We start from the raw sequence: 56,121 nt of genomic DNA, 5'->3' as shown, positions 1-56,121 counted from the left end.
TGCTGACGCGGCTACCGACACAGCGGGCGAGTGAGATTGACCAACTGCTGCCGCATCAGTGGGTATCTGCCTGAGTCATGCAAGGTGACTTCGGCAGACGCTTACATTTAAGCTTGCTCCTCACGTCATAAGCTCGACTAAAAGCCTTCCTCCCTGATCAACTCAATCAACGCCCTCAACCCCGCCGACACATGACGCCTTCCCGGGTAATAGAGGCGCAGCTTGTCAAACGATGGTGTCCATTCTTCTAGTACGCGCACCAAGGTTCCCGACGCAAGATCCGCAGCCGCATTCCACTCTGTCAGATAGGCCAACCCAAACCCAGCCCGAGCCGCTTCAAGCATCAGGGTAGGGTTATCCAATGTCATTGGCCCCTGCACATCCACGGTAGTGGCTTCACCGTGTCGCTCGAACTCCCAGCGATAAATAGCACCGCTCGGCATCCGGCAGCGGATGCATTCATGACCGTTCAAGTCCAAGGGACTCAGCGGGATGGGGCGGCGGGAAAAATAAGCAGGACTGCCCAATACCGCAAAGCGCTGCCTCGGGCTGATATCAACAGCGATCATGTCCTGAGGGATGCTATCACCCAAGCGAATCCCCGCATCGAAACCCTGGGCGACGATATCGACTAGCCGCCCCTCAGTGACGATATCCAGCTTCATCTGTGGATAGCGGCGCATGTACTCCAGCAACAGCGGCATCACCTGTTTGGCGGCCCCTGCTGACGTATTGAGGCGCAAGGTACCGCTTGGTAGCGCCTGGCGATTGCCAGCCTGCTCAAGCGCAACACGGATTGTCGAGAGGGCCGGCGTAATAGTGCTGACAAACTCCGCGCCCACTTCCGACAACGACACACTGCGCGTTGTCCGATTGAACAAGCGCACGCCCATCCGCGCTTCCAGCCCTGCAACCGAATGGCTCAGTGCCGAGGTCGACACATTCAACTCTGTCGCCGCCGCACGAAAACTCCGATGGCGCGCCACTGCCAGCACGGCTTCCAATTCATTCAGCCCAGATGTATTCATTGTCCTGAATCGCTCATCAGCTCATGCCGGTTTGTACGGATTATCAGGCCAATCATAGTGGCTTACCGTAGCGCCTACTACCTGAGCGCCTTCGGAGGCCCCATGCAACAGATCAATCAGATCTACATCAACGGCCAATTTGTCGCGCCCCATGGCATGGAGTTGTTCGACCTGCACAACCCCGCGACGGCCAAGGTCATCGCCCAAGTCAAATTGGCCGACGAACAGGACGCGCTGGACGCAATCCAAGCCGCTAAGCAGGCCTTTCCTGGGTTTTCCCGCACTTCCAAAGCCACGCGAGTCGACTACCTCAAGCGCATGCATGCGGCAGTCGCCTCTGTAGAAGCAGAACTCACTGCCGCCATCATCGAAGAATACGGCGCACCTGTTTCCCGTGCAGCCTGGATGGCCAAGCATGCGGCGAATGTCTTGCTGGAGGCTGCGAATGTGCTGCAGGACTATGACTTCACCCAGCGTATTGGTATTGCCGACGTGACCATGCAACCGCTTGGCGTCGCCGGGCTCATCACGCCCTGGAACAGTAACGCGGGCTTCATCTGCGGCAAGCTCGCCGCTGCACTTGCAGCGGGTTGCACAGCGGTGATCAAGCCCAGCGAAATGAGCGCCCTGCAAACCGCCATCGTCACACGGGCGTTGCATCAGGCTGGCTTGCCTGCAGGAGTTTTCAACATCGTCACCGGGCGTGGCGAAACCGTAGGTGCCGTCCTGAGTACGCACCCCGACATCGCCAAGATCTCATTCACCGGTTCCACTGCCGTGGGTAAACACATCCTGCGGGCCGGTGCTGAGACCTTGAAACGCATCACCTTGGAATTAGGTGGGAAGTCGCCCGTGCTGATTCTCGATGATGCCGACTTGAAACAAGCGATCCCCATGGCACTTCAAGCGGGCTTCATGAACAGTGGCCAAGCCTGCATCGCCGGCACCCGCATCCTCGTCCCGGCAAACCGTTTGGCCGAAATTGAAGCGATGTTCGTCGAGCACGCCGCCAACATTCGCGCAGGCGATCCCCAAGACCCCAACACCAGCGTCGGCCCCATGGTCAGCTTCAAGCAATGGCAGCGTGTTCAGCGATACATCCACCTCGGCCTGGAAGAGGGCGCTCACCTTCTGGTGGGTGGGCCTGGGCTGCCTGATGGCATCGAAGCCGGTTGGTTTGTCAAACCTACCGTATTCAGTCGCGTCACCAATCAAATGACCATTGCCCGTGAAGAAATCTTTGGCCCAGTGCTTTCGATCATTACCTACAAGGACGAGGCCGAAGCCTTGGCAATTGCCAACGACACGCCCTACGGCCTCCAGGCCTATATCCTTTCCTCCAACCTGCCTAAGGCCCGCGCGCTGGCGGCTTATATCGACGCCGGTCGGGTATTGATCAATACCCTTGCCCACGAACCCCGCGCCCCCTTCGGCGGCTTTAAGCAATCCGGCATCGGCCGCGAATACGGCACCTTTGGCCTGGAAGCCTTCCTGGAGCCGAAATCCGTGCTTGCCTGACAAAACAGCATGCCGTTGGGGAAATCGATGCAAAGTGTTTCTGCATTTTTGGTATGGTGCAGCACATTTTCACAGGGATTGACCTTTCTTCCGCAGGACGCGGCGTCGACCTTCTTCAACGAGATGCTGTAGAAATGCCAGAACCCATACCCATCAAGGATCACGAAAAAGAGAACCGCCTGGTCAACAAGCGCCTGCTCGCCTGCGCGTTGTTGGTGATCGGCATCACCTGCGCGCTAGTGGGGCGCATGTATTTCCTGCAGGTCGTACAGTTCGACTATCACTCCACTATTTCCGAAAACAATCGCGTCCACGTATTGCCGATTACGCCGACACGCGGCCTGATCTATGACCGCAACGGCGTAGTGCTGGCCGATAACCGCCCCAGCTACAACCTGACCATCACCCGCGAGCGCACCACCGACCTCAAGGGTGAGCTGGACGCCATCGTCAATCTGTTGCACCTGCCTGCCGAAGATCGCGCTGTCTTCGATAAGGCGTTGAAGCAGGCACGCCACCCCTTCGTCCCCGTGACGCTGTTTTACGAGCTGACCGAAGAACAGATCGCGCTGTTGGCCGTCAACGAGTTCCGCCTGCCAGGTGTTGATGTCGAGCCGCAATTCGTCCGCCACTACCCCCTGGGCGCGCACTTTGCCCACTCCATCGGCTATGTGGGGCGGATCAACGAGAAAGAATCCAAGGCCCTCGATTCGGTGGAGTACCGCGGCACGCAGTCCATCGGCAAGACCGGTATCGAACGCTTCTACGAGTCTGAGTTGCATGGCCATGTCGGTTATGAAGAAGTCGAGACCAACGCCCAGGGCCGCGTACTGCGGGTACTCAAGCACACTGACCCGATCCCCGGCAAAAACATCGTATTGAGTCTCGACGTGCATCTTCAGGAAGCGGCAGAGGAAGCCTTGGGCGACCGCCGTGGTTCGGTGGTGGCCCTCGACCCGCAGACCGGCGAAGTACTGGCCATGGTCAGCAAACCGAGTTTCGACCCGAACCTGTTCGTCACCGGTATCAGCTTCAAGGAATACGCCGCGCTGCACGACTCCATCGACCGGCCGCTGTTCAACCGTGTCCTAAGAGGGCTCTACGCACCGGGCTCGACCATCAAGCCCGAAGTGGCCATCGCCGGTCTCGACAGTGGTGTCGTCACGGCCCAAACCCGCGTGTTCGACCCCGGTTACTACCAGCTCCCCGATTTTGATCACAAATACCGTAACTGGAACCACAGCGGCGACGGCTGGGTAGACATGGACGCTGCCATCATGCGCTCCAACGACACCTACTTTTACGACCTGGCCCACAAGCTGGGCATCGACCGCTTGCACGACTATCTGGCCGAATTCGGCCTCGGCCAAAAAGTCTCGCTGGATATGTTCGAAGAATCCGCCGGCCTGATGCCCTCCCAGGCCTGGAAGCGTGCCACCCGACGTCAACCCTGGTTTCCCGGTGAAACCGTGATCCTCGGGATCGGCCAGGGCTACATGCAGGTCACGCCGTTGCAACTGGCCCAGGCCACCGCACTGATCGCCAACAAAGGCGTGTGGAACCGCCCGCACCTGGCCAAGACCATCAACGGCGTGCCACCGGTGGACGAAAACCCGATGCCCAATGTGGTCCTCAAGGATCAGCGTGACTGGGAACAAGTCAACCATGGCATGCAGCTCGTGATGCACGACCCACGTGGTATCGCCCGTGCTGCCGCGCAGGGTGCGCAATACCGTATCGCCGGCAAGAGTGGTACCGCGCAAGTGGTGGCGATCAAGCAGGGCGAGCGCTATGACCGTAACAAAACCCTGGAGCGTCATCGTGACAACGCGTTGTTCGTTGGCTTCGCGCCTGCCGAACACCCGAAAATCGTGATCTCGGTGATGATCGAAAACGGCGAGGCCGGCGGCCGCGTGGCAGGCCCGGTGGTACGCCAGATCATGGACGCCTGGCTGCTTGACCAGGAAGGTCACCTTAAGCCGCAATACGCCACGCCGGCCAAAGCGCCAGGAGACCCGAAGGTTTAAGTCAAACCTTCCATTCGTCCCATTGCTCTACACCTTCATAGGCCAGCCAGGGCATAGCGTGGGCCGTCCAGATGTGCGAAGTGGGTCTGACGCCTGGATCATCATCCAGCGTCGCCACTCGCACTATCACGTGGGGTTGATGCCCACGTTCGGCCATCAGATGTGTGCCACAGCGCGAGCAGAAATGCCTGAATTTACCCGGCGAAGATTCAAGTGACGATAGCAGTGCATCGCCCTGGGTCCAGCGAAAGTGCTCGCGCATCACGCCCGCCGTTGAAACGAAGGCTGCTGCATGGACCTTGCGGCAGCTTTGGCAATGGCAGTGGCTGATGGGCATATCCAGGCGGTCCAACTGATACTGCACGGCCTTGCAGAAACAACTTCCATGTAGCGGCTGAGTCATGGTGAATCACCTTGGGGGAGAGGTAGACAATCTACCGCTCGCGGCCACACTGTGCACCACACAGATCAACTACTCCGGGCCGTAAAAGATCCCGTAGCCATGCCAATGCGTGACTGAAAGGTTGCGCATTGGTCGATGTCGCCTACTGTCATTGGAGGAGGTGACTTATGCATGTTTTGGATCGCATCGAACGAAAAGTCCTGCTCAACGCGTCACGTAAACAGGTGTGGGAGGCACTGACCGACGCCGAACAATTCGGCAACTGGTTTGGCGTCGCCCTCAAAGGCAATACCTTCACGGCGGGTCAAACCCTTGAAGCGCCGATCACCTATCCAGGTTACGAACATGTGATTTGGAAGGCCAAGATCGAACGCATCCTGCCGCAAACGCTGTTCTCGTTCTGGTGGCACCCCTTCGCGGTGGAGCGGGGCGTCGACTACGACCAGGAAACCCCGACGTTGGTGGAATTCACGATTGAGGACCGCGCCCCAGGCATTCTGCTGCGGGTGGTGGAGTCCGGCTTTGACACGGTGCCCGAAGCGCGTCGGCAAAAAGCGTTCAAGATGAATTCCCGTGGCTGGGATGAGCAAATGGGCAACATCGAAGCCTACCTGAGCCAGGCGTGATTCAAAGACTGTTGTGGTGAGTTCATCGGCCCGTGTTTTAGCGATTGCAATGCGTCACGGTCTACGCAGATAATGAGATGAATTATCATTAACGTCTGGCAGTTTGCGTGTCCACACCCACTGATCCCAAGGCCTTGCTCGCCGCGCTCTATGACGATAACCATCGTTGGTTGCGCGCGTGGCTGTATCGCCAGTTGAAGTGCCCCCAGGATGCCGCCGACCTGACCCAGGACACCTTCATCCGCGTGCTCGATGCGCGCCAGCTCACCCAGCTTGAGGAGCCGCGTGCGTTCCTCAGCACGGTGGCGCGGCGGTTGCTGTTCAGTTTCTGGCGACGCAAGCGCCTGGAGCAAAGCTACCTCGACAGCCTGGCCCTGCTGCCGGAGCGCTACAGCCCTTCGGAAGAAGACCTGGCGCTGGTGCGCGAAGCCTTGGAAAGCATCGACCGCCTGCTCAATGGCTTGCCTGCGCGTGTGCGCCAGATCTTTATCCTCAGCCGCCTCGAAGGCTTGTCCCAACCGATGATCGCGCAGCAATTGAACGTTTCCCTCGCCACCGTCGAACGTGACCTGCGCCGGGCGTTCCTGCATTGCCTGGCCGAATCGGCAGACCTGGCATGACCCACGCCAAGGTCGACGCTACCACCCGCGACGCTGTCGATTGGCTGCTGCGCCTGGAAGCCGCTGGCGAAGACCCCAGCCTGCATCAAGCCTTCGAAGCCTGGTTGCGCGCCAGCCCGCAGCACGCCGCCGCCTGGCAGCGCGTGGGCAGCCTATTGCAACAGCCAATTGCCGATTTGCAGCGCATCGAGGCCCAGAGCCCCGGCCAGTTGCGCGCGGCCTCCAAGGCGTTGATGACGCCGGATGCCGTATCGCGCCGCAACGTGCTGCGCGGTGGGCTGGCCTTGATGGTGTTTGGTGCCAGCGGTGCTGCCGTGCTTGATCGTATCCAGCCACTGAGCGGTGTGTGGGCCGACCGGCATACGGCCACCGGCGAACGTCAAACCTTCGAACTCTCCGATGGCACGCGCCTGAGCCTCAACGCCCGCAGCTCGGTGGATATCCGTTTCACCGACCAACGCCGCGTTGTGCACGTGCGTGAAGGCCAGGTGTTTGTAGACGTGGCCACCGACACGCGCCGCCCCTTTGTGATCACCACTGCCCAGGGCGAGGTCCAGGCCCTGGGTACGCAATTCATGGTCAGCCAGGAGGCGACCGGCAGCCTTACGTCGGTGCAGTTGCACAGCGTGCAGGTCACCACAGTGGGCGGCAACCAGCGACGTGTGGAGGCGGGGCAGGCCGCGTGGTTCAGCGAGAGCGTGGTGCGTCCTGTGCCGCTGTCGGTGGCCGGGCGGGTGGATTGGCGTGACGGGCGCATCGACATCCGCGACGAGCCTCTCGGTATGCTGATCGATGCCTTGCGCCCCTATCGCCGGGGGGTGCTGCGCATCAGCCCGCAGGCGGCCGCGATGCATGTCTACGGGGTGTACCCGCTGGACGATGCCGAGCGCACCCTGCAATCCCTGGCACAGACCTTCCCGCTGCGCATCCGGCACTACGGCCCCTGGTTGACGCTGATCGACGTGCGTTAACCGATTATTTTCAAGCACCGTGAGGGGATCGCTCGTCTCGCGAGTCAGGGTTAGAGAACGCCCACCTGACAACGAGTATCCACCCCTTATGGCACCCTTGATGATCCGTCCTTGCCTGTTGACGCTGGCCATTACCCTGGCTGTTATCGGTCAGCCCGCCGCGGCCCAGGACACCACCCAGTATTTTGACCTGCCGGCGGCTTCCCTCGGCGAGACCTTGAGTCGCCTGTCCCGCGAGAGCGGGCGCACGTTGTCGGTTACCCCGACGCTGTTGCAAGGGCGCCGCGCCGCGGCCGTGCATGGCCAGTTGACGCCCGAGCAAGCCGCGCAGCAGGCGCTGGCAGGCAGTGGTCTGGGGTTGATCGTCACCGACAATGGCACCTGGAGCCTGTACCCGTTGCCCGAAGGCAGTGCGCTGAACCTCAGCCCTACCAACATCACCGGGCAAGTGAGCGAAAACGCCTGGGGCCCGGTGGACGGTTATGTCGCCACACGCAGCGGCACGGCCACCAAGACCGACACCCCGATCCTCGAAATCCCGCAGACGGTCAACGTGGTCACCGCCGACCAGATCGCCGTGCAAGGCGCTCGCAACCTCACCCAGGCGTTGCGCTACACGCCGGGCGTCGACACCAACGGCTACACCGACCGCAACACCATCGCCGATGAAGTCGCCAGCCGTGGGTTCGCCCCGACCTTGCTGTACCTCGACGGCGCCTACCTGCCGTACGCCGGCAGCCTGGGCGGCGCGCCGCAGATCGACCCCTACACCCTGGAACGCATCGAAGTGCTCAAAGGCCCGGCATCGGTGCTCTATGGGCAGAACCAGCCCGGCGGCATGATCAACATGGTCTCCAAGCGCCCGACCACCGAAGCCCGGCACCAGGTCAAATTCGGTCTTGGCAGCTACGACCGGGTCAATGGTGCGCTGGATTTCAGTGGCCCCATCGACGAAGCCAAGACCCTGAGCTATCGCCTGATCGCCCTGGCGCGCAACGGCAACGAGATGGTCGATCACGCCACCGACAGCCGCACCTTGCTTGCCCCCAGCCTAACCTGGGCACCGAACGACGACACCGCACTGACCGTCTACGCCCAGTTGCAGCGCGACAAGTCCCTGGCCGACTACCAAGCGCTGCCCGCCATCGGCACGCTGTACCGCAACGCCCAGGGCAAGCACATCGACCGCGATACGTTCCTTGGCGACTCGGATTGGAACAACTACATCCGCGATCAATACGTGCTGGGCTATGACTTCTCCCACGCCTTCAACGACAACCTCGAATACCGCCAGACTGCGCGCTATACCGACGTCAACGACCGCTATAAAGGCTTCTACCTGAACCGTTTCGTCACCCGTGCCGACGGCAGCACCGACGACACCCGCGCCACCCGTACCAAGCTGGACTGGAACCAGCACAACTCGGCGTACACCATCGATAACAACCTGCAATTCAAGTTCGCCACCGGCGCCCTGGACCACACCCTGCTTACCGGTGTCGATTACCGCCAGTTCACCCGCAAGTACCAGGGCTACAACCTGTACGGCGTGGAGGTCATCGACCTGTACAACCCCACCAACTACCACACCCTTGGCCAGCCCCCTCTTACCACCAAGTGGGACAACACCATCAAGCAGACCGGTTTGTACGCGCAGGATCAGATCAAGTTGGACCGCTTCATCCTCACCGTCGGCCTGCGTGAAGACTGGGCTGAAGTGGAAAACCGCGACCTCTTGGCCAACAGCACCGTCAGCCAGAAAGACAAGAAGCTCACGCGCAGGATCGGCCTGACCTACCTCACCGATTTTGGCCTGGCGCCGTACGTGAGTTACGCCGAATCGTTCTTTCCCAGCATCGGCAGCCAGGCCCCGCAGCGCGGTGCTTCGGCGTTCAAGCCGGTGGAAGGTGAACAGTACGAAGCCGGCGTGAAATACCAGCCCAATGACCGTTCGTTGTTGACGTTATCGGTGTACCAGATCAAGCAAAAGAACGTGCTCACCGGTGACATCGAGTACCCGGAATACCAACTGCAAGAAGGTGAGGTGCGCTCACGCGGCGTCGAGTTCGAGGGCAAGACGCACATCGGTCAGTTCGAGGTGATCGGCGCGCTGGCCTATCTGGACTCGTTCTACACCAAGAGTACCTATGGCAACCAAGGCAACCGTAACGAATCCCAGGCGCCATGGTCGGCCAGCACCTGGGTTGATTACCACTTTGCCAGCGATGCCCTGGTTGGTCTGACCGTTGGCGGTGGTGCGCGTTATACCGGCAAGAAGTACGGCGACTCAGGCAATACCTTCAAGACGCCATCGTTCGTGGTGTATGACACGACCATCAGCTACGACCTGGGGCGCGTCAGCTCCACGCTCAAGGGCGCAGAAGCCAGCCTGAACGTACAGAACCTGTTTGATCGCGAGTACGTGTCGTCGTGCAACTACGCGTTTGGTTGCTACTACGGGCAGGAGCGTACGGCATCGTTGGAAATGTCTTACGACTGGTAACCCACAGCGGGTGGCCGCCTTGGCCGCCACCCGCGGATGATCAGAAGTCCACGGTGGCCGACAGCTTGGCCACACGCGGATCACCCTGGGTCAAGTAACCGCCCAGCGCCGATTCCCAGTACCGGGTGTTGGCGACGTTCTCCACGGTGGCGCCCAGCGTCACGTCACGCTGATCGACCTTGAAGTTATAACGGGCGCCTACGTCGAAGCGGTTCCAGGTCGGCAGGCTCAAGGTGTTGGCCGCGTCGGCATACTGGCCGCCAGTGCGCAGCATGCGCCCGTTGACGCTCACGCCTTGCAGGCCCGGCACATCCCAATCCACCCCGGCGTTCAGTTGGAACGTCGGCACGCCAATGGCGCGGTTGCCGTCGTTGGCGCCGCCGGCGGTGCCGCTGACTTCGGTGTGGATCACCGTCGCGCCGCCCAGCAAACGCAGGCCCGGCAACGGCTCACCGAAGACATTGAGTTCTACGCCCTTGTTGACCTGATTACCCTGGAACACATAGGTCGTGCTGTTATCCGCATTCAGTTGGGAGTAACCCTGGGTCGGTTGCTCGATGCGATACACCCCCAGTGTCGCGCCGTAGCTGCCCATGTCCACCTTGACCCCGGCCTCGGTCTGCTTCGAACGGGCAGGGGCGTAGGTCTGGCCATGGTTGGTCAGTGTAGTGCCATTGGCCGCCGTCTCCGGCGCAGTCGGGCCCGAAGCCAGTCCTTCGATGCGGTTGGCATAAAACGACACGTGATCCCACGGCTTGAACACCAGGCCATACACCGGCGTGGTGATCGACTTGTCGTAGCTCGCGTTACGCTCACCCGTGCCGTAGGCATAACCCTGCACCACCAGTTCCTGGCGACGCAGGCCTGCAGTGAACAGCAAGCGGTCATCCATAAAGCCGAAGGTGTCCGACACCGCCGCGCTGCGGGCGAAGGTCTTGGCGGTGATGCCTGGGTCGTTCATGTCGCCGCCGGTGGAGCTGCCCTTGACCGGTTCAGCCACCTCGACCGGGTTGTAGATATTGCTCGCGTGCCCGGTGAAGTCGAAGTCATAGGCGTTGCGCGCCTGGGTCCAGATGCCGGTCAAACCGAAGTTCAACTTGTGGCTGACCGGGCCGGTCTGGAACTTGCCGTTGAGGCCGGCCATCAGGCTCGTGTTGTCTTCCTGATGGGCGATGCGCGAGCCGGTCACCGTAGCGTTGCCGGCGGTGTCATTCAGCGTGGTGGACGAATAGCGGCCAATCTCGTTGGTGTGCTTGGCGCCGCCTGCGACATAGGCGGTCCAGTTGTCGTTGAGGTCGTACTCGCCACGCAGCATGCCGAAGGTGTCTTCCAGGCTGGTGGTGGCCCAGCTTGGCGCGTAGTTGGTGTCGGCCGAGGGCGCTTTGGGGATGCTGGTCAGGTTACTACCGAGAAACACCGAGTTGCGCCCGCCGTTGACTTGCTGCTTCTGGTACACAAAGTCACCCGACACACGCAGCGCGTCGCCGCGATAATCCAGGCCCACCGAAAACAGTTTGGAGCGCTGGCTTTCGTGGTCTGTGCCGGTATCGCCTTCGCGCTGGGAAATATTCACCCGTGCGCCAAAGCGGTTGTCTTCGCCAAAGCGCTGGCCGATGTCCAGGTGTTCGCCGACCCGGCCGTCGTTGCTGATGTCGGTGCTGAAGCGGCGCAACGGCACATCATCGGCGCGCTTGGCTTGCAGGTTCACACCGCCACCGATGCCTGACCCGCCCGGGGTCACACCGTTGATAAAGGCGTTGGGGCCCTTGAACACTTCAACCCGTTCCAGGGCGTCGGTGGACATCAGCTGGCGCGGCAGGATGCCGTACAACCCGTTGAGGGAAATATCGTCGCCATTGAGGGGCAGGCCACGAATCACAAAAGCCTGCGACTGGTTGCCATAGCCCGAGGCCTGGCGCACGGACGCATCATTGAGCAGCACATCGCCGACGGTTTCGGCCTGCTGGTCGCGGATCAGTTTCTCGGTGTAGGAAGACATGCTGAACGGCACGTCCATGATGTCCTGGTTGCCCAGTACACCCAATTGCCCGCCGCGTGCTACCTGGCCGCCGGCATACACCGGGGGCAGGGCGCTTGGCGTGGGGGCGTCGGCGTTGATGGTGGTGGCACCCAATTCCAGTGTGTTGTCGTCCTGACTGTTGTTCGCATCCTGCGTGGTGACTGGGGTTGCGGCGTGAGCAGTAAGGCTCAGGGAGCAGCAAAGGGCGAGCAAGGTCGGGCGCAACGGCACAGCGAATGGCGTACGGGTGGGCATGGTCGATCCTGACGGTGAACCGTCAAAGTGAGGAATAGGGCAACAAACGTTGCGCGTCCTCGCTGCGCGGATACGACTCCGGCGCGAATGATAGTAATTGTTATTAACATCCCGCAACAAATATTTACCTGTGCGGTCTTCACGCGCGCATAGCCGAGTAGAATCACGCCCTGAAAGCGATTCCTGAGGTGCGGTACGGTGGATTTACAGCAGGGTTTTGTCCTGACCCGGCATTGGCGTGATACCCCGTTGGGCACGGAGGTCAGCTTTTGGTTGGCCACCGACACTGGCCCAAGGTTTGTCCGCCTCCCCATGCAGACCTCCGTGGTGTTTATCCCCGAGGCTCATCGCAAGCCGTTGGACTGGCTGCTCAAGGGCGAGCGCGAGATAGAATTGCGCCCCTTGCAACTGTGCGACTTTCATCATCGCCCCGTCCTCGGCCTCTACACCCGCCAGCACCGCCAGTTGATGGACGTGGAAAAACGCCTGCGAGCCGCCGGTGTGGATGTGTACGAAGGCGACGTGCGCCCACCGGAGCGCTACATGATGGAGCGTTTTATCACCGCGCCCGTGTGGTTCGGCGGTACTGCGGACGCTGATGGCACGCTGACGCAAGCCCAGATGAAACCCGCGCCCGGCTACCGGCCGCCGCTGAAACTGGTGTCCCTGGACATCGAGACCACCGCCCAGGGCGACCTGTATTCCATCGCCCTTGAAGGCTGCGGCGAGCGCCAGGTGTACATGCTCGGCCCGCCGAACAAACCCGATGCAGTGGACTTCAAGCTCGACTACTGCGACACCCGCGCCCAACTGCTTGAACGCCTCAACCAGTGGATCGCCACCTTCGACCCCGACGCGATCATCGGCTGGAACCTGGTGCAGTTCGACCTGCGCGTACTCCACGAACACGCCCAACGCCTCAACGTGCCGCTGCTGCTCGGCCGTGGCGCCGAGCCCATGGCCTGGCGCGAACACGGCAGCCGCAGCCACTACTTCGCGGCAGCGGCCGGGCGGTTGATCATCGACGGCATCGAAGCCTTGCGTTCGGCCACGTGGAGTTTCGAATCCTTCAGCCTGGAAAATGTCGCGCAAACCCTGCTGGGGGAGGGTAAGGACATCTCCACGCCGTACCAGCGCATGGACGAAATCAACCGCATGTTCGCCGAAGACAAGCCCGCGCTTGCGCGCTACAACCTCAAGGACTGCGAACTGGTCACGCGGATCTTCACCAAGACCGAGCTGCTCACGTTTTTGCTGGAACGGGCCAGCGTCACCGGCTTGCCGGCCGATCGCAACGGTGGTTCGGTCGCCGCGTTTACCCACTTGTACATGCCGCTGATGCACCGCCAGGGCTTTGTCGCGCCGAACCTGGGGGACAAACCGCCCCAGGCCAGCCCCGGTGGTTTCGTCATGGACTCACGCCCTGGTCTCTATGAGTCGGTGCTGGTGCTCGACTACAAAAGCCTCTACCCGTCGATCATCCGCAGCTTCCTCATCGACCCGGTGGGCCTGATCGAAGGCCTTAAATACCCCGATGACAGTGACTCGGTAGAAGGCTTTCGCGGCGCGCGTTTTTCCCGTACCCGACATTGCTTGCCGTCCATTGTTGCGCGGGTTTCCGAAGGCCGCGAAGAGGCCAAGCGTGAACACAATGCGCCGCTGTCCCAGGCCCTCAAAATCATCATGAACGCCTTCTACGGCGTGCTCGGTTCCAGCGGTTGCCGGTTCTTCGATACGCGGCTGGCGTCGTCCATCACCATGCGCGGCCACCAGATCATGCGTCAGACCCGCGAACTGGTCGAAGCCCAGGGCTATGAAGTGATCTACGGCGACACCGACTCCACCTTCGTCTGGCTGGGCAGTGCCCATTCCCAAGAAGACGCCAGCCGTATCGGCCGGGCCTTGGTGCAGCACGTCAACGACTGGTGGCGCGAGCACCTGCGCAACGAACTCGGCCTGCAAAGTGTTCTGGAACTGCAATACGAAACCCATTTCAGCCGCTTCCTGATGCCCACCATCCGTGGCGCCGAAGAGGGCAGCAAAAAACGCTACGCTGGCCTGGTGACGCGCAGCGATGGCAGCGAAGAAATGGTCTACAAGGGCCTCGAAACCGTGCGCAGCGACTGGTCGCCCCTGGCCCGGCGCTTCCAGCAGGAGCTGTACCAGCGCATCTTCCATCGCCAGCCGCACCAGGACTACATTCGCGACTACGTGCGCCGCACCTTGAGCGGTGAGTTCGACGAATTACTGATCTACCGCAAGCGCCTGCGCCGCCGCCTGGACGACTACGAACGCAACGTGCCACCCCACGTGCGCGCCGCACGCCTGGCCGATGACTACAACGACCGCCTGGGCCGCCCGCGCCAGTACCAGCGCGGTGGCTGGATCAGCTACGTGATCAGCGTCAACGGCCCGGAGCCACTGGAGGTGCGCCAAGCGCCCATCGACTACGATCATTACGTGACCCGGCAACTGCAACCGGTGGCCGACGCGATCCTGCCGTTTGTGGATGACGATTTCAGCACCCTGGTGGGCGGGCAGATGGGCTTGTTTTAAAACGCTTGATTTACCCCATCCAATCTCGGCCCCCTTTGGTTGTAGTGAGCGGGCTTGTCCCGCGCCGCATAGGTATCTACACAACTGAGCATTGCTGCCGGACCTGTGGCGAGGGAGCTTGCTCCCGTGACTGCCTGGCAGTCGGGCTATTTTTACTGGGTGTAAATCGGTTCAAGTGTGGGAGCGGGCTTGCTCGCGAAGGCGGTCTATCATGCGACTAGGTTCTACCTGGAAGAATGCATCGACCGAGTTAGGGCCGCTTCGCAGCCCAGCGCGGGACAAGTCCGCTCACTACAACAGGATCAAGCCCCATGTACACCCTCTACGGTATCGACGAATCCGGCTCCTGCATGATCGAAATCGCCCTGCAGCGTTGCGCAGTGCAATGGCGGCGAATAGACGCGGCTTCATGGGCCGAGGGCGAGGGCAGCGACGAACTGGCGCGTATCAACCCGCTCAAGCAGGTGCCGACGCTGCTGACGCCCGATGGCCAGGTGCTGACCGAAAGCAGCGCGATCCTCATCCATCTGGGCCTGAAATACCCCAACGCCGACCTGCTGGCCGGCAACCGCGCGCAGATCATCCGTGGCCTGGTGTACATCGCGGCCAACTGCTACTCGGCCATCGGCATCATCGACTACCCGCAACGCTGGCTGGGGGACGTCAATAAAACAGTGCAGGCGCAACTGGTCACCGGTACCCGGCGTTACCTGCATCAGGCCTGGGTGGTGTTTGCCGATCAGTTCGCCGAGCAGTTGTTTGCGCCCAGCGGTGTGCCCAATGCATTGGGCTTGATGGCGGCGGCGGTGTCGCGCTGGGACGAAGCGCGTGAGGCGTTGAGCGGCTTGGCGCCAGGCTTTGCGCAGACGCTGGCGCAGGTGGATGCCGACCCCATTGTGGCCCCCGTGTTTGCGCGGCATTGGCCTGAGTGGAAGGTCTCATGATGTTTCCGTAATCAGTGGAAACAATCACCGCCGCCACCACTCAAGGCCTTGCGCAGCGGGCGTCCTGGCCTACGCTTTCTTGAACCGCTGTAGGAATCATCCTTGAATTTGGCTGTCGCAGACATGAAACTCAAGAACCCTGCATGGAATTCAAAGGAGGTGCGCATGCTCATCCGGTCGCTGACCCTGGCTACCTTGATGGCTTTTACGGGGCCGCTGTTGGCCGCTGATGATATCAACCCGCTCAAGCAGGACCTGGGCAAGGCCCGTCCGCTGGTGGTGGTGGAACTCGACGCTGGCAACCCCACGCTGGCCACCCTGAAAAAGCAACTGGAAGAACCTGCCACCAAGCAGTCCTTTGAAGAACGCAATATGGTGTTCTACACCGTGTCGTTCGGCAGCATCGGTGCCGAAGGCGAAAAGCTCGCCAAGGACCCGAAGGACAACAAGAAACTCACCCCACCGGAAACCAACGCCCTGATCCGCGCCCTCAAGCTCGGCGCCGGCAGTGGTACCAAAGTGATCCTGGTGGGCAAGGATGGTGAGAAGAAACTCGAGAAGACCGTACCGCCGGATACCCTCGACCTGAAGGCGTTTTTTAGCGCTATCGACCAGATGCCCATGGCCGAAAAAGAAGCCGCTGCCGCCGCCGAACCGCAACCCGTGGCACCGGCGCCAGCCAAGGGCGCCAAACCGGCTAAACCTGCCAAACCGGGGAGCAATCCCGCCCCGCAACAACTGGACGACTGAGCCACGCCAGGAGCCGTTCACCCGGCTCCTTGAGCAGAAAGTTGCAGTGATGGCATTGCGCAGCATGTGATAACCGTTATCATTTGCGCATCATTCTTCGCGCGCGCCCACCATGTCTTCGACTCCAACGGTAAGCCCTACTGACCTGGCCACCCTGTACCAGCAGCAACACCGCTGGTTGCAGCAATGGTTGTGGCGTCGCTTGAACTGCTCGCAAAGCGCTGCCGATTTGGCCCAGGATACGTTCCTGCGGCTGTTGGCCAAGAACCAGCCGATTGAAGTGCAAGCGCCCCGCAGTTTCCTGGCGAAGGTGGCGCAAAGCGTATTGTCCAACCACTTTCGCCGGCAAAAGCTGGAAAAAGCCTACCTGCAAGCCCTGGCGCTGTTGCCCGAAGCGTCCGCCCCCAGCGCCGAAACCCAGTGGATCCTGCTGGAAACCCTCACCGCCCTCGACGAAGCCCTCAGCCGCCTGGCCCTGCCGGTGCGCCAAGCGTTCCTGTGGTCGCAACTTGACGGCCTCAGCCACGGCGAAATTGCCGAACGCCTGGGTGCCAGCATCACCACGGTCAAGCGCTACATCATCAAGGCCGGTGCGCAGTGCATTCTGCTGGACAGCCAACGCCCATGACCGTCTCCCTGGAAGCCGCCGAGCAGGCGATGCACTGGCAGTTGGAATTGCAGGCGCCGGATGTCAGCGAGCAAACCCGCGCCGACTGGCAGCGCTGGCGTGAAGAAGACCCGGCCCATGAACGGGCCTGGCAGCATTCCCAACGGTTTTTCCAGCGCATGCAGGATGTACGCGCGCCGGCCCATCAAGCCCTGGTCAGCGCGGCGTTGCTGCCGGCGTTGTCCCGTCGCCAAGTGGTCAAGCACCTGGCTGTACTGCTGGCGGCGGGCACCACCGCCTGGAGCGTCAAGGACACCGAACTGCTGCAACACTGGACCAGCGACTACAGCACCACCGTCGGCGAGCGCTGGCGCATCGACCTGGCGGACAACACCCAGGTGCAGCTCAACACCGACACCGCCATTGATGTGAAGTACACCCCGAAGCTGCGCCAGATCCACGTGCTGCGCGGCGAAATCCTGGTGGACCCCAACCCCAGTGAAATCCGCCCGTTGTGGGTCAAGACCGCCGAAGGCCTGACCCGCGCCGTCAGTGGGCGTTTCAGCGTGCGCCAGCGCAGCGGCTTCACCCAATTGGGTGCCGACCACGGTGCGCTGTCGGTGCAAATCCCCTCCCGCAGCCTGGTGTTGCAAGGGGGCGAACTGATCAGCTTTGATGCCCACACCTTGCTCGCCCGCCGCCCGCAACGGGACGGTGAATTGGCCTGGAGCCGCGGCATGATCGTCGCTCAGGGCATGCGCCTGGACGACTTCCTTGAGGAGCTCGGCCGCTATCGTCGCGGGCGCCTGTCGTGTGACCCGGCCGTGAGCGGCCTGCGAGTATCCGGCACCTTTCCGCTGACGGACACCGACCGCATCCTGGCGGCGCTGGCGCACACCCTCAAGCTGGATGTGCAGCACTTCACCCGCTTCTGGGTCACCCTCAAGCCCCGTCAGAGCATGGTTTGAATTTATTTCGCGCCCAGGTGGTCCGTTTGCCCATCTCACGAGACTTATATCCCCAGACACTACCTTCACTGGGGAAACAGGCATGCAGCCGCGTACAACATTAAAAACATCACTGGCCCTGGCCGTCATCCAAGGCATCGCCAGCCTCACCGTCACCGCACCTTGGGTGCTCGCGTCGGCCTGGGTGCAGGCGGCAGAGCAAGTGGACTTCAACATCGCCCCAGGTTCGTTGGCCGGCGCCCTCAACCAGTTCGGCCAGGCCAGCCAGATCCTGTTGTCCTACCCGGCCGCGCTCACCGACGGCAAGACCAGCCCCGGCTTGCAAGGGCGCCATGACCTGGACACCGGCCTGGCGATCCTGCTGAGCACCAGCGACCTGCAAGCCGTGCGTGGCAGCGGCAATACCTACTCCCTGGAGCCGCGGCCCACCGGTAGCGCGCTGCAACTGAGCACCGTGTCCATCTCCGGTAAGGCACCGGGCTCGACCACCGAGGGCACAGGCTCCTACACCACGCAATCCTCCAGCAGCTCGACGCGCCTGAACCTGACCCCACGGGAAACCCCGCAGTCCCTTACGGTGATGACGCGCCAGCGCCTGGACGACCAGCGCCTCACCAACCTCAGCGACACCCTCGACGCCACCCCCGGCATCATCGTGCTGCGTGACGGCCAGGGTTCGGAGAGTGATGGTTATTTCTCCCGGGGCTTCCAGATCCAGAACTTCGAGATCGACGGCGTGCCGACCGCCACGCGCATGGACAACTACACCCAGAGCATGGCCATGTACGACCGTGTCGAGGTGGTGCGCGGCGCCACCGGCCTGATCAGCGGCATGGGCAACCCGGCGGCCACCATCAACCTGATCCGCAAGCGCCCGACCGCCGAAGCGCGGGCCAGTGTCACGGCCAATGCGGGCACCTGGGATCGCTATGGCAGCGGCGTCGATGTCTCCGGCCCCTTGACCGAAACCGGCAATGTGCGCGGCCGCCTGGTGGCCGACTACAAGACCGAACACTCGTGGATCGACCGCTACAAGCAGGACACCCAACTGCTCTATGGCATCACCGAATTCGACCTTACCGAAGACACCTTACTCACCATGGGCTTCAGCTACCTGCGCACCGATGTCGACGCCCCGGCGCGTTCCGGTTTGCCCACCCGCTTTACCGATGGTTCGCGCAGCAATCTCAACCGCTCGCTGAACACTGCGCCCTCCTGGTCGTATAACGATCATGAGCAGACCAGTTTCTTTACCGCCCTTGAGCAGAAATTCGACAACGGCTGGAGCGCCAAGGCCGAATTCACCCACACCGAAAACCAGTTCGACGAGGTGTTCAACTACGTCAACGGCAGCCTCAACAGCGATGGCAGCGGCACCACCCAACTGCCGGTGCGTTTCTCTGGCACGCCACGCCAAAACAACCTCGACCTCTACGTGACCGGCCCCTTCAACGCCCTGGGCCGCGAACATGAGCTGATCGCCGGCGTGACCCTGTCCAAATACCGCGAGAGCGTGCCCAGCTATGGCAGCTGGAACTACGACTATTCCAGCTCACCCGCTGGCGCCATCGACAACCTGTTCAACTGGGACGGCCACTCGGCCAAGCCTGCGTTTGACGTCACCGGCAAATCCTCAGTGGATGAGCGCCAATACGCGGCCTACCTGAGCACCCGGCTGCGGGTCACCGACGACCTGAGCCTGATCCTCGGCAGCCGCGTGATCGACTGGCAGCGCGAAACCGAGAGCAGCACCTACGGCGGCGCCACCTCGCGCACCGACGAGTCGGAAACCGGCGTCTACATTCCCTACGCGGGCGTGGTGTACGACCTCACCGACAACTGGTCGGCGTACGCCAGCTACACCAAGATCTTCAACCCCCAGGCCATGGGCGTGCATGACATCAACAACAAGGCGCTGCCGCCGATGGAGGGCAAGGGCTATGAAGTGGGGCTCAAGGGCAGCTTCTTCGACGAACAACTGAACACCAGCCTGGCGCTGTTCAAGCTGGAACAGGACAACCTGGCGATCTGGATCGACACCCCCGGCGGCGACACCTACCGCAACGAGAAGGGCACCACCACCGAAGGCATCGAGCTGGAACTCAATGGCCAACTCGCCGAAGGCTGGCAGGCTTCGGCTGGCTACGCTTATGCCGTAAGCACCGATGCCGATGACAACCGCATCGTCACCACCTTGCCGCGCCAGAGCCTCAAGACCTTCACCACCTACCGCCTGCCAGGTGCACTCGACAAATTCACCGTCGGCGGCGGGGTGAACTGGCAGAGCAAGGTTGGCGAGGATTTGCACACCTTCAGCCAGGGCAGCTATGCGGTCACCAACCTGCTGGTGCGCTACGACGTGACGCCCCAACTGAGCACTTCGTTGAATCTTAATAACCTGTTCGACCGCGAGTACCTGAGCTACGCCGGCAACCACGGCATGTACGGCGCACCGCGTAACCTGATGACCAGCGTCAAATACGATTTTTAACCCAACCCTGGTCCACCTGTGTGCGGGATCTACTGTGGGAGGGGGCTTGCCCTAATGCCAGTCAGCTAAGGAAACAAGAGGCGACCATACTCTTGTGGTGAGCGGGCTTGCCCCCGATGGCGGAGTGTCAGTCAACAACTGATTGGCTGATACACCGCTATCGCGGCGTAGGTATCTCCACAACGATTGGACCTGACCAACCCCAAAGCTCTGGCTCTGGCTCTGGCTCTGGCTCTGGCTCTGGCTTTTGATTTGGCTTTTGATCTTGATCTTAAGCNGCTCTGGCTCTGGCTCTGGCTCTGGCTCTGGCTCTGGCTTTTGATTTGGCTTTTGATCTTGATCTTAGGCGCCCCGTTAAACCACGCTGGCCGAACGCAGGCTTGAATCCGTGGGTAACCCGGCAGGACGCCGGGTTAGCCGTCCTGGGCCAAGGATGGCCCATGACGGCGGCCCACGGATTCAAGCCGGAGAGAGGGCACACCGAGCCTAGGCGAGGTGCCGAGTGGTGGGGCAAGAGCCCTTTTGGTTACTTTTGGGGCTCTTTTCCAAAAGTGACCCGCCGTAAGGGCGGAACCCATATCAGCCATCACCTAAATAACGGATATGCACTCCGACCCAAACCCTCCAGCGCCTAACACACAGCCATCGCAGGCAAGCCCGCTCCCACATGGGTTCACTGTTGTTCTTTAGGTTGCTTGCGCACCGGAAACGGAAAGTAGAAGAACCGCAAAAACGCCACCCGCTTGATCACTTCCCCAATCAACAACGGCGCCACCACCGCCACCACCAACCCCACGCACGCCGCCACAAACGGATGCAGCCCCACACGCTCCATCAAGTCGAAGGTCTTGTGCTGGATTTCCCCATGGAAGATCAACAGGATCAACGTGGACTGGCCAATGTAGGTCATGGCCCGCGTCAACACACTCGATACCATCAGCACTCGCGCCAGCGCCCAGCACAGGTACACCCCAATCACTGCCAGCAGGCTGGTCCACAACCAGTGGTCATAGCGTCGTTGCGCCAGGTCCATGGTGTCGCCGCGCCAGAGGAACACCGCTGCAAACAGCAGCACCGAAATCACTAGCGTCAGCAGCGAACCTTCATGCCGACGCAGCCAGTCCCGCAGCAGGTAGCCCAGGATGAAACAGGCGCTGCTGATCAGGGTGATATCAATGCTGAATGGCAGGCCCGGCAACACCCAGGTGTGCCCGCCAATCGTCACCGGCAATTGCCAGAACAAGGGCAGTACCCAGGTGCCCATCACCCACATCAGCGCCATCAAGGCGCAGTTCACCGCCAGTGGCAGGCGTTGGATCAGCCGCAGTACCGCCCAACTGAACAGGATCACCACCCAGAAGTGCGGTAGAAACCACAGCGCTTGCCACGGGATGGTGTCGACCGAGGCATACAGCACGCCGCCGATATCCGGCAGTAAGGGCTGGCCGCGCAGCACATCGCGCACGATCACATACAGCAGCAGGGTGAAGAAAAACGGCTTGAGCAGGCCATCGGCCTTGCGCACCGCCATCTCGCCGAAAGGTTGTTCCGGCTTGAACAACACCCCGGACAGAAAGAAGAACAACGGCAACACGAACGAGGCCAGGATCGGGTACATCAGGTCCAGGGACGTGGCGACGAACCAACTGTGGGCGTACACGATCACCAGAATGCCGATGCCTTTGGCGATATCCATTTGAATCCAGCGATTTTTCACCTGACCACCCCTCTACAAGACACCCGGCTCCCTGTAGGAGCGGGCTTGCCCGCGAAAAACTCACATCCAGCGCGTTCATCCAGAATGCCCGCGTCATCGTTAACGACCTTCGCGGGCAAGCCCGCTCCCACAGGGAAGTGCGTCATGCTTTGCGCCATGGCTTGAGCCACAGCCCCATCCCCAGCAACACCACAGCGCCGGCCAGGGTGCTCAGGCCCAGTTGCAACCACACGCCTTCAATCCGGAACAGCGCCAGTGCCGCCAAGCCCATCAGCACGGCGCTGAGCAACCAATGGCGCGCCCACGGCAGGGCATCGAGCAGGGCCTGGCGTTGCATCAGCAGCAAGGCGGTGCAGATCACGCCCGCCAAGGCTGCCAAGGGGATACCCGCCAGGCCGAACACAAAGGGCAGGGCGCCCAGCAGCAGCACATTGACCAAGCTGCCGAGCAGTTCGCAGCGCAGTGGCTGGCGTGTGTCGCCAGCGGCGTAGGCATAACGGGCGAGCAAGGCGTTCCAGGCGCCGAAAACCAGTGGTACGGCAAACCAGGCCAGCAGCAGCGGCAGTGGCGAGTCCGCCGATTGCTTGGGCAGCAACAACGCCACCAGGCTCGGCGCTGCCGCCACCAGGCCGACGCCGGCGGGCAGGGTCAGCACGCTGGCGGTTTCCAGGCCGCGCTTGAGCAAGGCCAGGCGTTCGTCGCCCTGGCGGCGGCTCATCATGCCCAGCAGTACTTGGTTAAGGCTCATCAGTGCAATCAGCGGCAGGTTCATCAGCTTGCGCGCCAGGTTCACCCAGGTCACCGCGCCTTCCCCCAGCAACGACGCCACCAACCGCTCGATCAGGGCCAGCCCTTGGCTGGCGCCGTTGCTCAGGAGCAAAGGGCCGATGCGCTGGCCCAGTTCACGCAAGGGGGCAAACGAAAGCTGCCAGCGCCATGGCCGCCAGCCCTGGCGCCACACCGCCGGCAACATCGCCAGTGGCATCAACAGGCTGCCGACCAGGCACGCCAGGGCCAGTGAGTGAGGTTGGGTCGCCGTGCCGGCCAGCGCGAGGTAGGTCACCGGCGGCAGGTTGAACAGCAGCGAGCCCAGCCCCGCCAGCACAAAACGTTCGCTGGCCTGCAGCGGGATGCTGAACAGCGCATGCAGCATCAAGCCCGGCACGCACCACGCGACGATCTGCAGATTGCTCGCCGCCAACGTCGTGGCTGTCGCCGCAAGCCCAGGGCCGAGCAACTGCACCAGCCACGGCGCCAATAGCGTCAGCAGCAGGCTGGTGACCAAGGCGATTACCATCAGCGCGGGAAACAACACCGCCAGCCAGTCCAACCGCTCGCCATCCTTGCGCGCCAGGTACAACGGCAACGCGGCAGCGCTCAGCACGCCGCCAGCGAGGGACATGCGCAGCGCCTCGGGCAAAAACAGTGCGATCAAGAACGCATCACTGCGCTCCCCCGCGCCCCAGGCCGCCACCAGCAGCCATTCCCGCGCAAAGCCCAGGCACAGGCCCAGCAGCGTCGCCAGGGTCAGCCAGACGGCGGAGCCAAGCATCAGGGGCGCACGCCATCAGGCAGCGGCTCGACCACATCCACGCGCTTGACCTGGCGCAGCCGCGCCGGGAACAAGCGCCGCGCCTCCAGCACATTGATCCCCACCATCAACCAGAACAGCGCCACCATCACCACCGCAAAGCTGAAATAGTGGTCGAACAGGCCGCTGACCAACGCCGACAAGATCCCCGCGGTACTGCCCAGCCACAGGGCGTTGTCCTTGGTCAGGCGGATCGGGCCTTTTTCCGGGCGCGCTTCACGCCACCAGCGTACGGTCACCGCCACAAAAAACAGCATGCCGACGATGCCGATCTTGTAGATGTAGTTCAGCCACAAGTTGGAGATCCCCAGTAGATGGCTGCCCGGCACCGGCGGGTCGACCTTGAAGCCGATGCCCAGCGGGTACGCCGCCACCGCTTGCGGGAACATGCGGTACTCGTCAAAGCGCACTTCGGTACTGGCGTTGTCCGAGGAAAAAATCGTCGCCAGACGCTCCTGCAACGGTGGATACGCCAGCACCAGCGCCACCGTCAACGCGGCGCCGATCATCAACAGGCGGCCGGTGTAAGGCACGCGCCGCGAGGCCATCCACAGCAACACCAACGCCAGGCTGACCATGGCGCCCCGGCTACTGGCCAACAGCAACGCCGCTGCCCCCAGGCAGGCCACGCCCAGGCCCAGTGCGCGTTTCCAGCCTTGCTCGGTCATGCCAAAACAGAAGGCCAGGGGCAGCAGCAACGCCATGATCCCGCCGATGGCGTTGGGGTGGGTCCAGGGTGAGCCCATGCGCGGGGACATGGCCTCCAGGCCGAATTTCAAGGTGTCGAAGTTGGCGTAGTTGAACAACCCCAGGATCGGCGCGATGCCCGCGCCCGAGCGGGTGTACACAAACACCGCAATCGACAGCACCAGCATCGCCAGGGTGCCCAGTAGCAGGGCAATCACCAGGGACTCTCTGTGCTTGCGGTCCACCAGCAACTGGGCGGTCAGGAACACTCCCGACAGGTTCAACAACCAGCGCAACCAGTTGGCCACGCCGCTGCTGTCGGCATGGGTGATGATCTGGCCGACAATAAATGGGAACACGCTGAACAGCATCAACCACAACAGCATCTGGTCGGTGGGGCGCCGGGCGAACTTCGTGCCATCGGGCATGCGCGACAAGAACCGATGCCACACCACGGCGCCCCAGGTCAGGGCCAGGATTGCTTCGCTGACGGTGGTGCGAATGCCCAGGTTGACCGTGGAATACGGCATGAACGTCGCCATCAGGGCGAACAGCAACAGGCCCCAGAACGGGAAGCGCAGGATGGTCACCGCGCCTGCCAGGCCGATCACCGCCAGGAAGGCCTTGGCCGGTGACAACAGCAGGGCCAGCGCCCCAAATGCCAGGCCGAGGAGGATCGCGACGAAGCTTGCCAGGTTCACTCTCACTTCAATTCCTCGATCAGTTCGGCCAGGCGTTGCCGGTAGGCGCGCGGGTTGAAGCGCTCTGCCCACTGGCGCCGTTGCTCGGCGGATTCTTCATCAGGACTCGCGCCCAGGCTGACCATCAATTGCACCAGCGCCGCCCCATCGGTGGGGGAAAAGCGCGGCGCCGACGGCGGGGTGATTTCATCCAACGAGGTGCCGCTGGCCACCGCCACCGGCGTGCCCACGCTCAGGGCCTCGATCACCGGCAAGCCAAAGCCTTCGGCATACGACGGCTGCCACAGGCGCGACGCCTGGCGGTATAGCGCGTGCAGTTCGGCATCCGACACCCCGCTCAAGGCCCGAATGCCCGGCAGTGTGCGCTGGGCCTCGGGCAAATGCTCAAGGCTGCCTACCAGTACCAACTCCGGCACGTGGGGCGATTGGCGCCGCGCCTGCTGCCAGGCGTCCACCAGGAACGGCACGTTCTTGCGCAGCTCCCGGGTGCCCACCAGCAACCAGTAGCGTTCGGGCAATTGGCGTGCACTGATGTCCGCCGCCAGTTCGACAAAGCCGTCTACCTGGTTGGGCAGCACCCGGATCTTGCCCGCCGCCTTGGGAAACAGCCGTGCGGTTTCATCGGCGCTGTACTGCGACGGCGTCCACACCCGGTCGGCGCTGTGCACGGCGTAGGCAATCGACAGGCGATCGCAGGTCTTGTAGATCAGCGCCTTCAAGCGGTTGGCGTGGTAGTTGTTCAAGGTGATCTGGAACAGGTCATGCAGCAGCACCACGGTGCGCAACCCCTTGGGTTTGGGCGGCAATGGCAGGCCCATATTGAAGGTGCTGATGTACAGGTCAATGTGCTGCTCGCGCAACGCACGGGGCAAGAAACCGGCCTCGAAACGCAGGCGGTTCTGCGGCTGGTGCATTGCCGTCTTGGCGCAGCCCCAGGCCGGGCAATGGGCCTGCAAGCGGGTCTCGTCGCCCAAGGGCGCCACGGTAAAACGCTCAAGCTCGATGCCCGGCAACGCCCGCAAGCCCGCCTCCAGTGCGTACACCTGGCGGCTGATGCCCGATTGGGGCGAGGTGCCGACGGTGCGGTAATCCAGGCCTACACGCATGCGGGCTCCTTTTGATTGAGCGGCGCCAGGGTCGCATACACCTGCTCCAATTGGCTGGCGGCGACGCTCCAGTCGTGGGCGCGGCGTACATAGGCGCGGCCGGCTTCGCCCATGGGGGCGGCGGCATCGGGAAATTGCAGCAAGCGCACCACGGCGTCTGCCAGGCTGGCGGCGGTTTGGCCGCCCAGGTAGTCCAGGCCTTCCACCAGGTCCAGGCCGGATACGCCTTGCTCGGTACTCGCCAGCGGCAGGCCGGCGGCCAGGGCTTCGAGGACTTTAAGCTTGGAGCCGCCGCCATGGCGCAACGGGGCCAGGAACACCGAGCAGCTCGATTGCAGGTTCAACAGGTTCGGGACAAAGCCCTGCCATTCGATGCGCGGGTCTTTCCAGCGCTCACGCCAACTGCCCGGCATGCCGAAGCCGCACACACTCATGCGCGCATCCGGGCAGCGCTCCCACACCTTGGGCAAAATCTCGTCCAAGGCCCACTCGATGGCGTCCACATTCGGCACGTATTCGTAGTTGCCCAAAAACAGCACGCGGCGCGCGGCAGGGTCGGGGCGGGCAGCGGCGAAGTGATCGCAGTCCACTCCATTGACCACCACCGACACCGGTTTGCCGGCGATCTTCGCCAGGGTTTGCGCGTCGCTGTCGGTGACCGCCACCACCTGTGTGGCCTGGCGCATCACCCGGCGTTCCCAGCGGGCGTAGCGCCACTGGTCGTAGCGCACAAACGGCAGCGCCCAGCCTGGCAACCGGTCATAGGTGGCCGCACCCAGGGCGGATTCGACGTTGTGTTCGGTCAGCACAAAGGGTTGGGAGTGACGCGCCAGCGCATCCTCATAGGGTTGGAAGCTGTAGCTGTGCTCGATCTGCACCACGTCCCAGTGCTCGCCCAGTAGCCAATTGAACGTGTCCTGCAGTTCACCCGACAGGCCATTCACACTGGCCAGCAGCGGGTAGGGGGCAAACAACCCGGCGACCAGGGTCTTGAGGCTGCGCAACGGGCGACGGGGCAGGATGATCAACTGCTCCAGAAACGCCTCCAGCACCTGGCGGTCGGTGAGCGACACTGGGTGTTTGTCGTGCAGCAGCAAGGTGATGCGGTGCCCCCGCGCCGCCAGGCTGCGCAGCAAGTGGTACTGGCGGGTCTTGCCGCCGCTGGTGGCGGGCCAGGGCGAGTAGGGCAGGATCCATAAAATACGCATGGCAGGCGCTACTCCCATAACAGAATTTGCAGGTTCGGTTTCACCGCTACGGTGAGCCCGTTGGTGCCGCTGACTGGGGTTTGCGTGCTGCGCAACGGGTCGTACAGCGTGGCGCTGGCGATGCCTGGCAAGTGGGCATTGCCGCCTTCGGCCGACCAGAAGAACCAGAGTTTTTTGCCGTCGGCGCGGGTCCAACCGATGCTGAACAGGCCGTCGGGCAAGTGGTCGGCCTGCGGAGGGTCGCCGGGGGTGAGTTGCGGCCCGCTCACATCGAGGAAGTTTTTCAGCGCGGTGTAGGCAGGCTTGGGGTTGGCGTCGATATCCAGCAGCCCGTAGAACTGGTCCCGCACGCTGGCGCGCTGGTCGAGGTCGCTCAGGGTGAACAGGAAGATCCGGTCGAAATCCATCGCGCTCATCAGCGCTACGCGCCGCACGATATAATCGGCCTGGCCTTGTTGGGTGATGATGTCCTGGGCGTCCTTGGGGCCAGGGTAAGTGGACCAGCCCCACTCGGTGCTCCACAGGGTTTGCACGCCGCCGTTGCGCAGGGCCAGGTTGAGCGCGGTGGTCTTGGCGATAAAATCGAGATTGGCTGGGTCGTTGCCTTCGGGCAGCTGGGTGTAGGGGTGATAGGAAATCACTGTGTTCAAGCTGGCCACGCCTAAGGCGCCGAGGGCGTCGAACATGGTCTGGCCGTTGGGCATTTCGCTGAAAAACGCCATGCCGGCGGCAACCACCGGTTTAGTCGGGTCTACACCGCGCAAGGCGCCCGCCGTGGCGGTCAACAGGTTGGCGAAACCTGCGGGGTCGGCCACCGGGCGCCAAAAGCCCAGCAAGTTTGGTTCATTCCACACCTGCCAGGCGTTCACACTGGGATAACGCTGGGACAACAACGCCATGCGCGTTGCGAATACATTCGGGTCCTTGGGCGGGTACTGGTCCTGATAGGGCGCACCGGGCGGCGCGGTGGTGGCGAAGGGCGCCGAGCCCACCAGGTAAAACACCGACTTGAGCTGGTTGCTTTGCAGGTTGCCCACCAGTTGGTCCAGGGTTGCCACCTGGTACTGGTTTTCCACCGGTTCCAATTGGTCCCAATGCAAATCCAGGCGCACCCACTCCAGGCCCAAGGCCTTGAGGCGGTCGATCTGCATCTGGTAACGCTGGGGGCTGAACCACAGGAACTGCGCGTTCACTCCCAAAAAGTCCTTCCACACCACCACCTTGCTGCCCTTGAGCACATGGTTCTCGGCGTCGGCCTGGCGCCCCCATAGGAAGGCGCTCAGGCCCAGTACGGCAACCACCGCCAACGTGGCAATAAACGTGGGTTTACGCGCCATAAGGGGCTCCTGCAATTGCCTGTTCAAAGAGTTGCTTGAACTTCTGCGCGGTCAGCGGCCACAGGCGTTCGCGGCCGATTTCGCCTGCGCGTTCGGCCCAATCCCGTGCCAGCAATGGCGTACGGGCCAGGCGCAACAACTGTTCGCCAAGCGCGTTCACATCCCCTTCGGGGTAGATGGCACCGTTGCCGCTGGCGACCTCTTCGGCAAACGCCCGCGCATCGGAGGTGATCGCGCCGCGCCCGCACGCGGCGGCCCAGGACAGCGCGCCACTGGTGCCACGCTGGCGCCCCAGCAGGCCGAGCTTTTTCGATTCGCGGTACGGCAGCACCATCACATGGTGGGCCTGGATTGTCTGGGCGATTTCATCGGCGGGTAGGTTCAAGCGCCAGTCGATGGCGCCCGTCAGCCCCAGTGCGGCGATCTGGCTGTTGAGTTGTTCCAGGTAATTGCCGCCTGCGCCAAAGGCCATTTCTGCGGCGGTGCCACCGGCCAGGGTCAGGCGCACGCGGTCGCGTAGTTCGGGGGCTTGTGTGAACACATTGGCCAGGGCCTGCACCAGATCCTCGATGCCTTTGCCCCGGTAGATAAACCCGAAATACAGCAGGCGCAGGGTATCCAGGGGGGGCAACGGCACGGGGGCAATCGCCAGGTTGGCGTGGTTGATCACCGCCACTTTGCCCGCCGGCAGCTGCATGCGCTGGCTCAGGCAATCGGCGCCCAGGCGGGTGAGGGTGATCAGCCGGGTCAGGCCTTTGGCGACCTGGCGCTCTTCGCGCAAGGTCAGTGGGTCGGCCAGCACCACCGCCGCCTGGGGCAATGGGCTGGGCAGGCGTTGCAGCAGGTTCAGCGGAAAGGGCAGGTGCTCACGGCGCCACACAATGCGCTCGGGGTCATGCACGGTGGCGGTCAGCGGCAGGTTGGGGTAGGCCTTGCGCAGTTCACTTAAGGCCAGGAATTCTCCCAGCCGCCCGCCGCCGAGTTCCGCGTGTACCAGGTCTACGGCCTGCCAGTTGAACGTGGCGACGGCCTGTTTGATCGCCTGGGAATGGCCCTCCACCCCAGCCAACGGCGTCAACACCGTCACGCCCAGTTGCTCCAGTGCCGTGCGGAAATGGTTCGCGTAGTCGGCGATCCCGTTTTTCTCCGGTGGCAGCGGGGCGAGCAGGGCGATACGCATCAGAACGCTCCCCGGTATTTGGCGATGGTGCGCAGCACCTTGGCCGGTACTTCGAGTTTGCGGCGGTTGATGATGATGCCGTCCACTTTGCCGAACGCGGTGTTGAGGATCGACAGCGCATGTTCCACCACCGGTACCGTGCTTTTGTGCGCCTCCACCACCAGGCCGATCAGGTCGGCGCGACGCAGGGTCACGAACGCTTCACGGTTGTCCAGCAGCGCCGAGGCATCCAGCACCACCACTTCGCCAGGCTCGGCCGGGTCCAGGCCACCGACGCGCACGTTCACGCCGTTTTCCAGCAGCAACTGGCGCAGGTGTTCCACCACAAACGTCACCCCTTCACCGTGCCGCGCGGAGGTGAGGCCAAGGGTCAGGCCGTGCTCGGCGATACGGTCCGGTTTGAGCAGGCTGTACAGCCGGTAGATGCTGGCGTTGAACGCGTTGGTACTTTGCGCCGTGGTGTTGTCCAGCTCCGGCAGGGTGGTCCACAGGCGCAGGCCGAACTTGCGTTCCACCAGGCCGCCGTCGTGAATCCGCTGGTCCAGCAGGTAGCACAGGTAGATCACCAGCAGGCCGACGACGATGGCAAACGGGATCGCCAAAAACAGCATCACCAGGGTTTTAGGGAAGATGCGGCCTGGGTTCAGGGTGGCTTCTTCGATCACGGCGATGTTGCTGATCTGGCTGTTGTCCAGCTCACGGTCGATGCGCGATTTTTCCAGGTTGTCCACGTACAGCGCGTAGTTGCGCTCGGCGGCGCCCAGCTCGCGGGAAAGGCGCGTCAGCTCCGGCTCGATCTCCAGGGCTTGCTTGCGTTGGGCTTCCAGGTTCAGCAATTGTTTTTCCTGCTGTACCAGCTGGGTACGCAGGGCTTTGTTGTTGCTGGTCTCATCCAGCAGCACGCGCTGCAAGTGGATTTCCAGGGTGTTGGGCGCACGGTTTTCCGAGGCCTGCACGGTGTTGCTTTCGCTGGCGACCATGGCCTGCATGGCACGGATCGACGCATCCAGGGCTTTGACCGGCGGCGCGTTGTCCGTGTAGGTGCGCATCATGTCGGCCTTTTCCAAAAACTTCTGGTTAAGCAGGCGACGCAAGTCTTGTTGTTGCGGGTTCAGTGCGATCTGGCGCACCGTGGTCACTTCCTTGGGCTGGGACTTGAGCTGGGTGCGGGTGCTGTCGATGGCGCTGTCGGAGGAGGCGATCAGCCGCGTGGTGTTGAACGTCTCGCCACGCAGCACGTTGATGCGCTCGGAGAGGTCTTCCAGGCGGTCGGTGATGCTGGCAGCACCGATCTCATTCAAGTGCGTGAGGATCTGCTCCTTGTAGCCCTTGATCTCGGTGGCGCTGGTGCTGACCTGCCCTTCGTAGAAGGCGTACAAGCTCTTGCGCCCCAGGGCCTGGGTGCGCTCGTTGACGTAGGTCTCGACCCAATCTTTGACCACCGCCTGGGCAATTTCCGGGTCGCCCCAGGTAAAACTGATGTCCATCACGGTGGAGCCAGCGGCGTGGCTCACTTCAAAGCTCTTTTCCAGGCTGGCGGCCAGGCGTTCCACGGGGGTGGTTTTCTCCAGCACGCCAACGCTTTCCAGCACCACGCGGATACCGTCGAACACCGCACCGACGCCGCTCTTGACGTAGTGCTTGGTGCGCTTCCAAAAGCCTTCCGGCGGCGGCGCGTTCTCGATCACTTCCAAGTAGTGCTCGGCCACCGCACGCACAATCGGCCGTCCCGTGAGCAAGCGCTCTTCATCCACAATCGGGTCACGCTGGGTGCTGGGCATCACCAGTGCCTGGCGGTTGCTGATCTCGATGGGCAGGGTGGAATCACGCCCCGGTTTCACCAGCAGGCGTGCGGTGGATTCGTACTTGGCCGGCAACAAAAATGCCCCCAGCAGGATGATCACCAGCGCCGCGATTGCCGCCAGTTTGAACTCACGCCGGAAGATGAAGAACAAGCGCAGAAGATCACGAAAAGAACGGATCTCGATCATGGGATGTCGCTCCTTTAGTTATTGCCGCCGCTGGTTCGGGTGTAGTTGTAGCCAACCCCGATGGACTTGGTGAACGGGATCAGTTGGTTCATGTAGGTATCCACCCCTTGGATGCGCTCGCCCACGTTGGATTTGGGCACAAACACCACGTCACCGCGTTGCAGGTGCACGGGTTTGCGCCCGTTGGGACCGGTCTTGAGCAGTTGGCTGAAATCCAGGAAGTAGGCGCGATAGGCGCCCTGGGCGTCTTCACGCAGCAGCGCGACCATGCTGGCATTGCCCGCCGGGCTCACCCCACCGGCGCCGAGGATGGCTTGTTCCAGGGTATTGGCGGTGGCGATTTGCACCGCCGTCGGGTTGTTCACCGCACCCCCGACGATTACCGCGTTGCCCGGCGCCTGGTTGATGTTCACCGTCACGCTCGGCTCGCGGTAGGTGTTGGCCAGACGGGTGGTCAGCTCCTTGGCCAGCTCTGAAGGCTGGCGCCCGGCGACCTGGATCGGCCCCAGGAACGGGTAGTTGATCTTGCCGTCGGTCTGCACCGTGTACAGCGTCAGCTCGTAGATGGTGCTGACGTTGAACGCCGACAACGTCGGCATCTCGCCGGCATCGCGCACGATGCGCAACTGGTCGCCGACGCGGATGCGCTCCACCGCCGGCGGCAATTGCGCCAGTTGGTCGAGGGCGCGCTTGCCGTCTTCGACCGTCTTGCCGTCTGGCGGCACGATACGCGCCGGTGTATTGCAGGCGGCCAGGGCCAGCATGGCCATGACGAGCAGGGTAGGTTTGATCAAGGGGGACTTCCTATAGGTCATGCTGCTCACCTCCAATAACCGGGAAACATGCTGATGCGCCGCTTGATAGCCAGCGGCAGGCGCCGCTCTAGATGCCCCAGGCGGTAACCGAGCAATTTGAATGCGCTGCGCACCAGCACCTCGGGCACGCGGTGCAAGGCGCCGGCCTTGCGCAACGCTGCCAGTTCAGCCAGCACGTAGCGCTTGCCTTCGCCGCCCGCGTCGCCAAAGGCTTGCCGGATCCACGGTTCGCGGCCGTAAAACACGCCAATGTCGAAGTAGCGGTGAAACTCATCCATGAGTTTGTAATCGTGGGAGTGGTGCACCAGCGCGGTGGCGGCGTAGCGCACCTTGTAGCCGTCGAGCAGCAGGCGTGCGGCCACGTAGGCGTCTTCACTGCCGATCACATCGGCGGGAAAGCCGCCCACCGCTTCCAGCGCACTGCGCCGGTACACGGAGAATGAGTCGGAGCTGAAGCAGGTCTTGATGCCCAACTGCGGCGCGTCGGCCAGGCTTTTGCTGCGGCTGTGCTCCGGGTAGTTGAAGTGCCGCGACTGCGCGCCCAACACCCCGGCATCGGGGTGCGGCAGCTGGCGCCCGTAGGCCACGCCGTTGAGCGGGTCCTGTTGCAGCTCATCGAGCAGGTTGGCGAAGGTCTCGGGGTTGGCGGGGATGGCGTCCTGGGTCATCACGATCAAGGCCTCGCCGCCCACCTGCTGGCTGGCCCAGCGCCGGGTGCCGCCGTGGTTGAAGTCGCGGGCGTCGATCACCTCGACCCGCGCTCCGAACTCGCGAAAGCGCGCCACGGTGTCATCGCTGGAGGCGCTGTCCACCACCAGCATCTCGTCCGGTTGCAGGGTCTGCATTTTCAGTGCCGGCAGCAAACGAGCCAGGTGGCTGGAAGCGTTGCGGGTCGGGATGATCAGTGAAGTTCGCATATTATTTTTTCACGTCGGCCGGCGCGCGACCGTAGATGTCGTCGAAACGCACGATGTCGTCTTCCCCCAGGTACTCGCCGCTCTGCACCTCGATCATCACCAGGTCGATGATGCCGGGGTTGGTCAGGCGGTGTTTGTGCCCGGCAGGGATGTAGGTGGACTCGTTGGCGTTGATCAAGAATTCGCGCTCACCATTGGTGATCTGCGCCGCGCCGCTGACCACCACCCAGTGCTCGCTGCGGTGGTGGTGCATCTGCAACGACAGCGAGGCCTGGGGCTTGACCACGATGCGCTTGATCTTGAAGCGGCTGCTTTCCTCCAGCACGGTGTAGGTGCCCCACGGCCGGGTGACGGTGCGGTGCAGGCTGTACGCCGGATGGTTCTGGCGCTTGAGCTCGGCGACGATGTAGCGCACATCCTGGCTGCGGTGGGCATCGGCGATCAGCAGGGCGTCGGGGGTGTCGACGATGATCAGGTCGCGCACGCCCACTGCGCCGAGCACGCGCTTGGGCGAGTCGATGTAGCAGTTGTGCACGTCATGCAAAATCGCCTCGCCATTGACCTGGTTGCCATGGGCGTCGCTGGGGGTAAGTTGGCGCAGGGCTTCCCACGAGCCGATATCGCTCCAGCCAATATCGCAGGGCACCACCGCGACCTTCTTGGACTTCTCCATCAGGGCCACGTCGATGGAAATATCCGGCGCGCTACCGAACGCCTCCGACTCCAGCTCACGCTGGCGCGAGGTTTTATTCTGCAGGCTCTGGCTATGCTCCAGCGCGGCTTGGGCGGCGCTGAGCACGTCCGGCGCATGGGCGGCGAGTTCGTCTACCAGGGTGCTGGCCTTGAAGCAAAACATGCCGGCGTTCCACAGGTGCTTGCCGCCGTCGAGGTAGCCTTGGGCGGTGGCCAGGTCGGGTTTTTCGACGAAACGCTTGACCCGGTAGCCCGTGTCCAGGGCCTCGCCTTGTTCGATGTAGCCAAAGCCGGTTTCGGGGTGGTCGGGCTGGATGCCGAAGGTCACCAGGTAGCCGGCCTCGGCCAGGTCGCGGGCTTGGGTCACGGCCTGGGCGAACGCTACTTCGTTGAGGATCAAATGGTCGGCCGGCATCACCAGCAACTGCGCTTGATCACCGAAATGTTCTTGCACATGCAGAGCCGCCACAGCGATAGCCGCTGCGGTGTTGCGCCCGAACGGCTCCAGCAGCAGGTCCAGGGGCAGGTGGGCCTTGTTCACCCCGCGGTAGTCATCCAGGGTGCGAAACAGCAAGTCGCGGTTGGTCACCGTGAGCACGCTTTCCACGCCAGGCAGTTTGGCGGCGCGCTGGAAGGTCTTTTGCAGCAGGCTCTGGCCGTCACGCATGCGCATGAAGGGCTTGGGCATGTTCTGCCGCGACACTGGCCACAGCCGCGTGCCCGAACCACCGGAAATGATGCAGGGAATCAATCCGTTGAGGGTATTCATCAATAGACCTCCTTGGTGGACAGGACGGCCGGAACCGTCATGAAGACGATGTACAAGTCAAACCACACCGACCACTTGGAGATGTACTCCAGGTCGTACTCGACACGTTTCTGGATCTTGTAGAGGGTGTCGGTCTCGCCCCGGTACCCATTGATTTGCGCCCAGCCGGTGATGCCCGGTTTTACCCGGTGCCGCGAGCTGTATTCGCTGACCGCTACCTCGAAAGGCACGCCGGCTGCCTTGGTCGCCGTGGCATGGGGGCGCGGGCCGACCATCGACATATTGCCCAGCAGCACGTTGAACAGCTGCGGCAGCTCGTCGATGCTGGTCTTGCGGATGATGCGGCCCACGCGGGTGATGCGTGGGTCCTGGCGGGTGGTCTGGCGTTCGGCGGTGAAGTCGCTCTGGTCGGTGAACATCGAGCGGAACTTGAACACGCGGATCTCGTTGTCGTTGTAGCCATAGCGGTTCTGGCGGAACAGCACCGGGCCCTTGGAGTCGAGCTTGATGGCGATGGCGGTGGCCAGCATCACCGGCGACAGCGCCACCAACGCGAGGCTGGCGAGTATCAGGTCTTCCAGGCGCTTGATCACCGGCGACCAACCCCGCAGTGGCAACTGCGAGGTGTTGAACATCAAGATACCGCCCACGTCGGTGATCTTGCTGTGGCCATAGCGCAGGGCGGCCATGTCGGGCACCAGCATCACGTTCACCGACATCTGCCGCAGGCGGTTGACCAGCCCATGGATACGCTGCTCGGCGGCCCATGGCAGGCAGATCATCACTTGGTTGACCTGTTCGGCGCGGATCAGTTTTTCCAGGTCGCGGGAGTTGCCCAGCAAGGGCAGGTTGCTCAGTTCCTTGGGAATGCGCTCGGTGCGGTCGTCGATAAAACCGATCAGGCCCGAGCGGATGTCACCGTTGCGCTGCAAGTGATCGGCCACATGCACGGCGGTGTCGGTAAAGCCCAGGATCACCGTGCGTTGCAGGTATTTACCCTTGCGCATCAGGTTGCGGTACAGGCGCAGCATCACCAGACGCTCCAGGCAAAACAGGCCCAGGCTGGCGACGTACCACATGGCCAGGTTGCGTGGGGTCAGTTGCGGAAAAAACTGCAGGATCTGGTACATGAACAGCAGGATGCAAAACGCCGCCGACCAAGCCTTGATCTTGGTTTTCAGGCGCAGGCGGTTGCTGAACAACTCCTCGGAATAGATGCCCAGAGCCTGGAACAGAATGATGGTCAGGACCGCGAAAAACAGCAGCAAGCCCAGGAAGTGAGGGCGCAGCTCGGGCTCCATCGGGTCGATGAAAAGAACCAGGACCAGCGGGGGCAAAATGGCACTCAAGCCATGGATGAACTTGACGAAAACGACAAAGAACTCGACAAAACCGGCGCGTGTTAAAAACAAACTGTCGACGGACGACTTCTCTCGCATAAAACATCCCTCATTGCACTCCAGACTTCACTGCTCGGCTGTTGGTTCAATAAAGCGGTGGGCTGCTTTAAAGAAGGTGAGTCGAACTACGGCTACTCTGGGTAATACGCAATTACCTATCTAACTAAAGGGAATTTGCGGGGGTAGTGGCTTAAGGAGTGTTCCCTTAACTTGCTTTGTCAACGAATTGACTGTGGTGCGGAGGCGGCATGCTAGACAGGTTAATCAGTCTTTTTTGCGGCATTTTGTTGACGTTCCTTGTCTAGACACTCGGTTCTTGGGTGTGATTTTGAGTGTAGGAACAAATGTGAGATTTTTCCTGCTTAAAGGAAAAACCTTTTTCCGAATGGGGTAGGAAAGGGGGACAAAAACAGGCTGGCAGGGCGGACTAAGTGCCCTGCCACCGGGACTTTCGCGGGTTCAGAAGTTGCCTTTCAAACTCACTGTAAAATTACGCGGTTCACCATAGAAGTTACCCCATGTGGCTGTACCTACGGTGTTGTAGTAGCTTTTATCGAACAGGTTGTTGCCGTTGAGCGCTACGGTCCAGGTGTCGTCCAGGCGGTAGGCCACGCGTGCGCTCCACACCGCGTAACCGGGCTGTTCCAGCTTGATGGTCTGCAGGCGGTAGTTGCTGCTCTGGGCGTTGACGCCGGTGCCCACGCTCCACTTCGACAGGGCGCCGTCGAGTTGGTAGTCGCCCCACAGACGCAGCATGTGACGAGGCACGTAGGTGTTGGATGAACCGCCTTCGAGCGCGCTGTCGATATTCTTCAGCGACTTGGTCTGGGTGTAGGTGTAGCCGCCAAATACTTGCAGGCGTTCGAGCAATTCACCGCTAATTTCGGCCTCTACACCCTGGGCGCGCACCTTGCCGGTATCGGTGTAGCAAAAGCCGTCGGCGGAGGTGGCGCACAGTTTGGCGTAGTCGGTCTCGGCTGCGTTTTTCTCCAGGGCGCGGAACAGTGCCAGGGAGCTGTTGAGGCGCCCATCGAACCATTCGCCCTTGATGCCCAGCTCGTAATTGTCACCGATCTTCGGCTTGAGCGGCGCGCCATCGGCGGTGGCATACGCGCTTTGTGGCTGGAAGATATCCGCGTAGCTGGCATACACCGATAGATGCTCGTTGAGGTCGTAGATCAGCGCGGCGAACGGCGTGACTTCGCCGGTTTCCCGGGTGTGCGCGTCCTGCAGCGCCCATTCGCCCCAGCCCAGGCTGTAGGACTCGCGGCGGTTGTCGTACCAGCTCACGCGGCTGCCCACGATAAACATCAACGGTTCGGCCAAGCGCAGGCGCAAGGTAGCGTAGGCGCCGTATTGGGTGGCGGTCTCCTTGATGGTGCTGCCGCGGTACATGTTCGGCCAGAAGGTGCTGTCGGCCGGTTCCGGCATATGGTGGTTGGGGGTGTAGATACCCTGGCGCGTCGGCAGGTTCTGGATGGCGTACACGTCATCCTGGGTGCCACGGCTGCCGTTGGCGCCGAGGATCAGTTCGTGTTGCAGGCCGAAGGCTTCGAACTTGCCATCCAGGTAGGCGTCGAGACCGTAGTCGCGATGGTCGTAGTCCATCAATGCGGCATAAGAAAGGGCCGTAGGCGTCGGGTCGCCATAGTTGATGGTGCCTTCGCTGGCGGCGTACTTGGTGTCTTGCAGGTTGCGGCTGTGGACGGCGGCGACTTTGAGTTTCCAGTCATCGTTGAGCTGTTGGGTAAGGTCGACGAAGAACGTGGTGCGTCGGCTCTGCCAGTCGTTCCAGGATTGGCCCAGGCAGGTGGAGCGGCTCAGGTTGGCGCTCTTTCCGTCGGCGTAGCGCGGCAGGCCGCCCCAGCAGGGTGTGGCGTCGACATCTTCGTAGCTGGCGCCCACGCCCAGGGTGGTGTCGGGACTGAGGTCGAAGTCCAGCGCGCCGTAAAACGCCCGGTCCTTGCGCTTGGAAAGGTCCATGTACGAGCCACGGTCCTGGTGGCTGAGCGCCGCACGGCCGCGTACGGTGCCGCTCTCGTTCAGCGAGCCACCGGTGTCAACATCGGTGCGGTAGTTGTCCCATGTACCGGCCGACAGCGACAGGCTGGTGGTGGGCTTGGCCTGGGGTCGCTTGCGCACGAAGTTCACCGCGCCGCTGGCGGTGCCGGCGCCCTTGAGCATACCGGCCGCCCCCTTGAGCACTTCCACCCGGTCATAAATCGCCATGTTGGCGGTGAAGCTGTCTGCCTGGGCGTAGTCCTTGCCCATGTCCAGCGGCACGCCGTCGTACTGGTACTGACCGAGCATCTTGAAGCCACGGGAGTAGAAATACTTACCGCCCATGGGGGATTCGTAGCTGGTGATACCCGGTGTGCGCTCCATGACATCGTCGATGGTGGTGACGTTCTGGTCGTCCATCAATTGGCGGGTCATCACGCTCACCGATTGGGGCGTTTCCCGCAGGCTGTGCTGGCCTTTGCCGATGGTGACCGCGCCGGTGGTGTAGGAACCAGTGCCCTCGGTGATCGCACCCAAGCGGTCGCCGGTGATGGTGGTGGCACCGAGGTTCAGCGCACCGGTGTCGGCGACTTGAGGCAGCAGCAGCCAAGTACTGTCGCCCTGACGTTGGGCTTGCAAGCCCTGGCCACGCAGCAGTTGATCGAGTGCCTGTTGGCGGTCGAGGCTGCCGCTCAGGCCTGGGCTGGTCTTGCCGGCGACACTGTTGGCGTCGTACGACAGGCTGATGCTGGCCTGGCGGGCAAATTGGTCCAGCGCATTGGCCAGCGAGCTAGGTGCGATGCTCCAGTTGCGCTCTTGGGCGTCACTGGCCGGTGCGTCGGCCATCACGGCCAGGGGCACGGCGCCGCTGCTCAGGCAGGCGCCAAACAGGGCGGCCTGCACGGCGCGCTTGAGGGGAGAACGTTGGGAGGGGAACGCTTGCATGACCGCGGGATGCTCCTGAAGGAAGTGAACAGAACCGGCCTGTTGATCGGCCTTTCCTTACAGGTCGAGCGGCAATGAGAATTCACCTCATTTATTTTTTGGTGATTCAAACGCGGGGGCTGACGGTGACCCAGTAGCGGCTGCGGTAGGTGACATCCACGTTGAGTGATTGCGCCAGCAGGCCCAGTACTCGATCGGTATCGTCCAACTGATAAGTGCCCGACACGCGCAACCCGGCCACCGCTTCGCTGCAGCGCAGCAGGCCGTTGCGGTAGCGGCCCAGTTCGGCAATGAAGTCATCCAGGCGCATGTTCTGGGCACTGATCACGCCGTCGCTCCAGGCCCAGGGGTCCAGGCCGTTGGCGGGGGCGGGGCGCAGGGTGGCACGGTCGAACAGCACCCGTTCACCGGGGTTGATTAAGTGGCGCGTCGTGGCATCGCGATAATCGGCAAACAGCGCCACACTGCCTTGCTGCACCGCCAGCAAGGTCCCCTGGGCTTCTTCGCGCACCAGGAAGCGGCTGCCAAGGGCGCGCAGGTAGCTGTCGCGTGTCTGCACCCAGAACGGGCGGCTGTCCGCGCCGGTAGTGACCAGTATCTCGCCTTGAAGCAGATGCACCAGGCGCCGTTCGCTGTTGAATGCAGCGTTGATGGCACTGGCGCTGTTGAGCTGGATCTTGCTGGCGTCGTTCAGCGTCACCCAGCGTCGTTCGCCGGTGACGGTGCGATAGTCGGCCATCATTGCAGGCAAGGGCGTGTAGTCGCGACCCAGCCAGGCCAGGCCGGTGGCACCGGCGAACAGCCCCAACAGCTTTAAGCTTTCACGGCGGCTGATGCGTTGTCGCGCGCCATTCAAGGCATGGCGCCCGACCTGTGCCGGCAGGTGGTTGAAGTCATCATTCATGCTCGCGACCCGCTGCCACACCTGCTGATGTTCGGCACTGGACTGCAACCAGCGTTCAAAGGCGGCGGTGCTGGCATCGTCGGCTACATTGAAACGCAGTGTGATCATCCACTGGATGGCTTGGTCCACCAGGCGTGGGTCAGAGCTCGGCATAACGCAACCGATAGCAGGCGTGCAGTGCCTTGGACAAATCGCGTTCCACGGTGGCCTTGGACACCTCCAGGCGCAGGGCAATCTGCGCGCAGGTCAGGCCATCCAGTTGCGCCAACAGGAAGGCTTCCCGCACGCGGGGCTTGAGCTGGTCGAGCAGGCGGTCGATGCGCTCCAGGCTGTCGAGGATCAGCAGGCGCGTCTCTTCCGACGGCACCTCGACGAGTGGGAAATGGGCGAGGCTTTCGAGGTAGGCGCGCTCCAGTTCGCGGCGCCGGTATTGGTCGATCATCAGGCTGCGGGCGATGCAGCTCAGGTACGCGCGGGGCTGCAACAACGCCTTCTGCTTGCGCGCATTGAGCAGGCGCACAAAGGTTTCCTGGGCCAGGTCGGCAGCATGCTCGCGACAGCCGGTGCGCCGGCTCAACCAGCCGCGCAGCCAGGAATGGTGGGCATGATAAAGCTGGCCGATGGCGGCATGGTCCAGTGGGTGATCGCTCGACATGAAGCTCCTGGCGCAATCGTCTTAATTGATAATGTTTCGCATTCTAGACGTTGGTCATGGCAATGGGCAATTACCGGCGCGCAATGTATCCAGCACAATTCTTTGTTCGCCCAGGATGGGCTGATTAATCTGCAGGCTTTCCCGGTGGAGGGCTTGAGCATGATCGACCTTGCAACCCTGGCGGTTTTTTCCGGTGCTGTTGTGCTGCTGCTGTTATCGCCGGGGCCAAACATGGCCTTTGTGATCAGCCATGGCGTGACCCATGGCTGGCGCGGTGGGCTGGCATCGGCCTTGGGCATCAGCGTGGCCGACCTGTTGTTGACCGCATTGACGGCGACAGGCGTGACAGCGCTGGTCGCCAGTTGGCCGCCGTCCTTTGACCTGATTCGGTTTGCGGGGGTGGTCTACTTGCTGTGGCTGGTGTTCAAGACCTTGCAGAAAAAATCGGGGCTGGGCGCGGCCTGCGTCAACCATGTGCCTCTGGGGAGGGTGTTCCTGCAAGCCATGCTCAACAGCCTGCTCAACCCGAAGGCGTTGTTGTTTTTTGTGGTGTTCTTGCCGCAGTTTGTAAGGCCGCAGGCCGGGTCCATTGCGGTGCAGTTGATGGTGCTCGGCGGCGTACTGACGCTGATCGCGGCCGTGTTCCACGGCCTGCTGGGGAGCTTTGGCGGCGCGTTGAGCCGGTTCTTTGCCCAGCGCCCGAACAGCGCCTGGTTACAGAAGTGGGGGCTGGCGACGGTGTTGACGGTGTTGGCGGTGCGGCTGGCGGTGATGTCTCGGCCGAGCTGAATGAACGGCGACGGCGACCTTGGAGCCGACCGGTTTTTTGTGTCGATCTCAGTTCAAAATGTGGGAGCGGGCTTGCTCGCGAATACGCAGTGTCAGTCACTGAAGATGTTGACTGGTCCACCCCCTTCGCGAGCAAGCCCGCTCCCACACAAGCCCGCTCCCACAGGGTTTTGTGGTGTCACCCCAGGCGTGCCGCCGCCCGAGCGACGATTTCACCACGGGTCTTACGCGACTCTGCCGTGCGCTTGCGCGCTTCTTCCAATACAGGCAGCGGTGCGGTTTGCGGGCTGCCCGAATCAAACGGCGGCGCCGGCGCGTATTCGATCTGCAACTGCACCAGTTGCGCCGCCGCTTCGCTGTACAACTCCGCCGCCAAGGTCAGGGCAAAGTCGATACCGGCGGTGATGCCGCCGCCGGTCAACAGGTTGCCGTCACGCACCACGCGGTCTTGCACCGCGATTGCACCCAGCGGGGCGAGCATGTCGTGGTAGGCCCAATGGGTGGTAGCCTTGCGACCGCGCAGCAAACCCGCTGCACCCAGCACCAATGAGCCGGTGCACACCGAGGTCACGTAGCGTGCGGTGTGCGCCTGGACCTTGAGGAAGTCCAGGGTTTGCGGGTCTTCCATCAGGGCGCCAACCCCGGAGCCGCCCGGTACGCAAATCACATCCAGGGGCGGGCAGTCGGCATAGGTCATGGTCGGGGTGAACACCAGGCCGGTGCTGGAGGTGACCGGTTCGAGGTCTTTCCACACCAGGTGCAATTTCACGTCCGGCAGCGAGCCCAGCACGTCATAGGGGCCGGTCAGGTCCAGTTGCTGGATACCAGTGAACAATACAAAGCCGATCTGCAAGGTCATCAATAGCGCTCCGATAAAGGGGTGGACGGCTTCACTCTAGAGCCCTAGGCTTTGGCGAATACGCCATTGAACCCACAGATCACGCCAATCATGCCCAGAATCGTCCACGTTCTCGCTTTTGATAACGCCCAGGTACTCGACGTAACCGGGCCGCTGCAGGTGTTTGCCTCAACCAACGACCTGGCGCGCCAACGCGGCGAACCCTTGCCGTACGCCGTTTCGGTGATCGCCGCGCAAAGCGAACCGGTGATGACCTCCGCCGGCCTGGCGCTGGTGGCCGAGCCGCTGCCCGCCGCCGATACGCCTTGCGACACCCTGGTAATCGCCGGCGGCTGGGGCGTGTACGGCGCCGCCGAAGACTTGGCCTTGGTGGAGTGGGTACGCGAAAAAGCCCGGCATACCCGGCGCATGACCTCGGTGTGCACCGGCGCTTTTCTGCTGGCCGCCAGCGGCATGCTCGACGGCCGACGCGTGGCCACCCACTGGACGCGCTGCGAAGAACTGGCGCGCAAGTTCCCCTCGCTGACGGTGGAGGCCAACCCGATCTTTATCCAGCAAGGCAGCGTGTGGACCTCCGCTGGCGTCACCGCCGGCATCGACCTGTGCCTTGCGCTGGTGGAAGAAGACCTCGGCAGTGCCATCGCCTTGGAAGTGGCACGGCACCTGGTGGTATTCCTCAAGCGCCCCGGTGGCCAGTCGCAATTCAGCGTGACCCTGTCCCTGCAAAAAGGCGACAGCCGCTTCACTGAACTGCACGCCTGGATGGCCGAAAACCTCACCCTCGATCTGAACATCCCAACCCTGGCAGCCCAGGCCGGCATGAGCGAACGTAGTTTTGTGCGCCACTACCGCGCCGAAACCGGCCAGACCCCGGCGCGTGCCGTCGAATTGATCCGCGTCGAGACGGCACGCCGACAATTGGCCGACAGCAACGCCTCGATCAAACGCATCGCCGTGCAGTGCGGCTTTGGTTGTGAGGAAACCCTGCGCCGCAGTTTTCTGCGCGCCTTGTCGATCACGCCCCAGGCCTACCGCGAGCGCTTTTCGCCGAGCAATTGCAGCAGTGCATCCAGTGTGGCTTGAGGTGCTTGCTGCGGGATATTGTGGCCGACGCCGGGCAACACCCGGCGCTGATAAAAACCGCTGAAATGCTCCAGGTCGTCATCCTCTTGCGGTGGCGGCCCCACCCCATCATCGGCGCCGCACAAGGAAATGCTCGGCACCGAAATCGCCGGTTGCCGCGCCAGCGCTTGTTCGATGGCCTCCAGTGCCGGGTCGCCCGGCGCGTACATAAAGCGATGGCGATAGGAGTGAATCACCACCTCGACAAAGTCTGGGTTATCAAACGATGGCGCCGTCTGCCCGTACAACTCAGGCCCTTCAGCCCAGGACGGTGACCACAGCGCCCACAACAACTGGCACAGCTCACGACGATTGGCGGTCAAACCATCCACGCCGCGCTGGGTATGAAAGTAATACTGATACCACAACCGATGCTCCGTCTCCGGCGCACGGGGTTTAAGCGACTTGGCGATGTCCTGGATGTTGTAGCCATCCCCGGTCACCAGGCCGCGAACCCGCTGCGGCCACAGCGCTGCGACAATACACGCGGCCCGCCCGCCCCAGTCATACCCGGCGAGGGTGGCCTGGGGGATCGCCAGCGCATCCATGAAATCCAGCAAGTCCTTGGCCAACGCCGCCTGCTGCCCGGAGCGCATCACGTGCGCGTTGATAAACCGCGTCGGGCCGTACCCGCGCAGGTACGGCACCAATACCCGATAGCCTTGTTCGGCCAGAACCGGCGCAATGGCATCGTAGCTGCGTGGGTCGTAGGGGAAACCATGCAACAGGATCACTGGCGCGCCGTCGAGGGGACCATGGGCTTCATACGCCACATCGAGCATGCTGGTGCGCACGTAGAGCAGTGGAGTGGGGGTCATGGTGGGCGATTACCGGCTGGCCAAAGGTGTTGAAACTGTAGCCGATTGCTGTGACGAGACGGGTGGCAATGGGAGTTACTTGTCCAAACCGGTTTGCCGCAGCCCGATGCAATTGCCCCACGGGTCACGTACCTGACAAATCCAATGACCGCCCTCGATTTCCATCGGCCCGCGATACAACGTCGCGCCCAGTGCTTCAAACCGCCGCAAGGCCTGCTGCACGTCATCCACCGCCCAGTACACCACTGACCCAGCGGCGCCAGATGTGACCTTGTTATCGGCGTTGACGATCTCGAGGGCCACGCCTGCCAGATCCAGATGGCCAAAGTCATCTGGGTCATGACGAATGCGCGTGGCCAACGGGAAGGCTGCGGCGTACCACTCGGTGGCCGCACGCCAGTCGGCGACGTGAATCAGGATTGAGAGGATGGGCATCAATTCACCAAGAATCCCAGAATATGCAGATCTTGCCGCTGACCGTTCCAGAAACCTGCTTGTCGCAGGGTGCCTTCAACGTTGAAGCCAAGCCGCTCCAACAACCGCAGAGACGCGCTGTTTTGCGGATGCACCAGAGCCTCCACACGGTGTAGTTGCATGCACTCAATGCCCCAATCGAGCATGCCCCGCAACGCTTCGCCCATTAACCCCTTGCCCCGCGCACCTGGCGCCAGCTCACAGGCCAGTGCGCAGCTGTTCCACCCACGATTCCACTTGAACAGCCCACAACTACCCACCAGCTCACCTTCAAATTCAATCCCCCAGCGTGTGCCGGGGTTCGGTTGGGTGCGCCAGTGGGCAAAGGTTTCGATCAAGGCCTGGGCCTGGGCGAGGTCGGTCATCGGGTCGGCACCGAACCAGCGCATGCTGTCTGCATCACTGTGGATGGCGAAGACTGCCGGGGCGTCGCTTGCCACTAATTCCCGCAAGTACAGGCGCTGGGTATGCAGCGTGGGAAAGGCCGTCATGACGCGATTGTTGGGAGGGTGCCGTCCACCCGCCACTGGGGACGGTTGAAGCACGGTTGCACACCGATGATCAGCAGTACCTGGCGCATTGGATTCCTGTCGGCAGTCGAGGGGCCCGCCATTGTGCCTTAGGGTTGCCAGGTCGTCTTCTCCCCGCTGAGCTTGCGGTCCAGGAAGGTGGCCGCGCTGATCAACGCCAAATGGCTCAACGCCTGGGGCGTGTTGCCCAGGTGGCGGGCCTGGCTGTCGAATTCTTCGGCGTACAAACCCAGGGGGTTGGCGTAGCGCAGCAGTTGCTCGAACTCCAGGTGGGCCTTTTCGACCTGGCCGGCGCGGGCCAGGCATTCCACGTACCAGAACGAGCAGGCGGTAAACGCGCCTTCGGTGCCTTGCAGGCCGTCGATCTGGCTGTCGTCGTTGCGATAGCGATAAACCATGCCGTCGCGCACCAGGCTTTTCTGGATCGCTTCTAACGTCGAGAGCCAACGTGGGTCGGTGGCGGCGACGAAGCGTACCAGCGGCATCAGCAGCATCGAACCGTCGAGGGCGGTGCTGCCGGTGTGCTGCACAAAGTGCCCGCGCTCCTCATTCCAGAAGTTGCTCCAGATGTCGGCGTAGATCGCTTGGCGGGTCTGGTCCCAGCGCGCGAACGGTGCCGGCAGCGAGCGCTTGGAGGCCAGGCGGATTGCCCGGTCCAGCGCCACCCAGCACATCAGCCGCGAATGCAGGAAGTGATGTTGCTCGCCACGCATTTCCCAGATGCCGACGTCCTGGGTGTTCCAGATTTCGCAGACCTGATCGGCCACTTCCACGGTGTGTTTCCAGCCCTCATGGGAAATGGCTTCACCGTACTTGTTGACCAGGTACACCGCGTCCATCAACTCGCCATAGATATCCAGTTGGATCTGGTCGAACGCCTCATTGCCGATGCGCACCGGCTTGGCGCCGCCGTGGCCGGTAAAGTGGTCGAGCTCGGCTTCGGGCAACTGCTGGCGGCCGTCAATGCCGTAGAGGATGTTGATCTTGGTCGGCTGCCCGCAACAGTCACTGACCCGTCCCTTGAGCCAGCGCATATAGGCGTTGGCTTCTTCGATGAAGCCCAGGCGCATAAAGGCATACACGGTGAACGACGCATCGCGGATCCAGGTGTAGCGATAATCCCAGTTGCGTTCGCCGCCCGGTGCTTCCGGCAGGCCGAAGGTGGCGGCAGCGATGATTGCGCCGTGCCTGCGCGAGGTCAGCAGCTTCAAGGCCAGGGCCGAGCGGTTGACCATTTCGCGCCAGCGTCCACGGTAATTGGACTGCGCGATCCAGCCGCGCCAGAACTTCAAGGTGTGGGCCAGCGCCAGGTCGGTGCAGCTGCTGTCCACGCGCTCGTCGTCCTGGCCCCCCAGTACGAACTCCGCGCCTTCGTCCTGATCCAGCGTAAAACAGGCGACGGCGGCGTTGTCCTGCAGGTGCAGCGGGTGGCTGCTGGACAGGCGCAGGCCGGGCTGGTCGGTGGCGGTGAAACACACCGTGCCGTTATCCAGGGTGGCGTGGGTAGGCACGCGGGCGTAGTCATGACGTACGGCGCAGCGCAGGTGGATGCAGGCTTTGCCGCTGACCACGCGCACACGGCGAATCAGCAGCGGCAGGTCGTCGATTTCTTCGCTGATGGTGAGCAGGTCGGTGACCTCCACCACGGCTTCATCGCTGAGCCAACGGGTTTGCAGCACGTTGGTGTCGGGCAGGTAGATCTGTTCACGGCGGGCGTTGGGCAGGTCGGGGGTGAGTTGGAAAACCCCGGCGTCGGGGGTGTCCAGCAGTGAACAGAAGATCGAAGGGCTGTCGAATTCTGGCCAGCAGAAGAAGTCGATGCTGCCTTTATCGTTCACCAGTGCCGCACTGCGCATATCGCCGATGATGCCGTGGGCATCAATGGCGCTCTGCTGTTCGTTTTTAAGATCAACCATTGCCACGGAACTCCGGATAAAGGCTCATGCCACCATCAATAAAAAGCGTGCTGCCCACGACATAGTCGGAAGCATCACTGGCCAGCCACACCACCGCGTTGGCCACATCTTCTACGTCACCGATCCGCCCATAGGGGATCAGCTTCAGCAGCTCTTTTTGTGCCGCGCCTTCGGTGGCGGCGCGGTTGATCGCCGTACGGATCGCCCCCGGCGCAATACCGTTGATGCGGATGCGCTGTTCGCTGACTTCCTGGGCGAGGGTGCGCATCAGCATCTCCACGCCGCCTTTGGACGCCGCGTAATTCACGTGCCCGGCCCAGGGGATGAGCTGGTGCACCGAACTCATGTGGATGATTTTTCCGGCGGCCCGCGACACGCCTTCCCGCACACCCTGGCGATTAAAGATACGCACCGCCGCGCGGGCGCATAGGAATTGGCCGGTGAGGTTGACGCCGATCACTGTGTTCCAGTCGTCGAGGGTCATGTCCACCAGGTTGGCGTCCTTCTGCAACCCGGAGTTGGCGACGAGGATGTCCAGGTGACCAAAGGCATCCAGGGTCTGGGCGAAGAGGCGTTCTACATCGCCTTCCTTAGAGACGTCAGCGCCAATCGCGATAGCCCGACCGCCGTCGGCATTGATCTGATCCGCCAGCGCTTGGGCGGGCTGCGCCTGGGCGTTGTAGTTGAGCACGACCGCCGCTCCGGCCCGTGCCAGGGCCTTGGCCGCTCCCGCGCCGATTCCGGAACTGGCGCCCGTCACCAGTGCCACTTGCTGATCCAACGAAATATGCATTGCCCACCCGACCTTAAATTCGTGAGTTCAAGCAGCTGACTGGTAGCCGGCAAGGGAAGTTCACCGATGTGATTTTAGCGACTACAACCATGGTGAAAAATGGAATAAAAGAAGAATAAAAAATAACTATAAGATACTAAAAAACCGCTCAAAAGCGTTTGACAGGATTTTTAACCCCGTGTCTTATAGGCACACCTCAACCCGCTCCGTTGGTAGTTCGGAAGTCATCGCGGAGTCACCTATAAGAGATGCCCATGTATCAATCGGCAGCTATAGGGGAACTACCAGACCAGGCGGCAGTGTCATTGCCCAAGTTAGTGATCTTCGATTGCGACGGTGTGTTAGTCCAAAGCGAAGAAATCAGCCTGTCTGTATTGATTTCCCTGCTAAATGTTTACGCCACTCACGAAACACTGCTCGATGCCCAGTATTTCATCGAACACTTTCGTGGCCGCAAGATTGCCGAGTGTTTGCGCGAAGCCGAACAACTATTAAATGTTCGTTTGCCCAGCCAGTTTGAACACGACTTTAGAGAACACGCGCTGCTTGCCTTGACGCGTGAATTGAAAGCCACGGATGGAATAGTCGATGTATTGAAAGGGTTGAATATTCCCTATTGTGTTGCCTCCAGTGCGCCGCGTCACAAGATAGAACATTGTTTGCGTTTGACCGGGCTGTTGCCTTATTTCGAAACGCGAATATTCAGTTGTTATGAGTTGGGTCGCTGGAAACCCGATCCTTTGGTGTTTTTAACCGCGTGCCAGGCGCATGGCGTTGCAGTGGGTGATGCGCTGGTCATTGAAGACAGTGTTACCGGTATTCAAGCGGCCGTGGCCGCCAATATAAGAGTGTTGGGTTTTGGTCCATTGGAGCGGCACGGGAAGTTGGCCGAAGCCGGGGCACTGCCGTTTGCCGATATGCGTCAGTTACTGACCATTATTCATTAAACAATTACTCAGGGAGGGTATGCGGTGAGCACACTCGGTTATATAGAACGCCTCAAGCGCAATGACCCCGCTTCAGAAGTGTGGTGGGACTCATCGCCCGTGGTGTACGCGCCTTTTAAACGACACTTGCTGGACAAGTACCCGGCGGTCGCTGCACATATCGAGCAACTGATGCCCGATGATTTCACCCAGCATATAGGTTTCAGCAGCGTCACCACCAACCCGCGCCTGGTGACGGCGGCGGTTCTTGAAAAGCGCGAGTATTGGTCCTCGCGTTTCAACCTGGCCAGCCTGTCCCCCCAGGAACTGCGCAAGAAGCTGTACAACGAAGTCATTGCCGAAGGCGCAGCGGCGCTCAAACCGTTGTGGGTACAGTCGGCCCAGGCCGAAGGCTGGATTTCGGCTCAGGTCGACCCGGTGGATGTGCGTTGCACTGAGCGCATGACGGCCCGCGGGCTGGAGCTGCACCAACTGGCGCCGAATGTGATGGTGAAGGTGCCGGGCAGCCTGGAAGGGTTGGCGACCGTCGAGCATCTGGTGGCGCTGGGTGGTTCGGTGAATATCACCTTCTGTTTTACCGTCTCGCAATTCCAGGCCGGTATCCAGGCGATAGAGCGCGGCCTGGCGGTTGCGCGCAGTAATGGCGTCGATACCAGCCATTGCAAGTACGTGATTACCTTCATGATCGGGCGCTTCGCTTGCCAGCCCGAGTTCGCCCTGCAAGCCGCAGAGCGCGGCCTGACGCTCGAGCCGGACGAGTTGCGCTGGGCTGAGCTGCTGATTTACGAACAGATCCAGGCCTTGGTCGCGGCCTCTTCGGTCCCGGTCAAGACCCTGCTTTCCAGCATCAAGGTTGACGTGGACGAGCGCGGTAACAAGCACTGCTGGCACCTGGAAAAAACCGGGCTGAGCACCACCTGTTACACCCTCACGCCGGACGTGGTGGAGTTTCTGATCGAGCGCGAGAGCCGTGGCAAGCCAGTGTTGCCCGCCAACGAGCCCTTGCAACCACCGCCCGCGACCTTCGCCAAGCTGGTGCGCATTGCGTATTTCTGCGACGCCTACTTTCTCGACAGCATCGAGCCCTACGACTTCGGCAACCAGGAGGCGTTTATCAATGCCTGCAACGAAGCCAACAGTGCGCACCGCCGCCTGGCCGATTACTGCGTTCGGCTCTGTCCGTCGACGAAGCCGTTCAGGCTGTCGCTCAACGCCATCCTGGCTGCTGAATACGGGGTGGTGGCATGAACAAAATGGTCGGGTTATGGGCGCACCCCCGCTCGCGCTCCACGGTGCTGGAGCGTGTATTCATCGAACGTGGCGACTTCGAAGTCTTTCACGAACCGTTTGCCCACATGGCGTTTTCGGCGGACTCGGCGATTCCCTCGGATGAGTGGGATCACAGCTTGCCCACCACGTATGAGGGGATTAGAGAGCAACTTATCCAGGCGAAGGAACGTGCCCATGTGTTTCACAAAGACATGTGTTACCACTGCCTGGATAACTTGAAAGTTGACGTGGGTTTTTTGGCGCAGCAAGACAATATATTTATTATTCGCGAACCGGCCAGCAGCATTATTTCCCATCATCGGGTACACCCCGATATGCCGTTGCAAGCGATCGGCCATAAAGCGGTGTACGAGATATTCTGCGTGGTCACCAAGCTGACCGGCAAAGTGCCTTATGTGATTAATGCCGACCACCTCGCGGCCGACCCGGAACGCGTCATTCGCAAGTTGTGCGACCACTTGCAGATTGAATTCCTGCCCCATGCCATGACCTGGAAGCGTGAATGCCCGCAACAGTGGAAAACCTGGCGAAGTTGGCATGTGGCGGCAGAAAACAGTGACCGTATTGTTGTACCGGATAATCCAGTAGTTGATATGGAAGCGTTCGAACACTCTCCAAAATTAAAGACTATGTACGAATACCATCGAACGTTTTATGCGCGCATGAATGAATTTTGCCAATAAGGAAGGTTGCATGAAAAAGTTGATTATTACCGGCGCGGCCAACGGCATTGGCCGAGCGACATTGGAAAAAGCCATTGACGATGGGTACTTTGTGATTGCGGCCGATAAGGATGTCGACGGTTTGAAGTTGCTGAAAAACCGGTATAGCGCCCAAGTATTGGAAACGCACGTTGCCGACTTCTCGGACCCTGCGGTTATCAAGGGTTTTATTCCGGGGCTGTATAAACGCCACACGACTATTTATGGGTTGGTCAACAACGCCGGGATTTACCACGGCAAAAGTGTCTATGCCTATTCAGAGGATGAAATCGACGAAATCCTCAACGTGAACCTCAAGGCGCTGGTCTACCTCTCCAAGGACTTTGCCGAACGGGAAATGGCCAACGAAGCCCCGCGCAGCATCGTCAACATTGCCTCGGTGGCGGGCGAGGTGGGCAGCTGCGACGCGCTGTATGGCGCGACCAAGGCGGCGGTGATCGGCCTGACCAAGGCCAACGCCTGGAATTTCGCGCCGTTCGTACGGGTGAACGCCGTGTCGCCGGCGCTGATCCATGACACCGCTATCTACGACACCATCCCCACGTACCGCCGTGACGAGTACGCACGCCAGGAAGTCCTCAAGGACCCCATCCGGCCCAGCGGTGTCGCCGAAGTGATCATGCTGCTGGTGGGGGATGCCATGCGCCATATCACTGGCCGGGTGATTCCGGTGGACAACGGAGCCTACCCACGGTGAGCCAGGTCATGGGCAAGAAAAAACTGCTGTTGGTGGGGGCGGGCAACCTGTGCCTGCAGATCCTCAAGATCCTTGGGCCGAGGAACGCGTTCGAGTTCGTGGTGCTGGGCCGCAACGAGGAAGCGACCCTGCGCCTGTGCAACCTGGTGACGCTGTCGTGCGCCCAACTGGGCCAGTACATCGCGATCAAGCCAGTGATTGCCGACCTCACGGATATCGACAAGGTGACGCGGCTGCTGCGCGAGGAGGCGCCGGACATCCTGGTGAACTGTGCTTCGTTGCAGTCGTGGCGGGTGATCACCGGGTTGCCCAAGCTCACCTTTGAGCAACTGGACCAGGCTCAGTTCGGCCCCTGGCTGCCGATGCACCTGACGTTGATGCACTCCCTGATGCAAGCGGTAAAAGCCTCGGGGATCAAGGCCAAGACCGTCAATGCGGCTTTCCCGGATGCGGTCAACCCGATCTTGGGCAGGGTCGGGCTGGCGCCGGATATCGGCGTGGGCAACGTGGCCAACCTGATCCCGGCGACGCGTTTTGCCATCGCCCGGCTGCTGGAGTGCGAGCCGGCTGACGTGCAGGTGCGTCTGTACACCCAACATTACTTCAGCCACTACGTGCCGCGCGGTGGCTTGCCGCCCCGTGCCAGCTACCGCCTGCTGTACGAGGTGCGCAACCGGCCAGAGGTCGCGCGACTGCCGGCAGAGGCGATTTTCTCCACGGTGAAGACCGAGTTCCGCCGCCTGGGTGGCGTTGATGGGCAGTTTCTCACCGCCTGTTCGGCCGTCACGGTGATCGAGGGGCTGTTTTCACCCACGCCTGTGCTGGTGCATGCGCCGGGCCCGCTGGGGCTGCCGGGCGGTTACCCGGTGTGGCTGCACGATGGGCAAATCGAGGTGCAATTCTCGGATGCCTGCCCGCAGGACGAAGCGGTGCGCATCAACACCATTTGCCAAAGCCAGGATGGCATCGACGAGATCCATTGCGATGGCTCCGTCACGTTCAACCCCCAGTGCATGGCGATCATGCAAACGATGCTGGGTTACAGCAAGAACACCATGTCGATCGAACAGTCCGCCGAGTTTGCCCGCGAGCTGGCGAGCAAATACCTGTCTTTCAAGAATTCAACCTGGTAGGTGTGTGATGAATCAAATGTCAGGACAAAAACACAACGACGTCGCCACTTACTCCGCCCAGTATTCGGCCGACTTTGTCGAGCGCTGGGACGAGTTGATCGACTGGGACAAACGCAAGGCTGGGGAGGGCGGTTTCTTTGAAAAACTGCTGCGCGACCACGGTGTGCAATCGGTGATCGATGTGTCGACGGGCAGTGGCTTTCATGCGGTGCAGCTCAAGACGGCCGGCTTCGATGTGGTGGCCACGGACGGCAGCAGCACCATGCTGACCAAGGCACGGGCGAACTTCCGCGAACATGGCCTGGATATCCAGTCCCATTACCGCGACTGGTTGGCCCTTGACGCCCAGGAGCTTGGGCAATTCGATGCGGTGGTGTGCCTGGGCAGTTCGTTGTGCCACGTGTTTGCCGCCCATGATCGCCTCAAAGTGCTGGAGAAGTTCAGGGCCTTGCTCAAGCCGGGTGGCCTGCTGATCGTGGACCAGCGCAACTTCTTTGCCATCCGCGCGGGCAACTTCAAGGCCAGTGGCAATTACTACTATTGCGGCACCAACGCCTCGGTCAGCCTGGGCCAGGTCGATCAGCACCTGTGCGAGTTCATCTACACCTTCGATAACGCCGAGCAGTACCGGCTCAAGGTCTACCCGCTGTTGCCCGGAGAGTTGGCCACTGAGGTGCTGGCGTCCGGGTTTTCGGTGCATGAGAGTTACGGCGATTTCCAGCGTGTCTACGACATGATGCATTGCGATTTTGTGATCCACACCGCGCGCGCCGTTTAAGGGGGGCAACATGAGCACACTTGTACAGAGCACCCCGCGCACCTTGGACAGCGTCGTGCTGGCGGTGGTGTTGACTGGTTTCGTGGCCAGCACCTATGGCTTTGGCGTTTACCTGTTCGCCAATCTGGTGGTGGACATGCGCCGTGACATCGGCTTCGACTACACCACCGTGGGCTTGATCACCGGCGGCGCACAGATCGGCTTCCTGTTGTTTTCATCGGTGACCAGCTATATAAGCCGCTTTTTCGAGGGTTGGAAAATCAGCCTGGTGTCCACGGTGATAACGTCCCTGGCGTTGCTGGGGCTGAGTATCAGCGACAGCATCTGGCTGTCCGGGGCGCTGCTGATCTTGCTTGGGGGCTGCTCGGCCTCGGTGTATATCCCGCTGGCGGAAATCGTCACCAAGGGGTTCAGCCCGGGTAATCGTTCGCGGGTCATGGGGCTGATTTCCAGTGGCACCAGCTACGGGGTGTTTATCAATGGCTTGTTGGTGTCGTTCCTGACCTTGCATGGCGGCTGGCGCTCGATTTGGCTCACCGCTGGCCTGATATCGGTGGCCCTGTGCGTGGTGGCGTGGTTTCTGCTGCGCAACATGGCAGCGGGGGAGGACACGGGGTTTTCCGGCGAGCGTTCTTCGGGGTTCGACAGTACCGCCCCTTGGCTGAGCCGCTCGCTTTACCTGACCTGGGTCATCGCGTTTCTCAACGGCATGGCGTTGCTGCCGTTCCAGACTTACCTCGCACCCTTTCTGCGCGATGAGCTGGGCGTGTCGGTACAGGACGCCGGGTTTGTCTGGACCACGATCGGCGCCGTGGGCATGGCTTCGGGGTTCCTGGTGGGATGGATTGCCGACAAGGTCGGGGTGCGTGCATCGTTGGCGATGTGCTTCTTGAGCGCAGGCCTGGCAGCCACCCTGGTCTACAGCTTCAACAGCTTGCCGTTGTTCTACCTGGCCGCGTTTTTGTTTGCGCTGGCGTTTTATCCAATCTTTGGCTTGGTGCCCAGCTACATTGGGCAAATAGTACCGGTCAGCCGGCTGACCCAGGCGTTTGGCATTGCCAATGTGTTGATTGGCTTGGGCGGGGTGTGCGGCAACTTCCTGGGTGGGTTTTCCAAGGATCTGACGGGCTCGTTTGCCACGGTGTATTGGGTGGTGGCGCTGTTGCTGTTCGTGCAGTGCGTGATGGTATTCATGTTGGGCAAACAGCCTGTTTCTAAAACAGAGGGTGAACGGCCATGAGTTACTTTCCGGACAGTACCCAGCAGAACCTGCACCGGTTTGCGTTCAGCCAGTTGGGCGCCGAACACGAGCGGATGAAACAGAAACCCATGGTCATCTGGATGACCGGTATTTCTGCCTCCGGCAAGTCGACGATTGCCGATGCGTTGGACATTGCCCTGGCGCAACAAGGGCGGTTCACCTGCATCATCGATGGCGACTCGGTGCGCGGTGGCCTTTGCCGAGACCTGGGTTTTTCCGAGGGCGATCGCGATGAGAACATCCGCCGGGTCGCCGAGGTGGCGCGGCTGATGCTGGACACGGGGTTGATTGTGATCGTGGCGCTGATCTCACCGTCCTCGGCCAGCCGGCATTACGCGCGCTCGATCATCGGCAACGAACACTTTGTTGAAGTGCACGTGGATGCGCCCTTGGAAACCGCCGAACAGCGTGACCCCAAGGGCCTATATAAGAAGGCCCGGTCGGGGTTGATCAAGCACTTTACGGGGATCGACGCCCACTACGACGTGCCGGTGTTTCCCGAAGTGCATTTAAATACCCAGGCACTGTCGGTCAAGGAGTCGGTGGTCACTATTCTGGAGTGGATTGCGCGGCGTGATGATCACCCTTAGCCGTTGGTCTTTGCGCGAAAGATGACGGTATTTGTAACTCCAAAAAACAAGGTACTCTGCGCCATCGCACGGATATCACGCTTTTACTGGAGCAGGCATGACGCATTTTACGGGCACTGCAAAGTCGATTCGCTTGATTGGCGGGGCCCGGGTGTTGGACTTTATCAACACCACCAATGGTCGTCGTCCTGGCACGGCACTCAAGGTCATTGAAGAGCGACTCACCAGTTTTCAGTTCTTTTTTGAATGGGCACTGCATGCCTCGCTGGTCTCGGCCGAGGAGTTCGAGGCGTATAAGTCCATGGTGTTTGAGTCGCCCATGTCCTACCAACCCGACCTGGACGCGATCATCGCGTTCAGGGAGTGTTTGTACAGCGTGTTCTACAACCTGTCGCTGCACCGACCGGCAGCCGATGAGGCCTTGCAGCAGATCAACCAGACCTTCCAGCACGGCGTCACCTGGCGCGTGCTGCGTTCTGTTGACGGAACCCCGGCGTG

General features: G+C 61.7%; 47 protein-coding genes (1 of these 47 cut by a window edge). 23 read left to right on the top strand and 24 right to left on the bottom strand.

The features are described 5' to 3' along the window. Nucleotides 1–137: 137 nt before the first annotated feature. Nucleotides 138–1,028 carry a LysR substrate-binding domain-containing protein gene (locus ACLD1Y_RS09690; RefSeq protein ID WP_429477615.1) on the bottom strand — a complete coding sequence of 297 codons (891 nt, stop codon included), beginning with the start codon at nt 1,026–1,028 and terminating at the stop codon, nt 138–140. Nucleotides 1,029–1,130: 102 nt separating this feature from the next. Here ACLD1Y_RS09690 and ACLD1Y_RS09685 point away from each other — a divergent pair, with 102 nt between their 5' ends. Both ACLD1Y_RS09685 and mrdA read left to right on the top strand, forming a co-directional pair. Further along, a complete protein-coding gene (locus tag ACLD1Y_RS09685; RefSeq protein ID WP_429477613.1) occupies nt 1,131–2,546 on the top strand; it encodes an aldehyde dehydrogenase family protein in 1,416 nt (471 codons plus the stop codon). Nucleotides 2,547–2,680: 134 nt separating this feature from the next. Next, nucleotides 2,681–4,573: a penicillin-binding protein 2 gene (gene mrdA, locus ACLD1Y_RS09680; protein ID WP_429477611.1), complete on the top strand. Its 1,893-nt coding sequence runs from the start codon at nt 2,681–2,683 to the stop codon at nt 4,571–4,573. Nucleotide 4,574: 1 nt separating this feature from the next. Here the strand turns inward: mrdA and ACLD1Y_RS09675 are convergent, their stop codons facing one another. Continuing rightward, a complete protein-coding gene (locus ACLD1Y_RS09675; RefSeq protein WP_429477609.1) occupies nt 4,575–4,976 on the bottom strand; it encodes a GFA family protein in 402 nt (133 codons plus the stop codon). A gap of 167 nt (nt 4,977–5,143) precedes the next feature. Between ACLD1Y_RS09675 and ACLD1Y_RS09670 the strand changes: the two genes are divergently transcribed. From ACLD1Y_RS09670 to ACLD1Y_RS09655, 4 genes are all read left to right on the top strand, one after another. Beyond that, nucleotides 5,144–5,602 carry an SRPBCC family protein gene (locus tag ACLD1Y_RS09670; RefSeq protein ID WP_429477607.1) on the top strand — a complete coding sequence of 153 codons (459 nt, stop codon included), beginning with the start codon at nt 5,144–5,146 and terminating at the stop codon, nt 5,600–5,602. A gap of 107 nt (nt 5,603–5,709) precedes the next feature. Next, complete coding sequence (locus ACLD1Y_RS09665) at nt 5,710–6,222, top strand: sigma-70 family RNA polymerase sigma factor (protein ID WP_429477605.1); 513 nt, start codon at nt 5,710–5,712, stop codon at nt 6,220–6,222. Next, nucleotides 6,219–7,193, top strand: a complete 975-nt coding sequence (locus tag ACLD1Y_RS09660) for a FecR family protein (protein WP_429477603.1) — start codon at nt 6,219–6,221, stop codon at nt 7,191–7,193. The genes ACLD1Y_RS09665 and ACLD1Y_RS09660 overlap by 4 nt, the downstream gene beginning before the upstream one ends. A gap of 100 nt (nt 7,194–7,293) precedes the next feature. Continuing rightward, nucleotides 7,294–9,696 (top strand): TonB-dependent siderophore receptor, encoded by a 2,403-nt coding sequence (locus tag ACLD1Y_RS09655; RefSeq protein ID WP_429477601.1) that lies wholly within the window; start codon nt 7,294–7,296, stop codon nt 9,694–9,696. 40 nt (nt 9,697–9,736) lie between these two features. On the opposite strand, the gene ACLD1Y_RS09650 is transcribed toward ACLD1Y_RS09655, so the two are convergent. Then, the gene (locus ACLD1Y_RS09650) at nt 9,737–11,971 is read right to left on the bottom strand and encodes a TonB-dependent receptor (protein ID WP_429477599.1); all 2,235 of its coding nucleotides are present in this window, start codon (nt 11,969–11,971) and stop codon (nt 9,737–9,739) included. Between the two features lie 198 nt (nt 11,972–12,169). Between ACLD1Y_RS09650 and ACLD1Y_RS09645 the strand changes: the two genes are divergently transcribed. From ACLD1Y_RS09645 to ACLD1Y_RS09620, 6 genes are all read left to right on the top strand, one after another. Beyond that, on the top strand, nt 12,170–14,527 hold the full coding sequence (locus ACLD1Y_RS09645) for a DNA polymerase II (RefSeq protein ID WP_429477597.1): 2,358 nt from the start codon (nt 12,170–12,172) through the stop codon (nt 14,525–14,527). Between the two features lie 311 nt (nt 14,528–14,838). Continuing rightward, a complete protein-coding gene (locus ACLD1Y_RS09640; protein WP_429477595.1) occupies nt 14,839–15,471 on the top strand; it encodes a glutathione S-transferase N-terminal domain-containing protein in 633 nt (210 codons plus the stop codon). Nucleotides 15,472–15,636: 165 nt separating this feature from the next. After that, entirely contained in the window at nt 15,637–16,221 is a 585-nt protein-coding gene (locus ACLD1Y_RS09635; protein WP_429477593.1) for a DUF4174 domain-containing protein, read from the top strand. A gap of 112 nt (nt 16,222–16,333) precedes the next feature. After that, nucleotides 16,334–16,849 carry a sigma-70 family RNA polymerase sigma factor gene (locus ACLD1Y_RS09630; RefSeq protein WP_429477591.1) on the top strand — a complete coding sequence of 172 codons (516 nt, stop codon included), beginning with the start codon at nt 16,334–16,336 and terminating at the stop codon, nt 16,847–16,849. Further along, nucleotides 16,846–17,796, top strand: coding sequence for a FecR domain-containing protein (locus ACLD1Y_RS09625; RefSeq protein WP_429477589.1), 951 nt, complete (start codon nt 16,846–16,848; stop codon nt 17,794–17,796). Before ACLD1Y_RS09630 ends, ACLD1Y_RS09625 begins: the two co-directional genes overlap by 4 nt. An 82-nt stretch (nt 17,797–17,878) precedes the next feature. Beyond that, the gene (locus tag ACLD1Y_RS09620; protein WP_429477587.1) at nt 17,879–20,287 is read left to right on the top strand and encodes a TonB-dependent siderophore receptor; all 2,409 of its coding nucleotides are present in this window, start codon (nt 17,879–17,881) and stop codon (nt 20,285–20,287) included. 673 nt (nt 20,288–20,960) lie between these two features. Here the strand turns inward: ACLD1Y_RS09620 and ACLD1Y_RS09615 are convergent. The 15 genes from ACLD1Y_RS09615 to ACLD1Y_RS09545 form a co-directional block, all read right to left on the bottom strand. After that, nucleotides 20,961–21,983 (bottom strand): acyltransferase family protein, encoded by a 1,023-nt coding sequence (locus tag ACLD1Y_RS09615; RefSeq protein WP_429477583.1) that lies wholly within the window; start codon nt 21,981–21,983, stop codon nt 20,961–20,963. Nucleotides 21,984–22,146: 163 nt separating this feature from the next. Then, the gene (locus tag ACLD1Y_RS09610) at nt 22,147–23,556 is read right to left on the bottom strand and encodes a lipid II flippase MurJ (RefSeq protein WP_429477581.1); all 1,410 of its coding nucleotides are present in this window, start codon (nt 23,554–23,556) and stop codon (nt 22,147–22,149) included. Then, nucleotides 23,556–24,983 carry an O-antigen ligase family protein gene (locus ACLD1Y_RS09605; protein WP_429477579.1) on the bottom strand — a complete coding sequence of 476 codons (1,428 nt, stop codon included), beginning with the start codon at nt 24,981–24,983 and terminating at the stop codon, nt 23,556–23,558. Before ACLD1Y_RS09605 ends, ACLD1Y_RS09610 begins: the two co-directional genes overlap by 1 nt. Nucleotides 24,984–24,985: 2 nt before the next feature. Next, complete coding sequence (locus ACLD1Y_RS09600; RefSeq protein ID WP_429477577.1) at nt 24,986–26,089, bottom strand: glycosyltransferase family 4 protein; 1,104 nt, start codon at nt 26,087–26,089, stop codon at nt 24,986–24,988. Continuing rightward, entirely contained in the window at nt 26,080–27,297 is a 1,218-nt protein-coding gene (locus ACLD1Y_RS09595; protein WP_429477575.1) for a glycosyltransferase family 4 protein, read from the bottom strand. The genes ACLD1Y_RS09600 and ACLD1Y_RS09595 overlap by 10 nt, the downstream gene beginning before the upstream one ends. 8 nt (nt 27,298–27,305) lie before the next feature. Further along, nucleotides 27,306–28,634 (bottom strand): cellulase family glycosylhydrolase, encoded by a 1,329-nt coding sequence (locus tag ACLD1Y_RS09590; protein ID WP_429477573.1) that lies wholly within the window; start codon nt 28,632–28,634, stop codon nt 27,306–27,308. Then, nucleotides 28,624–29,814 carry a glycosyltransferase gene (locus ACLD1Y_RS09585; RefSeq protein WP_429477571.1) on the bottom strand — a complete coding sequence of 397 codons (1,191 nt, stop codon included), beginning with the start codon at nt 29,812–29,814 and terminating at the stop codon, nt 28,624–28,626. The genes ACLD1Y_RS09590 and ACLD1Y_RS09585 overlap by 11 nt, the downstream gene beginning before the upstream one ends. Beyond that, nucleotides 29,814–31,805 carry a GumC family protein gene (locus ACLD1Y_RS09580; protein ID WP_429477569.1) on the bottom strand — a complete coding sequence of 664 codons (1,992 nt, stop codon included), beginning with the start codon at nt 31,803–31,805 and terminating at the stop codon, nt 29,814–29,816. The genes ACLD1Y_RS09585 and ACLD1Y_RS09580 overlap by 1 nt, the downstream gene beginning before the upstream one ends. A 14-nt stretch (nt 31,806–31,819) precedes the next feature. Next, on the bottom strand, nt 31,820–32,596 hold the full coding sequence (locus ACLD1Y_RS09575) for a polysaccharide biosynthesis/export family protein (protein WP_429477630.1): 777 nt from the start codon (nt 32,594–32,596) through the stop codon (nt 31,820–31,822). A 29-nt stretch (nt 32,597–32,625) separates the two neighbouring features. Then, nucleotides 32,626–33,537: a glycosyltransferase family 2 protein gene (locus tag ACLD1Y_RS09570; protein WP_429477567.1), complete on the bottom strand. Its 912-nt coding sequence runs from the start codon at nt 33,535–33,537 to the stop codon at nt 32,626–32,628. A gap of 1 nt (nt 33,538) precedes the next feature. After that, nucleotides 33,539–34,999, bottom strand: a complete 1,461-nt coding sequence (locus ACLD1Y_RS09565) for a mannose-1-phosphate guanylyltransferase/mannose-6-phosphate isomerase (protein WP_429477565.1) — start codon at nt 34,997–34,999, stop codon at nt 33,539–33,541. Then, nucleotides 34,999–36,438: an undecaprenyl-phosphate glucose phosphotransferase gene (locus ACLD1Y_RS09560; RefSeq protein ID WP_429477563.1), complete on the bottom strand. Its 1,440-nt coding sequence runs from the start codon at nt 36,436–36,438 to the stop codon at nt 34,999–35,001. The genes ACLD1Y_RS09565 and ACLD1Y_RS09560 overlap by 1 nt, the downstream gene beginning before the upstream one ends. 420 nt (nt 36,439–36,858) lie before the next feature. Next, entirely contained in the window at nt 36,859–39,345 is a 2,487-nt protein-coding gene (locus ACLD1Y_RS09555) for a TonB-dependent siderophore receptor (protein WP_429477561.1), read from the bottom strand. A gap of 106 nt (nt 39,346–39,451) precedes the next feature. Then, on the bottom strand, nt 39,452–40,402 hold the full coding sequence (locus ACLD1Y_RS09550) for a FecR domain-containing protein (protein WP_429477559.1): 951 nt from the start codon (nt 40,400–40,402) through the stop codon (nt 39,452–39,454). Beyond that, nucleotides 40,389–40,904: a sigma-70 family RNA polymerase sigma factor gene (locus ACLD1Y_RS09545; protein WP_429477557.1), complete on the bottom strand. Its 516-nt coding sequence runs from the start codon at nt 40,902–40,904 to the stop codon at nt 40,389–40,391. The genes ACLD1Y_RS09550 and ACLD1Y_RS09545 overlap by 14 nt, the downstream gene beginning before the upstream one ends. Nucleotides 40,905–41,063: 159 nt before the next feature. Between ACLD1Y_RS09545 and ACLD1Y_RS09540 the strand changes: the two genes are divergently transcribed. Further along, on the top strand, nt 41,064–41,693 hold the full coding sequence (locus ACLD1Y_RS09540) for a LysE family translocator (protein ID WP_429477555.1): 630 nt from the start codon (nt 41,064–41,066) through the stop codon (nt 41,691–41,693). A 178-nt stretch (nt 41,694–41,871) separates the two neighbouring features. On the opposite strand, the gene inhA is transcribed toward ACLD1Y_RS09540, so the two are convergent. After that, nucleotides 41,872–42,552, bottom strand: coding sequence for an isonitrile hydratase (inhA, locus tag ACLD1Y_RS09535; protein ID WP_429477553.1), 681 nt, complete (start codon nt 42,550–42,552; stop codon nt 41,872–41,874). A 90-nt stretch (nt 42,553–42,642) separates the two neighbouring features. On the opposite strand from inhA, the gene ACLD1Y_RS09530 reads away from it, so the two are divergent. Beyond that, a complete protein-coding gene (locus ACLD1Y_RS09530; protein WP_429477551.1) occupies nt 42,643–43,635 on the top strand; it encodes a GlxA family transcriptional regulator in 993 nt (330 codons plus the stop codon). Here ACLD1Y_RS09530 and ACLD1Y_RS09525 read toward each other — a convergent pair. The 5 genes from ACLD1Y_RS09525 to ACLD1Y_RS09505 all read right to left on the bottom strand — a co-directional run bounded on the left by ACLD1Y_RS09525 (nt 43,581) and on the right by ACLD1Y_RS09505 (nt 48,205). After that, nucleotides 43,581–44,492 (bottom strand): alpha/beta fold hydrolase, encoded by a 912-nt coding sequence (locus tag ACLD1Y_RS09525; RefSeq protein ID WP_429477550.1) that lies wholly within the window; start codon nt 44,490–44,492, stop codon nt 43,581–43,583. The two genes, ACLD1Y_RS09530 and ACLD1Y_RS09525, sit on opposite strands and share 55 nt — an antisense overlap. A gap of 75 nt (nt 44,493–44,567) precedes the next feature. After that, nucleotides 44,568–44,927, bottom strand: a complete 360-nt coding sequence (locus ACLD1Y_RS09520) for a VOC family protein (RefSeq protein WP_429477548.1) — start codon at nt 44,925–44,927, stop codon at nt 44,568–44,570. Next, complete coding sequence (locus ACLD1Y_RS09515; protein ID WP_429477546.1) at nt 44,927–45,457, bottom strand: GNAT family N-acetyltransferase; 531 nt, start codon at nt 45,455–45,457, stop codon at nt 44,927–44,929. Before ACLD1Y_RS09515 ends, ACLD1Y_RS09520 begins: the two co-directional genes overlap by 1 nt. A gap of 128 nt (nt 45,458–45,585) precedes the next feature. Next, nucleotides 45,586–47,412 (bottom strand): glycoside hydrolase family 15 protein, encoded by a 1,827-nt coding sequence (locus ACLD1Y_RS09510; protein WP_429477544.1) that lies wholly within the window; start codon nt 47,410–47,412, stop codon nt 45,586–45,588. After that, entirely contained in the window at nt 47,405–48,205 is an 801-nt protein-coding gene (locus ACLD1Y_RS09505; RefSeq protein WP_429477542.1) for a glucose 1-dehydrogenase, read from the bottom strand. Before ACLD1Y_RS09505 ends, ACLD1Y_RS09510 begins: the two co-directional genes overlap by 8 nt. A gap of 254 nt (nt 48,206–48,459) precedes the next feature. Here ACLD1Y_RS09505 and ACLD1Y_RS09500 point away from each other — a divergent pair, with 254 nt between their 5' ends. From ACLD1Y_RS09500 to ACLD1Y_RS09460, 9 genes are all read left to right on the top strand, one after another. After that, nucleotides 48,460–49,152 (top strand): HAD family hydrolase, encoded by a 693-nt coding sequence (locus ACLD1Y_RS09500; RefSeq protein WP_429477540.1) that lies wholly within the window; start codon nt 48,460–48,462, stop codon nt 49,150–49,152. A gap of 24 nt (nt 49,153–49,176) precedes the next feature. Then, nucleotides 49,177–50,400 (top strand): transaldolase family protein, encoded by a 1,224-nt coding sequence (locus tag ACLD1Y_RS09495; RefSeq protein WP_429477538.1) that lies wholly within the window; start codon nt 49,177–49,179, stop codon nt 50,398–50,400. Then, nucleotides 50,397–51,125 (top strand): sulfotransferase family protein, encoded by a 729-nt coding sequence (locus ACLD1Y_RS09490; protein ID WP_429477536.1) that lies wholly within the window; start codon nt 50,397–50,399, stop codon nt 51,123–51,125. Before ACLD1Y_RS09495 ends, ACLD1Y_RS09490 begins: the two co-directional genes overlap by 4 nt. 10 nt (nt 51,126–51,135) lie before the next feature. Continuing rightward, on the top strand, nt 51,136–51,861 hold the full coding sequence (locus ACLD1Y_RS09485; RefSeq protein ID WP_429477534.1) for an SDR family NAD(P)-dependent oxidoreductase: 726 nt from the start codon (nt 51,136–51,138) through the stop codon (nt 51,859–51,861). After that, nucleotides 51,858–52,994 carry a hypothetical protein gene (locus ACLD1Y_RS09480; RefSeq protein ID WP_429477532.1) on the top strand — a complete coding sequence of 379 codons (1,137 nt, stop codon included), beginning with the start codon at nt 51,858–51,860 and terminating at the stop codon, nt 52,992–52,994. The genes ACLD1Y_RS09485 and ACLD1Y_RS09480 overlap by 4 nt, the downstream gene beginning before the upstream one ends. Nucleotides 52,995–53,001: 7 nt before the next feature. Continuing rightward, entirely contained in the window at nt 53,002–53,772 is a 771-nt protein-coding gene (locus ACLD1Y_RS09475; protein WP_429477530.1) for a class I SAM-dependent methyltransferase, read from the top strand. A 10-nt stretch (nt 53,773–53,782) separates the two neighbouring features. Next, nucleotides 53,783–55,012 (top strand): MFS transporter, encoded by a 1,230-nt coding sequence (locus ACLD1Y_RS09470; protein WP_429477528.1) that lies wholly within the window; start codon nt 53,783–53,785, stop codon nt 55,010–55,012. Then, complete coding sequence (cysC, locus tag ACLD1Y_RS09465; protein ID WP_429477526.1) at nt 55,009–55,623, top strand: adenylyl-sulfate kinase; 615 nt, start codon at nt 55,009–55,011, stop codon at nt 55,621–55,623. The genes ACLD1Y_RS09470 and cysC overlap by 4 nt, the downstream gene beginning before the upstream one ends. 97 nt (nt 55,624–55,720) lie before the next feature. Beyond that, nucleotides 55,721–56,121 carry the 5' portion of a CGNR zinc finger domain-containing protein gene (locus tag ACLD1Y_RS09460; RefSeq protein ID WP_429477524.1) on the top strand. 238 nt of this gene lie beyond the right edge of the window, so 401 of the gene's 639 nt are visible here — the first part of the coding sequence; the start codon lies at nt 55,721–55,723; its stop codon lies off the right edge, out of view.

The sequence above is a fragment of the Pseudomonas sp. 18175 genome (genome assembly GCF_050432925.1).
Lineage (GTDB): Bacteria > Pseudomonadota > Gammaproteobacteria > Pseudomonadales > Pseudomonadaceae > Aquipseudomonas.
The sequence above is the reverse complement of the archived record's forward strand: the minus strand, read 5'-3'. Positions and strand labels throughout refer to the sequence as shown.

Coding starts and splice junctions, on each gene's coding strand:
- ACLD1Y_RS09490 (WP_429477536.1), top strand. CDS start 50,397: ATGAACAAAATGGTCGGGTTATGGGCGCACCCCCGCTCGCGCTCCACG.
- ACLD1Y_RS09570 (WP_429477567.1), bottom strand. CDS start 33,537: ATGCGAACTTCACTGATCATCCCGACCCGCAACGCTTCCAGCCACCTG.
- ACLD1Y_RS09475 (WP_429477530.1), top strand. CDS start 53,002: ATGAATCAAATGTCAGGACAAAAACACAACGACGTCGCCACTTACTCC.
- ACLD1Y_RS09530 (WP_429477551.1), top strand. CDS start 42,643: ATGCCCAGAATCGTCCACGTTCTCGCTTTTGATAACGCCCAGGTACTC.
- ACLD1Y_RS09595 (WP_429477575.1), bottom strand. CDS start 27,297: ATGCGTATTTTATGGATCCTGCCCTACTCGCCCTGGCCCGCCACCAGC.
- ACLD1Y_RS09630 (WP_429477591.1), top strand. CDS start 16,334: ATGTCTTCGACTCCAACGGTAAGCCCTACTGACCTGGCCACCCTGTAC.
- ACLD1Y_RS09655 (WP_429477601.1), top strand. CDS start 7,294: ATGATCCGTCCTTGCCTGTTGACGCTGGCCATTACCCTGGCTGTTATC.
- ACLD1Y_RS09505 (WP_429477542.1), bottom strand. CDS start 48,205: ATGCATATTTCGTTGGATCAGCAAGTGGCACTGGTGACGGGCGCCAGT.
- ACLD1Y_RS09515 (WP_429477546.1), bottom strand. CDS start 45,457: ATGACGGCCTTTCCCACGCTGCATACCCAGCGCCTGTACTTGCGGGAA.
- ACLD1Y_RS09520 (WP_429477548.1), bottom strand. CDS start 44,927: ATGCCCATCCTCTCAATCCTGATTCACGTCGCCGACTGGCGTGCGGCC.
- ACLD1Y_RS09620 (WP_429477587.1), top strand. CDS start 17,879: ATGCAGCCGCGTACAACATTAAAAACATCACTGGCCCTGGCCGTCATC.
- ACLD1Y_RS09670 (WP_429477607.1), top strand. CDS start 5,144: ATGCATGTTTTGGATCGCATCGAACGAAAAGTCCTGCTCAACGCGTCA.
- ACLD1Y_RS09600 (WP_429477577.1), bottom strand. CDS start 26,089: ATGCGTGTAGGCCTGGATTACCGCACCGTCGGCACCTCGCCCCAATCG.
- ACLD1Y_RS09590 (WP_429477573.1), bottom strand. CDS start 28,634: ATGGCGCGTAAACCCACGTTTATTGCCACGTTGGCGGTGGTTGCCGTA.
- ACLD1Y_RS09540 (WP_429477555.1), top strand. CDS start 41,064: ATGATCGACCTTGCAACCCTGGCGGTTTTTTCCGGTGCTGTTGTGCTG.
- ACLD1Y_RS09485 (WP_429477534.1), top strand. CDS start 51,136: ATGAAAAAGTTGATTATTACCGGCGCGGCCAACGGCATTGGCCGAGCG.
- ACLD1Y_RS09640 (WP_429477595.1), top strand. CDS start 14,839: ATGTACACCCTCTACGGTATCGACGAATCCGGCTCCTGCATGATCGAA.
- ACLD1Y_RS09560 (WP_429477563.1), bottom strand. CDS start 36,438: ATGCGAGAGAAGTCGTCCGTCGACAGTTTGTTTTTAACACGCGCCGGT.
- ACLD1Y_RS09555 (WP_429477561.1), bottom strand. CDS start 39,345: ATGCAAGCGTTCCCCTCCCAACGTTCTCCCCTCAAGCGCGCCGTGCAG.
- ACLD1Y_RS09510 (WP_429477544.1), bottom strand. CDS start 47,412: ATGGTTGATCTTAAAAACGAACAGCAGAGCGCCATTGATGCCCACGGC.
- ACLD1Y_RS09565 (WP_429477565.1), bottom strand. CDS start 34,999: ATGAATACCCTCAACGGATTGATTCCCTGCATCATTTCCGGTGGTTCG.
- ACLD1Y_RS09675 (WP_429477609.1), bottom strand. CDS start 4,976: ATGACTCAGCCGCTACATGGAAGTTGTTTCTGCAAGGCCGTGCAGTAT.
- ACLD1Y_RS09470 (WP_429477528.1), top strand. CDS start 53,783: ATGAGCACACTTGTACAGAGCACCCCGCGCACCTTGGACAGCGTCGTG.
- cysC (WP_429477526.1), top strand. CDS start 55,009: ATGAGTTACTTTCCGGACAGTACCCAGCAGAACCTGCACCGGTTTGCG.
- ACLD1Y_RS09685 (WP_429477613.1), top strand. CDS start 1,131: ATGCAACAGATCAATCAGATCTACATCAACGGCCAATTTGTCGCGCCC.
- ACLD1Y_RS09585 (WP_429477571.1), bottom strand. CDS start 29,814: ATGCGTATCGCCCTGCTCGCCCCGCTGCCACCGGAGAAAAACGGGATC.
- ACLD1Y_RS09545 (WP_429477557.1), bottom strand. CDS start 40,904: ATGTCGAGCGATCACCCACTGGACCATGCCGCCATCGGCCAGCTTTAT.
- ACLD1Y_RS09550 (WP_429477559.1), bottom strand. CDS start 40,402: ATGCCGAGCTCTGACCCACGCCTGGTGGACCAAGCCATCCAGTGGATG.
- ACLD1Y_RS09610 (WP_429477581.1), bottom strand. CDS start 23,556: ATGCTTGGCTCCGCCGTCTGGCTGACCCTGGCGACGCTGCTGGGCCTG.
- ACLD1Y_RS09660 (WP_429477603.1), top strand. CDS start 6,219: ATGACCCACGCCAAGGTCGACGCTACCACCCGCGACGCTGTCGATTGG.
- mrdA (WP_429477611.1), top strand. CDS start 2,681: ATGCCAGAACCCATACCCATCAAGGATCACGAAAAAGAGAACCGCCTG.
- ACLD1Y_RS09615 (WP_429477583.1), bottom strand. CDS start 21,983: ATGGATATCGCCAAAGGCATCGGCATTCTGGTGATCGTGTACGCCCAC.
- ACLD1Y_RS09635 (WP_429477593.1), top strand. CDS start 15,637: ATGCTCATCCGGTCGCTGACCCTGGCTACCTTGATGGCTTTTACGGGG.
- ACLD1Y_RS09690 (WP_429477615.1), bottom strand. CDS start 1,028: ATGAATACATCTGGGCTGAATGAATTGGAAGCCGTGCTGGCAGTGGCG.
- ACLD1Y_RS09500 (WP_429477540.1), top strand. CDS start 48,460: ATGTATCAATCGGCAGCTATAGGGGAACTACCAGACCAGGCGGCAGTG.
- ACLD1Y_RS09525 (WP_429477550.1), bottom strand. CDS start 44,492: ATGACCCCCACTCCACTGCTCTACGTGCGCACCAGCATGCTCGATGTG.
- ACLD1Y_RS09650 (WP_429477599.1), bottom strand. CDS start 11,971: ATGCCCACCCGTACGCCATTCGCTGTGCCGTTGCGCCCGACCTTGCTC.
- inhA (WP_429477553.1), bottom strand. CDS start 42,552: ATGACCTTGCAGATCGGCTTTGTATTGTTCACTGGTATCCAGCAACTG.
- ACLD1Y_RS09625 (WP_429477589.1), top strand. CDS start 16,846: ATGACCGTCTCCCTGGAAGCCGCCGAGCAGGCGATGCACTGGCAGTTG.
- ACLD1Y_RS09580 (WP_429477569.1), bottom strand. CDS start 31,805: ATGATCGAGATCCGTTCTTTTCGTGATCTTCTGCGCTTGTTCTTCATC.